The organism is Achromobacter veterisilvae (assembly GCF_037619525.1).
Taxonomy (GTDB): Bacteria; Pseudomonadota; Gammaproteobacteria; order Burkholderiales; family Burkholderiaceae_B; genus Achromobacter; species Achromobacter veterisilvae.
The window spans coordinates 3,674,176-3,729,863 of record NZ_CP148753.1; the positions used below are offsets into that span (position 1 = coordinate 3,674,176).

Annotated in this window: 53 protein-coding genes, 1 tRNA gene and 2 pseudogenes (2 of these 56 only partly in view); 36 read left to right on the plus strand and 20 right to left on the minus strand. The window is 66.9% G+C overall.

Features of this window, described 5'->3' with window-relative positions; genetic code table 11:
• The 3 genes in view from WHX56_RS17095 to hisD are tightly spaced (each overlapping or abutting the next) and all read right to left on the minus strand, a layout consistent with a single transcriptional unit that may run on beyond the window.
• On the minus strand, positions 1-276 hold the beginning of the coding sequence (locus tag WHX56_RS17095; protein ID WP_338878467.1) for a LacI family DNA-binding transcriptional regulator. The gene continues 732 nt to the left of window position 1, outside the view; only the first 276 of its 1,008 coding nucleotides appear in the window; the start codon lies at positions 274-276; its stop codon lies off the left edge, out of view.
• Entirely contained in the window at positions 273-1,040 is a 768-nt protein-coding gene (locus tag WHX56_RS17100) for an SDR family NAD(P)-dependent oxidoreductase (RefSeq protein ID WP_338878468.1), read from the minus strand. Before WHX56_RS17100 ends, WHX56_RS17095 begins: the two co-directional genes overlap by 4 nt.
• The gene (gene hisD, locus WHX56_RS17105; protein WP_338878469.1) at positions 1,037-2,356 is read right to left on the minus strand and encodes a histidinol dehydrogenase; all 1,320 of its coding nucleotides are present in this window, start codon (positions 2,354-2,356) and stop codon (positions 1,037-1,039) included. The genes WHX56_RS17100 and hisD overlap by 4 nt, the downstream gene beginning before the upstream one ends.
• A 274-nt stretch (positions 2,357-2,630) precedes the next feature.
• Here hisD and WHX56_RS17110 point away from each other — a divergent pair, with 274 nt between their 5' ends.
• From WHX56_RS17110 to WHX56_RS17160, 11 genes are all read left to right on the plus strand, one after another.
• The gene (locus tag WHX56_RS17110; RefSeq protein ID WP_338878470.1) at positions 2,631-3,989 is read left to right on the plus strand and encodes an aspartate aminotransferase family protein; all 1,359 of its coding nucleotides are present in this window, start codon (positions 2,631-2,633) and stop codon (positions 3,987-3,989) included.
• Positions 3,990-4,118: 129 nt separating this feature from the next.
• Positions 4,119-5,339, plus strand: a complete 1,221-nt coding sequence (locus WHX56_RS17115; RefSeq protein ID WP_129242059.1) for an ABC transporter substrate-binding protein — start codon at positions 4,119-4,121, stop codon at positions 5,337-5,339.
• Between the two features lie 109 nt (positions 5,340-5,448).
• Positions 5,449-6,261, plus strand: a complete 813-nt coding sequence (locus WHX56_RS17120) for a branched-chain amino acid ABC transporter permease (RefSeq protein WP_165360219.1) — start codon at positions 5,449-5,451, stop codon at positions 6,259-6,261.
• 47 nt (positions 6,262-6,308) lie between these two features.
• Positions 6,309-7,232, plus strand: a complete 924-nt coding sequence (locus WHX56_RS17125; protein WP_287755008.1) for a branched-chain amino acid ABC transporter permease — start codon at positions 6,309-6,311, stop codon at positions 7,230-7,232.
• Complete coding sequence (locus WHX56_RS17130) at positions 7,229-7,993, plus strand: ABC transporter ATP-binding protein (protein ID WP_165360217.1); 765 nt, start codon at positions 7,229-7,231, stop codon at positions 7,991-7,993. The genes WHX56_RS17125 and WHX56_RS17130 overlap by 4 nt, the downstream gene beginning before the upstream one ends.
• Positions 7,994-7,995: 2 nt before the next feature.
• The gene (locus tag WHX56_RS17135; protein WP_287755007.1) at positions 7,996-8,691 is read left to right on the plus strand and encodes an ABC transporter ATP-binding protein; all 696 of its coding nucleotides are present in this window, start codon (positions 7,996-7,998) and stop codon (positions 8,689-8,691) included.
• A gap of 65 nt (positions 8,692-8,756) precedes the next feature.
• A complete protein-coding gene (locus WHX56_RS17140) occupies positions 8,757-10,955 on the plus strand; it encodes a N,N-dimethylformamidase beta subunit family domain-containing protein (protein WP_338878471.1) in 2,199 nt (732 codons plus the stop codon).
• 17 nt (positions 10,956-10,972) lie between these two features.
• Positions 10,973-11,968, plus strand: coding sequence for a LacI family DNA-binding transcriptional regulator (locus tag WHX56_RS17145; RefSeq protein ID WP_129242054.1), 996 nt, complete (start codon positions 10,973-10,975; stop codon positions 11,966-11,968).
• A gap of 44 nt (positions 11,969-12,012) precedes the next feature.
• Complete coding sequence (locus tag WHX56_RS17150; protein ID WP_338878472.1) at positions 12,013-12,222, plus strand: hypothetical protein; 210 nt, start codon at positions 12,013-12,015, stop codon at positions 12,220-12,222.
• 3 nt (positions 12,223-12,225) lie between these two features.
• The gene (gene serB, locus WHX56_RS17155) at positions 12,226-13,095 is read left to right on the plus strand and encodes a phosphoserine phosphatase SerB (protein WP_338878473.1); all 870 of its coding nucleotides are present in this window, start codon (positions 12,226-12,228) and stop codon (positions 13,093-13,095) included.
• A gap of 123 nt (positions 13,096-13,218) precedes the next feature.
• Positions 13,219-13,914 carry a metallophosphoesterase gene (locus tag WHX56_RS17160; protein ID WP_338878474.1) on the plus strand — a complete coding sequence of 232 codons (696 nt, stop codon included), beginning with the start codon at positions 13,219-13,221 and terminating at the stop codon, positions 13,912-13,914.
• A gap of 142 nt (positions 13,915-14,056) precedes the next feature.
• On the opposite strand, the gene WHX56_RS17165 is transcribed toward WHX56_RS17160, so the two are convergent.
• The 4 genes from WHX56_RS17165 to WHX56_RS17180 all read right to left on the minus strand — a co-directional run bounded on the left by WHX56_RS17165 (position 14,057) and on the right by WHX56_RS17180 (position 15,906).
• Positions 14,057-14,132, minus strand: a tRNA-Ala gene (locus WHX56_RS17165).
• 65 nt (positions 14,133-14,197) lie between these two features.
• Positions 14,198-14,980 (minus strand): exodeoxyribonuclease III, encoded by a 783-nt coding sequence (gene xth / locus WHX56_RS17170; RefSeq protein WP_129242050.1) that lies wholly within the window; start codon positions 14,978-14,980, stop codon positions 14,198-14,200.
• 225 nt (positions 14,981-15,205) lie between these two features.
• Positions 15,206-15,535 carry an addiction module antidote protein gene (locus WHX56_RS17175; RefSeq protein ID WP_287754999.1) on the minus strand — a complete coding sequence of 110 codons (330 nt, stop codon included), beginning with the start codon at positions 15,533-15,535 and terminating at the stop codon, positions 15,206-15,208.
• Between the two features lie 71 nt (positions 15,536-15,606).
• Positions 15,607-15,906, minus strand: a complete 300-nt coding sequence (locus WHX56_RS17180; RefSeq protein WP_287754997.1) for a type II toxin-antitoxin system RelE/ParE family toxin — start codon at positions 15,904-15,906, stop codon at positions 15,607-15,609.
• A gap of 354 nt (positions 15,907-16,260) precedes the next feature.
• Here WHX56_RS17180 and WHX56_RS17185 point away from each other — a divergent pair, with 354 nt between their 5' ends.
• Both WHX56_RS17185 and WHX56_RS17190 read left to right on the plus strand, forming a co-directional pair.
• Positions 16,261-16,488 (plus strand): hypothetical protein, encoded by a 228-nt coding sequence (locus tag WHX56_RS17185; protein WP_338878475.1) that lies wholly within the window; start codon positions 16,261-16,263, stop codon positions 16,486-16,488.
• Between the two features lie 17 nt (positions 16,489-16,505).
• Positions 16,506-16,724, plus strand: a complete 219-nt coding sequence (locus WHX56_RS17190) for a hypothetical protein (RefSeq protein WP_129242048.1) — start codon at positions 16,506-16,508, stop codon at positions 16,722-16,724.
• 9 nt (positions 16,725-16,733) lie between these two features.
• Here the strand turns inward: WHX56_RS17190 and WHX56_RS17195 are convergent, their stop codons facing one another.
• Entirely contained in the window at positions 16,734-17,516 is a 783-nt protein-coding gene (locus WHX56_RS17195; protein WP_338878476.1) for a 3-oxoacyl-ACP reductase, read from the minus strand.
• An 18-nt stretch (positions 17,517-17,534) separates the two neighbouring features.
• Complete coding sequence (locus WHX56_RS17200; RefSeq protein WP_129242046.1) at positions 17,535-18,338, minus strand: FadR/GntR family transcriptional regulator; 804 nt, start codon at positions 18,336-18,338, stop codon at positions 17,535-17,537.
• A 232-nt stretch (positions 18,339-18,570) separates the two neighbouring features.
• On the opposite strand from WHX56_RS17200, the gene WHX56_RS17205 reads away from it, so the two are divergent.
• Positions 18,571-20,007, plus strand: a complete 1,437-nt coding sequence (locus WHX56_RS17205) for an aldehyde dehydrogenase family protein (RefSeq protein ID WP_338881794.1) — start codon at positions 18,571-18,573, stop codon at positions 20,005-20,007.
• A 102-nt stretch (positions 20,008-20,109) separates the two neighbouring features.
• Entirely contained in the window at positions 20,110-20,814 is a 705-nt protein-coding gene (locus WHX56_RS17210; RefSeq protein WP_338878477.1) for a riboflavin synthase subunit alpha, read from the plus strand.
• A gap of 18 nt (positions 20,815-20,832) precedes the next feature.
• Here the strand turns inward: WHX56_RS17210 and WHX56_RS17215 are convergent, their stop codons facing one another.
• From WHX56_RS17215 to WHX56_RS17225, 3 genes are all read right to left on the minus strand, one after another.
• Positions 20,833-22,326, minus strand: a complete 1,494-nt coding sequence (locus WHX56_RS17215) for a M81 family metallopeptidase (protein WP_338878478.1) — start codon at positions 22,324-22,326, stop codon at positions 20,833-20,835.
• A 180-nt stretch (positions 22,327-22,506) separates the two neighbouring features.
• On the minus strand, positions 22,507-24,228 hold the full coding sequence (locus tag WHX56_RS17220; RefSeq protein ID WP_338878479.1) for a methyl-accepting chemotaxis protein: 1,722 nt from the start codon (positions 24,226-24,228) through the stop codon (positions 22,507-22,509).
• Positions 24,229-24,305: 77 nt separating this feature from the next.
• Positions 24,306-24,620 carry a hypothetical protein gene (locus WHX56_RS17225; protein ID WP_129242042.1) on the minus strand — a complete coding sequence of 105 codons (315 nt, stop codon included), beginning with the start codon at positions 24,618-24,620 and terminating at the stop codon, positions 24,306-24,308.
• A 179-nt stretch (positions 24,621-24,799) separates the two neighbouring features.
• Between WHX56_RS17225 and speG the strand changes: the two genes are divergently transcribed.
• Positions 24,800-25,384 (plus strand): spermidine N1-acetyltransferase, encoded by a 585-nt coding sequence (speG, locus tag WHX56_RS17230; RefSeq protein ID WP_129242041.1) that lies wholly within the window; start codon positions 24,800-24,802, stop codon positions 25,382-25,384.
• Positions 25,385-25,404: 20 nt separating this feature from the next.
• On the opposite strand, the gene WHX56_RS17235 is transcribed toward speG, so the two are convergent.
• Complete coding sequence (locus WHX56_RS17235; RefSeq protein ID WP_422393598.1) at positions 25,405-27,762, minus strand: heavy metal translocating P-type ATPase; 2,358 nt, start codon at positions 27,760-27,762, stop codon at positions 25,405-25,407.
• 100 nt (positions 27,763-27,862) lie between these two features.
• On the opposite strand from WHX56_RS17235, the gene cadR reads away from it, so the two are divergent.
• The 4 genes and pseudogenes from cadR to WHX56_RS17255 form a co-directional block, all read left to right on the plus strand.
• Entirely contained in the window at positions 27,863-28,297 is a 435-nt protein-coding gene (gene cadR, locus WHX56_RS17240) for a Cd(II)/Pb(II)-responsive transcriptional regulator (protein WP_129242040.1), read from the plus strand.
• 101 nt (positions 28,298-28,398) lie between these two features.
• Positions 28,399-28,992, plus strand: coding sequence for a nitroreductase family protein (locus WHX56_RS17245; RefSeq protein WP_129242039.1), 594 nt, complete (start codon positions 28,399-28,401; stop codon positions 28,990-28,992).
• Between the two features lie 166 nt (positions 28,993-29,158).
• Positions 29,159-29,245, plus strand: a pseudogene (locus WHX56_RS17250) (nitroreductase); the annotation flags it as partial.
• 343 nt (positions 29,246-29,588) lie between these two features.
• Positions 29,589-29,675 (plus strand): annotated as a pseudogene (locus WHX56_RS17255) (nitroreductase); the annotation flags it as partial.
• A gap of 197 nt (positions 29,676-29,872) precedes the next feature.
• Here the strand turns inward: WHX56_RS17255 and WHX56_RS17260 are convergent.
• Complete coding sequence (locus tag WHX56_RS17260) at positions 29,873-30,460, minus strand: MarR family winged helix-turn-helix transcriptional regulator (protein WP_129242038.1); 588 nt, start codon at positions 30,458-30,460, stop codon at positions 29,873-29,875.
• A 203-nt stretch (positions 30,461-30,663) separates the two neighbouring features.
• Between WHX56_RS17260 and WHX56_RS17265 the strand changes: the two genes are divergently transcribed.
• From WHX56_RS17265 to WHX56_RS17300, 8 genes are read left to right on the plus strand one after another with little or no spacing between them, the layout of a single operon-like run.
• Complete coding sequence (locus tag WHX56_RS17265) at positions 30,664-31,698, plus strand: ABC transporter substrate-binding protein (RefSeq protein WP_338878480.1); 1,035 nt, start codon at positions 30,664-30,666, stop codon at positions 31,696-31,698.
• A 24-nt stretch (positions 31,699-31,722) separates the two neighbouring features.
• Positions 31,723-32,814, plus strand: a complete 1,092-nt coding sequence (locus WHX56_RS17270) for an ABC transporter ATP-binding protein (RefSeq protein WP_287755796.1) — start codon at positions 31,723-31,725, stop codon at positions 32,812-32,814.
• Positions 32,811-33,659: an ABC transporter permease gene (locus WHX56_RS17275; protein ID WP_129242035.1), complete on the plus strand. Its 849-nt coding sequence runs from the start codon at positions 32,811-32,813 to the stop codon at positions 33,657-33,659. Before WHX56_RS17270 ends, WHX56_RS17275 begins: the two co-directional genes overlap by 4 nt.
• Complete coding sequence (locus tag WHX56_RS17280; RefSeq protein ID WP_129242034.1) at positions 33,656-34,447, plus strand: ABC transporter permease; 792 nt, start codon at positions 33,656-33,658, stop codon at positions 34,445-34,447. The genes WHX56_RS17275 and WHX56_RS17280 overlap by 4 nt, the downstream gene beginning before the upstream one ends.
• A 14-nt stretch (positions 34,448-34,461) precedes the next feature.
• Positions 34,462-35,280, plus strand: a complete 819-nt coding sequence (locus WHX56_RS17285) for a polysaccharide deacetylase (protein ID WP_338878481.1) — start codon at positions 34,462-34,464, stop codon at positions 35,278-35,280.
• Positions 35,277-36,023: an SDR family NAD(P)-dependent oxidoreductase gene (locus WHX56_RS17290; protein WP_287755798.1), complete on the plus strand. Its 747-nt coding sequence runs from the start codon at positions 35,277-35,279 to the stop codon at positions 36,021-36,023. The genes WHX56_RS17285 and WHX56_RS17290 overlap by 4 nt, the downstream gene beginning before the upstream one ends.
• Before the next feature lie 46 nt (positions 36,024-36,069).
• Positions 36,070-36,807 (plus strand): SDR family NAD(P)-dependent oxidoreductase, encoded by a 738-nt coding sequence (locus WHX56_RS17295; protein ID WP_287755799.1) that lies wholly within the window; start codon positions 36,070-36,072, stop codon positions 36,805-36,807.
• Between the two features lie 30 nt (positions 36,808-36,837).
• A complete protein-coding gene (locus WHX56_RS17300; RefSeq protein WP_338878482.1) occupies positions 36,838-38,220 on the plus strand; it encodes an amidase in 1,383 nt (460 codons plus the stop codon).
• A gap of 9 nt (positions 38,221-38,229) precedes the next feature.
• On the opposite strand, the gene WHX56_RS17305 is transcribed toward WHX56_RS17300, so the two are convergent.
• The 4 genes from WHX56_RS17305 to WHX56_RS17320 all read right to left on the minus strand — a co-directional run bounded on the left by WHX56_RS17305 (position 38,230) and on the right by WHX56_RS17320 (position 43,321).
• Entirely contained in the window at positions 38,230-39,195 is a 966-nt protein-coding gene (locus WHX56_RS17305; RefSeq protein ID WP_338878483.1) for a tripartite tricarboxylate transporter substrate binding protein, read from the minus strand.
• Positions 39,196-39,276: 81 nt separating this feature from the next.
• Positions 39,277-40,464, minus strand: coding sequence for a CoA transferase (locus WHX56_RS17310; protein ID WP_338878484.1), 1,188 nt, complete (start codon positions 40,462-40,464; stop codon positions 39,277-39,279).
• Entirely contained in the window at positions 40,461-41,564 is a 1,104-nt protein-coding gene (locus WHX56_RS17315) for a hypothetical protein (protein WP_287755803.1), read from the minus strand. The genes WHX56_RS17310 and WHX56_RS17315 overlap by 4 nt, the downstream gene beginning before the upstream one ends.
• 14 nt (positions 41,565-41,578) lie before the next feature.
• Positions 41,579-43,321 (minus strand): TetR family transcriptional regulator, encoded by a 1,743-nt coding sequence (locus tag WHX56_RS17320; protein WP_338878485.1) that lies wholly within the window; start codon positions 43,319-43,321, stop codon positions 41,579-41,581.
• Positions 43,322-43,503: 182 nt separating this feature from the next.
• Between WHX56_RS17320 and WHX56_RS17325 the strand changes: the two genes are divergently transcribed.
• The 5 genes from WHX56_RS17325 to lpdA all read left to right on the plus strand — a co-directional run bounded on the left by WHX56_RS17325 (position 43,504) and on the right by lpdA (position 49,929).
• On the plus strand, positions 43,504-44,694 hold the full coding sequence (locus WHX56_RS17325; protein ID WP_129242025.1) for an acyl-CoA dehydrogenase family protein: 1,191 nt from the start codon (positions 43,504-43,506) through the stop codon (positions 44,692-44,694).
• 215 nt (positions 44,695-44,909) lie between these two features.
• Complete coding sequence (locus WHX56_RS17330) at positions 44,910-46,142, plus strand: 3-methyl-2-oxobutanoate dehydrogenase (2-methylpropanoyl-transferring) subunit alpha (protein ID WP_129242024.1); 1,233 nt, start codon at positions 44,910-44,912, stop codon at positions 46,140-46,142.
• Positions 46,143-46,144: 2 nt separating this feature from the next.
• Entirely contained in the window at positions 46,145-47,188 is a 1,044-nt protein-coding gene (locus tag WHX56_RS17335; protein ID WP_129242023.1) for an alpha-ketoacid dehydrogenase subunit beta, read from the plus strand.
• 3 nt (positions 47,189-47,191) lie between these two features.
• Positions 47,192-48,526 carry a dihydrolipoamide acetyltransferase family protein gene (locus WHX56_RS17340; RefSeq protein ID WP_338878487.1) on the plus strand — a complete coding sequence of 445 codons (1,335 nt, stop codon included), beginning with the start codon at positions 47,192-47,194 and terminating at the stop codon, positions 48,524-48,526.
• Positions 48,527-48,528: 2 nt separating this feature from the next.
• On the plus strand, positions 48,529-49,929 hold the full coding sequence (gene lpdA, locus WHX56_RS17345) for a dihydrolipoyl dehydrogenase (protein ID WP_338878488.1): 1,401 nt from the start codon (positions 48,529-48,531) through the stop codon (positions 49,927-49,929).
• Between the two features lie 79 nt (positions 49,930-50,008).
• Here the strand turns inward: lpdA and WHX56_RS17350 are convergent, their stop codons facing one another.
• Positions 50,009-50,920 (minus strand): LysR substrate-binding domain-containing protein, encoded by a 912-nt coding sequence (locus WHX56_RS17350; RefSeq protein ID WP_338878489.1) that lies wholly within the window; start codon positions 50,918-50,920, stop codon positions 50,009-50,011.
• 91 nt (positions 50,921-51,011) lie between these two features.
• Between WHX56_RS17350 and WHX56_RS17355 the strand changes: the two genes are divergently transcribed.
• Together WHX56_RS17355 and WHX56_RS17360 are read left to right on the plus strand one after the other, a co-directional pair.
• Positions 51,012-52,295: an amidase gene (locus WHX56_RS17355; protein WP_338878490.1), complete on the plus strand. Its 1,284-nt coding sequence runs from the start codon at positions 51,012-51,014 to the stop codon at positions 52,293-52,295.
• A 1-nt stretch (position 52,296) separates the two neighbouring features.
• The gene (locus WHX56_RS17360; RefSeq protein ID WP_338878491.1) at positions 52,297-53,277 is read left to right on the plus strand and encodes a tripartite tricarboxylate transporter substrate binding protein; all 981 of its coding nucleotides are present in this window, start codon (positions 52,297-52,299) and stop codon (positions 53,275-53,277) included.
• Positions 53,278-53,376: 99 nt separating this feature from the next.
• Here the strand turns inward: WHX56_RS17360 and argH are convergent, their stop codons facing one another.
• Positions 53,377-54,795: an argininosuccinate lyase gene (argH, locus tag WHX56_RS17365; RefSeq protein ID WP_338878492.1), complete on the minus strand. Its 1,419-nt coding sequence runs from the start codon at positions 54,793-54,795 to the stop codon at positions 53,377-53,379.
• Positions 54,796-54,931: 136 nt separating this feature from the next.
• On the opposite strand from argH, the gene WHX56_RS17370 reads away from it, so the two are divergent.
• Positions 54,932-55,688, plus strand: partial view of a mechanosensitive ion channel family protein gene (locus tag WHX56_RS17370; RefSeq protein ID WP_338878493.1) — the 5' portion only. The gene runs 566 nt beyond the window's last position; the window shows 757 of its 1,323 coding nt (coding positions 1-757); it begins with the start codon at positions 54,932-54,934; its stop codon lies beyond the right edge, outside the window.

Below are 55,688 nucleotides of genomic sequence, written 5' to 3' on the forward strand. Positions count from 1 at the left end.
ACCCTGTTTCTGCAGTTTCTGCGACAGTTTTTCGATCACCAGCGGATAGAACTGGTTTTCCAGGTAGCTCATGACCAGTGCAACGATCCGGCTCTGGCGCGTGATCAGGCTGCACGCCAGCGCGTTGGGCCGGTAACCCAGGCGCTGGGCGGCCGCCAGCACCTTGCGCCGCATTTCTTCGGACACGCTTGCGCCTGGCGTGAAGGTCCGGCTGACGGCCGACTGGGAAACTTGTGCCAGGTCGGCCACATCCTGCGCGCGGGGGGCGGTCTTCATGCGGCGGTCCAGCCTCCGTCGAGCATCAGTGCACTGCCCGTCATCAAGCTGGACGCACTGCTGGCCAGGAACACGGCGGCCCCCATGATTTCATCGAGCCGGCCGACACGGCCCAATGCAATCCGTTCGCACACCCATTGCCTGAAGCCAGGTTCGTCGAACATGGCCGATGTCATGGGTGTTTCGATAAAGGTCGGGCAGATCGAATTCACCCGTATGCCATGGGCGCCCAGTTCCCAGGCCAGGGCCTTGGTCATGCCTTCCATGGCATGTTTGCTGGCGCAATACAGCACGCGGCGCGGGCTGCCCACGCTTCCCATCTGCGATGAAACATTGATGATGGAACCCGGCCGCCGCGCCGTCAGCAGCCGACGCGCCACAGCGCGGCTGACGTACAGCGCGGCCTTGACGTTCAGGTCGAATACCGCGTCGATGTCCTGGTCCGTTTGTTCGACCAGGGGCGCCGGCCGGTTCATGCCCGCGTTGTTGACCAGAATGTCGTACGGCGCGGCATCCGCGACGGCGGCTTCCACGTCGGCCGAGCGGGTGACGTCCAGCACGACAAAATCGCTGGACACCTGTTCCTTGCGGAGCGCCCCGCATACGTTCCGCAGCTCGGTCTCGCGGCGCGCCGCCACCGTGACATGGGCGCCGGCCCGGCCCAGCGCGGCGGCAATGGCAAGCCCGATGCCGCCGCTGCCGCCCGTCACCAGGGCGCGTTGCCCATCCAGCCGAAAACTGGGGCTAGCAGGCAGTTCGGTCATGCCTGTTCCTTTACGGGTTCATACCAGGGCAGGTCGGGGCGGCGGCCATAGCGGCGCACGCGGATATTGGCCTGTTCGCCATGCCCCGCGAAGTTCTCCATATGGCACAAGCGAGAGCAGTATTCGCCCATGGCAACGCTGGCTTCATCGGTCAGCACGCGTTGATAGGTGCATGTCTTCAGGAACTTGCCCACCCACAGGCCGCCGGTGTAGCGCGCGTTGCGGTTGGTGGGCAGCGTGTGGTTGGTGCCGATGACCTTGTCGCCGAAACTGACGTTGGTGCGCGGTCCCAGGAACAGCGCGCCGTAGTTGGTCATGTTGTTCAGGAAATAATCCGGCTCGCGCGTCATGACCTGTACGTGTTCGAACGCCAGGTCGTTGGCCACCTGCGCCATTTCTTCCAGCGTGTCGCACACGATGACTTCGCCGCAGTCTGCCCAGCTTTGCCTGGCGACGGCCGCAGTAGGCAGTATCGTCAGTTGGCGTTCGACTTCGGCCAGCGTGTCTCTAGCCAGCTTTTCGCTATTGGTCAGCAGTACGGCGGGCGAGGTCGGGCCATGTTCTGCCTGGCCCAGCAAGTCGACGGCACACAATTCGCCGTCGACGCTGTCATCGGCAATGACCAGCGTTTCGGTGGGGCCCGCAAACAGATCGATCCCGACGCGGCCATACAGTTGGCGTTTGGCCTCGGCCACGAACATATTTCCCGGCCCAACCAGCATGTCCACCGGCGCCACGCTGGGGGTGCCTACGGCCATGGCCACCACGGCCTGCACACCGCCCAGCACCAGGATTTCATCGGCGCCCGCCATGTCCATGGCCGTGACAATGGCTGGATGCGGCTTGCCTTGATACGGCGGCGCCGTGGACACGACGCGTTTTACGCCGGCAACTTTTGCGGTTAGTACGCTCATGTGGGCCGAGGCCAGCAAGGGGTATTTCCCGCCCGGGATATAACAGCCCACCGCATTTACCGGGATGTGCTTGTGGCCCAGCACTACGCCGGGATAGGTCTCGACTTCCACATCCCGCATCGAGTCGCGCTGGATCTGCGCAAAATTGCGGACCTGTTTTTGTGCGAACGCGATGTCGTCGATTTCACGGCCGGACAGTTGCTTGCGCGCCGCCTCGATCTCGTCGCGCGACAAGCGGAAATCCTGGGGATCCCAATTGTCGAACTTGCGGCTGTATTCGCGAACGGCATCGTCGCCCTCTTGTTCGATGTGGCGGATGATGCCTTCGACCGTGGTACGCACCTTGGCGTCGTCGTCGGTCTTGACCTCGGCCGTGCGGCCGCGTTTCAGGTATCGGATCATGGTGATGTAGCCCTGCGTAGGCAGTAAGTGATGGAACGGCGGGGCTCCACATTCAGAGCTTTGCATGCGTATGCAAATAAGGGAAAACCCTTGTTGTTTCGTGCCGCAATCAAGTCCGCACGATCAGCGGGAAAACCCCGATAGAACCTCATGTCGACTTCGATAGAATCCGTATTCACTGTCCGGAAATCGTCGCGTGGACATGGCAAACCCCCTTTAATTCTCATTTTCTCGCCTGGGTCTTCTGATCTCAATGTAGCGGGAGCAAAAAAATATGCCCACAACTGAATACGTATTCAATACCTCTGAACTAGATGTGCTGTTGAAACAGCCGTTGGGGGCGAAGCTGCCAGTGGTCGACCGGGCCGAAGGTGTCTACATCTACGACACCGACGGCCGCGATTATCTGGATGGCTCGGGTGGCGCCATGACCGTATCGATCGGCCATGGCGTGCGGCCGGTGCTGGACGCGATGCATCACCAGGCCGAACGCGTGTGTTTTACCTATCGTTCGCATTTCACCAGCGCGGCCGCGGAATCCCTGGCGGCCACATTGACCGAGCTGGCGCCGGCCGGCGTGACCCACGCGTTTTTCGTCAACAGCGGGTCCGAGGCTACCGAATTGGCACTGCGCACTGCCCAGCAATACTGGCGCGACCGCGGCCAGCCCGGCAAAACCCACGTGCTGGGCCGGGACATCAGCTATCACGGCATGACGATGGGCGCGCTCTCCATGTCGGGCCATACCGCCCGCCGCGCCGATTACGGCAACCTGCTGCACACGTTCGCGGTGGCTCCGCCGCCGTATCCCTATCGTTTTCCCCTTTCGGGCACGGATGCCGACGGCCATGGCGCCATGGTGTGGGACCGCATCATCCGCGAATATGGCGCGGACAAGGTCGCGGCCATCATTGTCGAGCCGGTGGTGGGTGCGGCGGGGGGCGCGCTGACCCCGCCCATCGGATACCTGCGTACGCTGCGCGAAATCTGCGACCGCCACGACGTGCTGCTGATTGCCGATGAGGTAATTACGGGTATGGGCCGCACCGGGAAATGGTTCGCCTGCGAGCATGACGGCGTGTCGCCGGACATGATTGCCACGGGCAAGGGTATGACGTCAGGCTATACCCCCATGGGCGCGGTGCTGTTTCACCAACGCATCATTGCCGCATTCGCTGCCACTGGAAAAACCGTGCCGTTCGGCCACACCTTCAGCGCAAACCCGCTAAGCGCCGCAACCTGCCTGGCGGTGGTGAATTACATGCGCGACCGGAACGTGCTGGAAAACGTCGCCGCCCGCGGCAAGCAACTGGAAGCCGGCCTGCGGCGCCTGGCGCAGCGCTATCCGTGGATGGCGGACATCCGCGGCCGCGGTCTGCTGTGGGGCTTCGAGTTCGTGACCGATCCGCACTCCCGCGGCCTGCCGGAGGCCGCTTTGAACGCAAACGCGTTGTTCACCGCGCATTGCTTCCGGGCCGGCCTGATTGTCTACACCGCCGGTATTGCGCCATTGAACAACGCTACCTTGCTGGCGCCACCGTTGGTGATTACAGAAGTGGAGATGGACGATCTGCTTGCCCGCCTGGAGGCCGGGATGATCAGTTTCGCATCTGAAATGGGATTTACCGCATGACCGGCGCCCGCAAGGTGCGCAGTAACCATCACGGCCAGGTCCGCAGCCGATAAAGCATCAATAACCCATCCATCCTGGCCAGCACATATTCGCGCCGGGCAGATTGCCCGGCTTTTCAAGGGGAACATAATGATTTCAGGCAAAGGTATCGATCGCCGCACCGTACTGAAAGCGGGCGTCGCCGCATTGGGCTCGTCGCTGTCCGGAATATCCTGGGCCCAGGGTACCGGCGACTCGTTGACGATGGGCATCATTTCCCAGCAGACCGGTACGTTCGCGTATGCGGGCGCGCTGGTGTTGAAGGGCGCGCAGCTTGCCGTCGAAGAGCGCGGCGGGAACATTCTTGGCAACAAGATCAACCTGGTGGTGCGGGATGACGAGGGCAAGCCTGCCGTGGGAGTGCGCCGTCTGACTGAAGCGATCTCGTCGGACAAACTGCGCTATTTCGCCGGCAATTTCTCAAGCGCGGTCGGGTTGGCCGAGCTGGAGGTCGCGCGCCAGGAAAAGGTGCTGCAGTACGCGGCAGGCGGCACCGAGGACATCACGGGATCACGGTGCAGCCCGTATACGTTCCAGTGGTCGGCCAACGCCTACACGGCGCTGCGCGCCACGCTGGAGTACGTCGCCAAGACCATGCCGGACAAGAAGAAAATCTACACCATTACCGCGGACTATGCGTTTGGCCAATCGCTGCTGCGATACGCCCAGGTGGCGGCCAAGGAGCTGGGCCTGGAACTGGTCGGCAACGACAACCATCCGTCGGGCGAACGCCAATTCACGCAATACTTCACCAAAGCCCTGTCGACGCGCCCCGACATTATCTGCCTGTTGACCGCCGGCGCCGACGCCGTATCGGCGGTGCGCCAGTTTCACAGCTTCGGCGTGAAGACCGTGCAGCTCGTGGGGCCGTGGACACTCGAAATCGAACAAATGCAGGAACTGTCGCCAGCAATGCTCAACGGCATGATCCTGGGTTTGAATTATTACCAGGATATCGATACACCGGTGAACAAGTCGTTCGTCGAGCGCTATCTGAAGGCATACGACACGGTGCCGTCCTACGCCGCGGCGTATGGCTACGACTCGATGCGCACGCTTTTCATGGCCATGGAAAAGGCGAAGAGCATTGAGGTCGAGGCGGTGATCAAGACGCTGGAAGGCATGCAGTACGACAGCATCTTCGGCCCCACGCATATCGACGCCCGTACGCACCAGACCGTGCGGCCGTACTACGTCGTGAAATGCAAGGCGCCCGATGCCATGAAGAACAAATTCGATATGGCCGCCATCGTCTCGCAAGGCGAAAGCCCGCAGCCGCCCGAGCTGAACCAGTGCAAGCGCACGGTGTGAGTTCGATTGTGTACGACACCAGGCGCGCAGCGCCTGGGATTAATCCACATCAAGGCCAACCATGATTTCTTTGTTAGCCGCGCAACTCCTGAACGGGTTGGCGATAGGAATGATCTACGCGCTGACCGCGTTCGGACTCTCCATCATCAAAGGGCTGCTTAATGTCCCCAACTTCGCGCATGGTGCCTTTTACGCACTGGGCGCCTATGTTTGTTTCGCCGCCATGCAGGTCGGGATGCCGTTCGGGCTGGCGCTGCTGGTCGCGTTCGTGGGGCCCGCGGCGGTCGGCATCATCGTCGAAAAGCTGGGCGTGGCCCGCTTGATGAGCGGCCCTTATCTGTATCAGTTGCTGTTTCTGTTCGGCACGGCCCTGGTCCTGGAACAGTTGATCATCATTATTTGGGGTACGGTAGGGCTGAGCGTCCAACCGCCGGAAGCGCTGCAGGGCGCTTTCGACCTGGGATTCACCTGGCTTCCCAAGTACCTGGTGTTCAACGGCGCCATGGCCGCACTGACGATCGCCGTGGTCTGGCTGCTGATCGAACGCACCCGCCTGGGATCGCAGATACGGGCGGGTATCGACAAACGGGAAATGGCGCAGTGCCTGGGCATAGACGTATCCAGACTGGTGACCGCCGGGTTTGCGCTGGGCTCGGGCCTGGCCGGCCTGTCGGGCGGCCTGGTGCTGCCGCTGCTGGGCGCGAACGCAACCATGGGGGCGGACATGCTGTCGATCGCTTTCGTGGTGCTGGTGATCGGCGGCCTCGGGTCGTTGTATGGCGCGCTGGCGGCCGGGATTCTGGTCGGCATCATCCAGAGCGTGTCGTCCGTCTTTGTGCCGTCGGCCAGCACGGTGCTGATCTACGTGGCCATGGTTGCCACATTGATGATCCGTCCCCAGGGACTGTTCGGGGAACGCTGATGCAACGTACGCCTTCTACCTATCTGATGTCGGCCATCGCCGTCGCCGTGGCCATCGCGGCGCCGCTCTGCATGCCGATCAATATCGCCACCGAGATCATGATCTTCGGTATCTTCGCCCTGGCTACCTATCTGCTGATCAGCGTGGCCGGCCTTTATTCCTTTGGCCAGGCCGCGTTTTTCGGCGTGGGCGGCTATGTGGCGGGGTACGTGTACATCAACACGGAACTTCCGCTCATCGCGGGCCTGGTGCTGGCGGCGCTGGGCAGCGCGCTGGTTGCCCTGGCGGTCGGGATGATGAGCGCCAAGCGAACGGGCATCTATTTCATGATGCTGACGTTCGCCTTCAACCAGATGATCTATTACCTGGCATACAGTTGGCACAGCGTGACTGGCGGCGAAGACGGCCTGGGGGGAATACGCAGGCCGGACATCTCCATTCCCGGCATCGGGACGATCGATATCTCCAACCACGTGAATTTCTATATCCTGGCCGCGGTGGTGTTCGTTGTCGTATTCGCGGGCTTGTATCAACTGATAAACAGTCCGCTCGGGCTGGTGTTGAATGCCGCCAGGCAGAATGCCCGCCGCACCGCATCGCTGGGGTTTTCCGTCTACCGGGCCCAGTTGCTGGCATTCGTGATCGCGGGGGCGACGTCGGGCGTGGCCGGCGCGTTGTTCGCGATGCTGTATCGGATCATGCCTATCGATGCGATCGCGTGGACCAACTCCGGCACGGCGGTATTCATGGTGATCATCGGCGGCATGTCGTCGATCTTCGGTCCGGTGATCGGCGCGGCGATTTTCATCTGGCTGCAGGGATTCTTCAGCGTCATATGGGCGCGCTGGCCGCTGCTGTTCGGCGTCTTCATCATTCTGGTGGTGCTGTTCCTGAAGGGCGGCGCTATCGAGCTGTTCGATCGCGTGCGCCGCTTGTTCGGCTCCCGGGCACAACAAAGGAGCGTGTCATGAGCGCAGCGATCAGCACCTCGACCTACGCCTTCGAGGCCCGCCACGTCACCAAGAAATTCGGCGCCAACGTGGTCATCGAAGACCTGTCCATCGGTTTCGAGCCCGGCATGCTGCACAGCATCCTGGGCCCCAACGGCGCCGGCAAAACCACGTTGTTCAACTTGCTGACCCGCGACCTGCCGGTCACCAGCGGGGAAATCCTGCTCAGGGGCGCATCCGTCACCAATCTGAAGCCCCATCAGATCGCGCGGCGCGGGGTAGGGCGTTCGTACCAGATTTCCAGCGTGTACCTGGACCTGACCTTTCTGGAAAACGTATGGCTGGCCGCGTATCGTGCCGCGCATAAGGGGCGCACCGGGTGGTGGCGCAATGTGCGCAGCTACGACACCCTGCGCGTTCAGGCCAGCGAGCTGCTGCAAACGCTGGGTCTGGATCAATACGAAAACACCTTGGCGAAGTCGGTGTCCTACGGCGACCAACGCCTGCTGGAAATCGCCGTGACGCTCGCCACGCGGCCCGAGATACTGCTACTGGACGAGCCCACGGCCGGCCTGTCGCAGCGCGAAACCGAACGGGTAAAGACGTTCATTGCATCGATCAAATCCGACTACACCATCGTGATGATCGAACACAAAATGAACGTGGTGATGGAAATTTCCGATCGCATTCACGTCATGAGCCGCGGAGCGCTGATCGCCGCCGGGACGGCGGAAGAAATTTCAAAGAACCAGGCCGTACACGCCGCCTATTTTGGACTTTAAAAATGCTGCTAAAGATCGACTCGATCAATACGTTCTATGGTCCCAGCCAGGCCATTCACGGCGTGTCCTTCGACATAGGCAATCGCGAGGTGGTGGCCTTGCTGGGCCGCAATGGCGCGGGCAAGTCCACGACGCTGCGGTCCATCATGGGCCTGAACCCGGTCGCGAGCGGCACGGTCGCCTTCGACGGCAAGGATATCTCGCGTCATTCGCCGCAGGCCATATCCAGGCTGGGGATCACTTTGGTTCCGGAAACCCGGGATCCCTTCGTTTTGCTGACGGTAAAAGAGAACATCATGCTGGGGTATCGCCCAGGGTCTCCCTACACGCTGGACCGGCTGATGGATCTGTTTCCGTTATTGGAAGAGCTGCTCAAGAAGAAAGGCGGCGAGCTGTCCGGCGGGCAGCAGCAGATGATGGTAATGGCGCGCGGCCTGGCCATGGGGCCGCGCGTGCTGTTGCTGGACGAACCCTCGCAGGGCCTGGCGCCCATCATGGTGAAAGCCGTAGCCAACGTGTTGAAGCAACTGAAGGGTGAAGACTTGACCCTGTTGCTGGTCGAACAGAACCTGAACATGGCGCTCGAGATCGCCGACCGCGTCGTCGTGTTGGAAAACGGCTGCGTGGCCGACACCTTTACCAGCGAGGAGGGCCGATCGAACCCCGGCCGCCTTGAGCAATATCTTGCCGTGCACTGAGCGCCGCTCACGGCGACTGTACTCACATCGAACCGATGAATACACCTATCATGCATCCTCCTATCTTGGGCTACGTCACGCCGCTCAGCGCGCAACCCGGCCAGACCTTGTCGTTTCGCATCAGTTCGGCAGGCAACCGGCCGTTTACCGCGCGTGTGCTGCGCATCCATTGCGCCGACCCCAATCCCGACGGGCCCGGCATGCAGCTTGAGCCGGTCGACTTCGCGTTGCAAGCCGGTTATGCGGGGCGCGAGCAGGCGGTCCACCCGGGGGCGTGTGCGCTGGCCGTGTTCAATCCCGCCGCCCAGAACAATGCGGAGCACATCGAGCTACGCATGTTGACCAGGCCAACGCTGGTTCAAGGCGGCCCGCAGGTGTTGGCCAGCCTGCAGGATGCGTCGGCGGCACGCGGCGTGGCGTTGGCCGTGGATGATGGCGAATGGGTCATTCTGGCGCTTCAGGAAAAAGGGGCGGCGCCTGTCGCGCTGCGTACCGGCCTGCGCGCCACGCAGGATCGCTGGCAATCGGTGTCGTTAAGCCTCGCACTGGCCGAGCAACGCCTGACGCTACGTGTAGGGCCCGTGTTCACCGGCACCCCAGGGGCCGGGCCGGCACTGCCCGCGCAAGAGGCGGTGCTGGATGCCGACGCGGCTCGATCCGGCTGGCAGCCATTTACCCATCTTTGCCTGGGCGCAGTGTGGCAAGAAGGCCATCCCAGCCAGGGATATAACGGGCTGATCGAAGCGCCTGCACTGTATGCCGGCGGGCAGGCGCTGGCGCAATGGAATCTGGCCGATGCCATGCAGGAATCGTCCGTGCCCGGCGAGCAGTCCGGCATGCCCGCGCTGACGCTGGTCAACACGCCGGTGCGCGCGGTCCGGTCGTCGCGCTGGTCCGGCCTGAATCTGAACTGGAAGGAAGCGCCGGACGAGTATGCCGCCATGTACTTTCACGCCGACGCGCTGACCGATTGCGGTTGGGCGGAGAGCGTCAGCCTGCGCATTCCGCCGGGGACGCAATCCGGCGTGTATGGATTGGAAGTCGTGCACCCCGAGGGCAGCGACACGATCCCGTTCTACGTGACGCCCGCCCCGGATGGGCCCCGCGCGCGCGTGTTGTTCCTGGCGCCGACCCTGACCTACCAGGCCTATGCGAACCACGCCCGAGGCAACTACGCAGGCCAGTTGGCCGAACGCATCGCGCAGTGGGGAGCCTATCCGCACAACCCCGACGTGGTGACGCAGTTCGGTGCGTCCACCTATAACCGGCACAAAGACATGGCGGGCATCAGCCTGTCGTCGCGCCTGCGCCCGATATTGACGATGCGCCCGGGCTATCTGACGTTCCCGGATCCCAACGGGTCCGGCCTGAGGCACTTTCCAGCGGATTCGCACCTGACGCACTGGCTGCGCGAAAAAGGGTTCGACTATGACGTGATTACCGACGAGGACTTGGACGACCAGGGCCTGGACGTCTTGCGCCCCTACGACGTGGTGCTGACCGGCTCGCACCCGGAATACCACACGCGCCGCATGATCGAAGCCCTGGTGGCATACCGCGAAGGTGGCGGATATCTGATGTATCTGGGCGCCAACGGCTTTTACTGGAAGATCGCCCGCCCTGCGGCGGCCCCCCATCTGCTGGAAATCCGGCGCGCCGAAGGCGGCATCCGCGCGTGGGCCAGCGAACCGGGCGAGTACTACCACCAGTTGGACGGCGGCTACGGCGGCATGTGGCGGCGCAACGGCATTGCGCCGCAATGTGTGGGTGGCGTGGGCTTTGCCGTGCAAGGCGGATTCGAGGGCGTGGGCTACCGGCGCACCCCGGAGTCCTACGATCCGGACGTAGCCTGGTTGTTCCAGGGCGTGGAAGGAGAGACCTACGGCGATTTCGGCCTGTCCGGCGGCGGCGCGGCCGGGTTCGAGCTGGACCAGGTCGTGCCGGAGCTGGGTTCGCCCGCGTACCTGAAGATCGTCGGCATTTCGGACGGCCATGGACCTAGCTTTAGAATAGCGCCCGAAGAGATCCTGACGTGGACCATCGCCGCGTCGATTCCTCGCAAGTACGAAGGCGTGCACGCCCATATGGCAGTCGGTGTGGCCGAGCAGGGCGGCGGACTGTTTGCCGTGGGCTCGATTACCTTCCTGGGAAGCTTGTTGCACAACGGGTGCAACAACAATGTCTCGCACATCGTCGAAAACTGCTTGCGTCATTTCCTGTCGATCTCGTTGGCGAAGCGCGGCGCCGACAGTGCACCTCTTTGATCGGAAAACCAGAAGGCGTGAAAAAGAAAGCTCCAACACAGAAAGACGTGGCCAGGTTCGCGGGCGTGTCCCAGGCCGCCGTGTCCCGGTTCATTTCGGGCAAGGGCGCCATTTCGCAAGAAGTCCGCGAGAAGATCCTGAAGGTCGTCGATCTGGTCGACTACCAGCCCAACCCGCTGGCCCGCGGCTTGAGCAGCGGCAAGTTCAACATCATTGCCATCGTCATGGCCAACATTACCAATCCCTGGTATCCGGTCGTGCTGGAGCTGATCACGCGGGAACTGCATCGGCGGGGATTGCAGACGCTGCTGTTCAACGCCACGCCGCCGCAAACGGTCGACGACCTGATGCCGCTGGTGCTGCAGTACCGCGTGCGGGGCGTCATCATCACGACCGCGTCACTGACGACCCTGGGCGCCGATTTGTGCGTCAAGCAGGGCGTGCCCGTGGTCATGTTCAACCGGTATGCGCAAACCGGCAACGGACATTCCGTGTCCACCGACAACATCGGCGGCGGCCGGCTGGCCGCCGACGTGCTGCTGGAATCCGGCAGCAAAGTACTGGGCTATCTGGGCGGCATGCCGTCGGTGTCCACCAATCGGGATCGGCGCACCGGCTTCCTGGAGCGCCTGGCCGAATTGGGCATGACCGCGGTGCCCGTGCTGGAAAAAGAATTTACCTATGCCTGGGGCTACGAGGCCGCTCAGATGCTGATGGCGCGCCACCCCGACATCGATGCGCTGTTCTGCGCCGACGATGAAATCGCCTCGGGCGCCATCGACGCGCTGCGCTTCGCCTTGGGCAAGCGCGTTCCGGAAGACGTGCGGGTATTCGGCTTTGACGATCATCCGGTTGCCTCGAACGCCGCCTACCAGATGACCACGATACGTCAGCCCGTCGAAGACATGATCACCGCGGCCATAGAACTGCTGCTGCAGGACAGCGGCAAGAACGAGCGCCGCCTGCTGCCCGGACAACTGATCTACCGAAATTCCACGCCGGAGAAGCGCTGATCCGTCGTCCCTGGCGCCATGTTGTTGATTACCAAGAGGAATTCATGGCTGCGCGTAAGCGCGAGCGAGGAAAAATGCATACCTATAGCCGCGTGCCCGCAGAGGCCAGATTCTGTCCGGCCATGCTGTTCATCAGAAACCAGCGCGGCAGCCACAACAAGGATGCAACCGTGCTGATGAAAGATGCGCAGCTTGGCGCCTCGGTGCTTGCCGAGTTCCTGTGTTCGACGTTTGATCAAGATTTACGCGGTTGAAACATGCATTTGGTCGTTCAGCGAAACACGCCGCTTTCGGACGGCGAAGCCGCGCGCATCGGCGCGCTGTTTCAGGCCGTGGAGGGCTGCCGTATCCATGACGGCGGTCTGCGTTACACCCTGGCGGCTGCGGCAAGCCGGGAGGCCATTCACGAGCTGGGGCGCAAGCACGGATTGGATACCGCGGTCATCGAGTCTTTCCGGCGCCTGTCCGATTTCAAGTTGATGGTGTTCGATATGGATTCGACCTTGATCAATATCGAATGCATAGATGAACTGGCGGATCTGGTCGGCAGGAAGCGCGAAGTCGCCCGGTTGACCGAGCAGGCCATGCAATCCGGCGCCGTTGACTATGACACCAGCCTGCGCATGCGCACGCGGCTGCTGGCCGGCTTGCCGGTCGACACGTTTGAAAGCCTGTATGCCGAGCGGGTGCGCATCACGCCCGGCGCGCCGGCCCTGATCGCCGCCGCCAGGCAGGCCGGCCTGAGGACCGCCATCGTCTCCGGTGGCTTCGACTATTTCACGGGGCGCGTGCGCGCCGAACTGGGCCTGGACGCCGACCTGTCGAATCATCTGGAAGTGAAGGACGGGCGCCTGACCGGGGAACTGCTGGGCACATTGATCAATGCCGACGTCAAGGCCGGGCACGTCGCGCGCATGTGCCGCGAGCTGGGCGTGCCCACGTCGGACGCGATCGTGGTGGGCGACGGCGCCAATGACCTGAAGATGATGGCCTTGGCCGGCCTGTCGGTCGGCTACCGTCCCAAACCGGTGGTGCGCGCAACGGTCAATGTGGTCATCGATCAACTCGGGCTGGATTCTTTGCTGAACGTGCTGGGCGCCTCTTCGGCCGGGCCGGATCGGAGGTAGGGTTCATTGCCTTGATGAGCCCGCGTCCGCGGGAGGCGAACAATCCCGCCTGGGCCCACGGAGGGCCAAGTATCATGGGGGTCATGCAGGATGAGCCGCCAGGAAATCACATGGAAATCAGGGATGACGCCCGGTAATTCCCGAGTCCAACGCTTCCCGTTGAACGACCGGGGCCGTGATTTTGCCGTGGGCGACATCCATGGCCATTTCAGCCGGGTCGATGCGGCGCTGGCTGCCGTCAGGTTTGCGCCCGATCGCGACAGATTGTTCTCCGTCGGGGACCTCGTAGACCGTGGGCCGGAGTCTCGCGATGTTCTGGCGTGGCTGGATCGTCCCTGGTTTCATGCCATCCGCGGCAATCACGATCTGATGACGCTGCGGCGGGCGATGAGCGACCCGCTTCCGGACATAGACCATCGTGCTCACGGTGGCGAGTGGCTGGATGCCTGCGACAGCGGCACCCAGGCGCGCATCGCTGCGTGTTTGCATGCCTTGCCGCTGGCTATCGAGGTGGAAACGCCGCATGGCCTCGTCGGCCTGGTGCATGCCGACTTTCCCTATGACGATTGGCAAGCCATCCACGGCGCCACCTTCAGCCCGGAGGATGAGGATGCCTGCCTATGGTCCATCGACCGCTATCGGATGCAGTATGCCCAGCCCGTCCGCAACGTGCGTGCCGTGGTCCATGGGCACATGACGCTGCGCAAGCCGGCGCAACTCGGCAACGTCTACTACATCGATACCGGGGGATGGCAGAACGGCGGCAGGTTCACGTTGCTGGATCTGCATACGCTCAAGCCTTGGTCCCGTCGATCTTGATGGGGGGCGGCTTCCGCGCCGGCGGGCGAGGGGAGGGCCCCCAGGCAGTCCCGGGTTTGCCCCGAGCCAATGAAATCGGGCGTGCAGAAACAAAAAAGCCTTGGAACACATAGTGGTTCCAAGGCTTTTCCGTCTGGAATTATGGTGGAGCGGAGGAGGATCGAACTCCCGACCTTCGCATTGCGAACGCGACGCTCTCCCAGCTGAGCTACCGCCCCAAAAGCAAGACCGCAACTATACATAAAGCCAAGCGCGGACGCAAGCGATGTCCGCGATTTTTGCTTCAGACGAATTCCAGGGTGGCGACCACGGGGGCGTGGTCAGAGGGTTGCTCGTTGCGGCGGGGTTCCTTGTCGATGGCGCAGGCGATGCAGCGCTTGACCAGCGGGGCCGACAGCAGGACGTGGTCGATGCGCAGGCCGGCGTTGCGGCGGAACGCGAACTGGCGGTAATCCCACCAACTGAAGGATTTCTCGGGCTGCTCGAACAGGCGGAACGAATCGGTCAGGCCGAGGTCGAGCAGGGCGCGGAAGGCGGCGCGCTCGGGTTCCGATACGAGCACCTGGCCTTCCCACTTTTCCGGGTTGTGCACGTCTTCGTCGGCGGGCGCCACGTTGTAGTCGCCCAGCACCGCCAGCCGCGGGTACTGCTGGATCTCTTCGGCCAGCCACTTGTGCATGGCTTCGAACCAGTCCAGCTTGTACGCGTACTTGTCCGAACCGACGGACTGGCCGTTGGGGCAATAGGCGCAGACCACCCGGACGTCGCCTTCCGGGCCGGGAAAGGTCAGCGCCAGCACGCGCTGCTGCGGGTCTTCGTAGCCCGGGATGTTGCGTTCCATGGAGGTGCCGGGAACGCGCGAGACGATGGCGACGCCGTTGTACGTTTTCTGGCCGGCCCAGACGGCGTGGTAGCCGGCCTCGGTGAAGGCGGCTTCGGGGAACTTGTCGTCCGTGAGCTTGAGTTCCTGGATGCACAGCACGTCGACGGGATTGGCGGCGAGCCAGTCCAGTACTTGCGGCAGGCGCACGTTCAGGGAGTTCACGTTCCAGGTGGCTAATTTCATGTTTCGCGTAGACCGTTCATTGATGCGGCTTTCTGCGGGGCCGCCATTCAAGACCCCGGATCAGCCGCTAATCCGGCGATGCAGGCCGGGTGTTTTCGGCGGTCGCCGGGGATAGGGACAGATGATACCGCGGCCTTGCGGCCTGTCTTCGCGCGCCTCGCGCGGCGGACGCATTGGCGAATGCTCATTGCCCCGCTTAGCGTCCATTGGAAGAAATTGCCGCAATTACACGGTGGCGACAGGTTCGGCGCGAGCATCGTCGCTGGCGGGCACCGCATGCAATCGCAGCCCGAGGGCACGCGACACTTTGAGAATCGTGGAAAAATCGGGCGAGCGCTCTCCGGACAACGCCTTGTACAGGCTTTCGCGCGACAGGCCTGCATCCTTCGCTACCTGCGTCATGCCCTTGGCGCGCGCGATATCGCCCAGCGCCTTGGCGATGAAAGCGGCATCGCCATCGCTTTCTTCTATGCAGGCGTCGAGGTACAGGGCCATTTCTTCAGGCGTGCGCAGGCGTTCCGCAACGTCGTACTCATGTGTGTTCAGTTTCGTCATGATTCGCTCCGGTAGCTGCGCGGGCAGTGTCGTTTGATCATCGGGCTTTTGGGTTACGGATGGCGTGCCCTTCACAGTTGATTCACGAGCTCGTACGCCAAGGCGATATCCCGTTGTTGGCTGGACTTGTCTCCTCCGATCAGGAGAAGGACGATAGTCCTGTCCTCGCGTTCCGTGTAGTAGACGCGGTACCCAGGCCCCACGTCGATACGCAATTCAGAAACGCCATTTTTCAAATTGCGATGATCCCCAGGGTTCCCATGGGCCAAACGTTGTATACGTGCCTGGATCCGCGCGCGGCCTGCAAGGTCCTTCAGGCTCGCTTCGAACGCGTCATAGACGTTCGTGCTGCGGATGGCTTTGACTTTCATATGGATATATCAAGATATGTCTCCACGCGAAAAACCCGCATTATGATTGTAGCCTAGCGGCTACGTTTTACCAAGCCTCATACCTCTTCCTGAGAGGAGCATGTCGGTTCAGGCCTCGGTGCGCTTGGAATTAATCGCCTGCGTTCATGCGGCTGTCGGGCAAGTTGAGGTGCGGCGCCTCTCCAGCCAGCGTCCCGCCCGATATGTGAGCAGGTATGTCCCGGCGTGCGCCCGCTTCCATTCGAAGCCCAAAATCCGATCAATATACAAAATGTTCGATTTTCTCGGCATTACTAATACTTAAAGGTTCAATCAATGGATACGCTCCTAACCGTTCCCTGAACGGAGAGCGGCATGAAAGGCCTTGATTTGGAAACGGTTTCTCCCGGTGTCCCGATAGTCGGCTGGCTGCTGGACGGGCCGCAGCCCGAATTCACCGACGTGGTCAGCGTCGCGCGCCGGTGGATGTCGGACGGTCAGCGCGTCACGGAAGTGATACGCGCGGAGGACTGGCGGAGGATGCCGATGGCGGATCCGGGCCGGCACATGATGCGCGCCTGCGGCCTCGCGGGCCGGCGTTGAGGGGCGGGGAAGCGGGCATGAGAACGGGAACGATCAGGCTGAACGGCTATCGGCTCGAATACGAGCTGCGGCCGCTTGCGGCCCGCACGGGCTACGAGGCCTGGGTGCGGACCGCGCCCCACCATGAATGGACCCGCATCGGGGTGGGCGATTCGACGTTCGTCAGCGAGGATGCCGCGCTCAAGGGCATCCGGTACGCCGCCGGCGAGATCAGCGCCCGCCGGCTTCAGGCATAGCGGCGCGGCTCAGCCTTTCACCAATCCGCCGTCCACGATCAGGTTCTGGCCGGTCACGGCCCGCGACCAGGGGCTGGCGAAGAACAGCACGGCGTCGGCGAACTGCGCGGGCGTGGTGACTTCGCGCAGCGGCGTGCCGGCGGCGATCATGTCGAACACCGCATCCGGCGTGGCGGCCGAGGCGTCGGTGGTGCGCAGCAGGCCGCCCGAGACCATATTGACCGTGATGCCGTCCGCGCCCAGTTCGTGCGACAGGGTGCGGGTGAAGGCCAGCAGCGCGGCCTTGGCGGCGGTGTAGTCGTGGTACGGCACGACCGGGTTCTGGACCAGGTTGGTGCCCACGTTGACGATGCGTCCGCCGCCGGCGGCGCGCATGCCGGGCAGGACGGCCTGGGTGGTGTTCAGCGCGGCGCGCACGCTGCCTTCGATCTGCGCATTCATCTGGGCCCAGTCCAGCGTGTCGGCGTGCGGCCGCGCGTCGCCATTGAACTGGAAGGAGGGCAGGGCGTTGTTGACCACCGTGCTGACGGGCTGGCCGAAGTGTTCGCTGGCCTGCGCCACCATGGCGGCGACGGCCGCCGCGTTGCGCACGTCGGCCCGCAGCGCCAGCGCTTGGCCGGGCGCGTCCGCGGCCAGCGCCTGCGCGCGTTCGGCGCTGTTCAGGTAGTTGACGACGACCTTGGCGCCTTCCCGCAGGAAGGCCCGCGCGATGGCGGCGCCCAGGCCGCGGCTGGCGCCGGTGACGATGACGAGTTGCTGGTCGAGATTCAGTGCGGGGCGTTGCGATGACATGGGTAGAGGGTTTCCTGCTCAGTGTTCCGGGCCGCTGTTCAACATGCGGCTGCGGGCTTTTTCGATATGGGCGCGCATGACGTTGCGCGCGCCTTCGGCGTCCTGTTCCTGGATCAGCCGGTAGATGTGGCGGTGCTCGTCGATGGCGGCGCGGGTGCGTTTCCAGGGTTCGCTGTGGACCAGGTGGCGCATGACGTTGACTGCGTGGCTGACGTCGTACTCCAGCGATTTCAGCACCTGCACGAAGCGCTGGTTGCCGGTGGCCGCGGCGACGGCGCGATGGAATCCGTAGTCGTGGTGGTGGGCGATGGCGCCGGACGCGTCGGCCTCTTCGTAGCCCGTCAGCATGCGGTCCATTTCGCGCAGGTCGTCGTCGGTGCGGCGCAGGGCGGCCAGGTAGGCGCATTCGGGCTCGATCACCATGCGCAGCTCCAGGCCTTCCAGGATGTGGCCGACCCGGCGCGCCGGGTCCACCGCGGGCATGCCGCCCATCAGGTCGGGCTTGGCGCGCACATACGAACCCGAGCCCCGGATGGAATCCACCAATTGGTCTTCGCGCAGGCGGTCCAGCGCCTGCCGCACCACCGGGCGCGACACCTCGAAGAGCGCCGCCAGTTCCAGCTCGGTGGGCAGCTTGCTGCCGGGCGCGATCTTGCCGGTGGCGATCGCGTAGAACAGGCTTTCGTACACGCGTTCGGCGAAGCGTTCCGCGCGCACGTAGCCCAGGCCGGACGCCACTTCCGCCAGCACGTCCAGTTCGGGGCGGGGGCGGTTCGCGGCTTCCAGCAGCGATGCCAGTTGCGGGTCACGCACATTGCTCATCGGCGCGCTCCTGTTTCAGTAGGGCCGGGCTTGTCAGTCGCCATGATAAGTCCGTTGCGGCGTTAAGCCGCTGAATTATTAGGGATAACCCGGGGTGATAGGGAAATATCCTGACCCTTGGGACAAAAGCTGTCAATTCAATTGACAAGTTATCGGCGGCTCCCGTAACTTGGTCCGATCGCGCAACGCACTTTTCCGCAACCGGCCGTCCGGCCGCTACTTTACTCCGCACATCGTGACTCAGAAGAACTTTATCGCCAACCAATGGGTGGCCGCCGCCGCCGGTGAAACCATTCCCGTCCTGAACCCGTCCGATGGCAAGCCGTTCGAGGCGATCGCGCGTTCCGGCCAGGCCGACGTGGACCGCGCCGTGACGGCGGCCCGCGAGGCTTACGAAGGCGAGTGGGGCCAGATGGCGCCCGCCGCGCGCAGCCGCCTGCTCATGAAAATCGCCTTCGCGCTGCTGGACCGCCAGGAAGAGCTGGCGCAACTGGAATCGGCCGACACCGGCAAGCCCATCAAGCAGGCGCGCGCCGACGCCGCCGCCGTGGCGCGCTATTTCGAGTTCTATGCCGGCGCGGTCGACAAGCTGCATGGCGAGACCATTCCCTACAACCCGGGCTTCACGGTGCTGACGGTGCGCGAACCGCACGGCGTCACCGGCCATATCGTGCCCTGGAACTACCCCTTGCAGATCTTCGGCCGCAGCGTGGGCGCGGCGCTGGCCGCCGGCAACGCCTGCGTGGTCAAGCCCGCCGAAGACGCCTGCCTGTCGCTTCTGAAGCTGGCGGAGATCGCCGCCGAAACGGGCCTGCCCGCCGGCGCCCTGAACATCTGCACCGGCTACGGACATGAGGCCGGCGCGGCGCTGTCCGCGCATCCGGGCATCGACCACATCTCGTTCACCGGTTCGCCGCAGACGGGCAAGATGGTCGCGCACGCCGCCGCCGAAAACCATGTGCCGGTCACGCTGGAACTGGGCGGCAAGTCGCCCCAGATCGTGTTCGACGATGCCGACCTGGACGCCGCCCTGCCGGTGCTGCTGGCCGCCATCATCCAGAACGCGGGCCAGACGTGCTCCGCCGGCAGCCGCGTGCTGATCCAGCGCGGCGTCTATGAAACCGTGCTCAAGCGCCTGTCGGACGCGTTCTCGGCCACGGTCACCGGCCCGGCCGCGGCCGACCTCGACGTCGGCCCCCTGATCAACGCCCGCCAGCAGGACCGCGTGCGCGGCTTCCTGGCCGAAGCGGAAGGCGCCGGCATGAAGGTCGCCGCCCGCGGCAAGCTCAAGGAAGGCACGCCCGAGGCCGGCTTCTACCAGCCGCCGGTGCTGTTCCGCGACGTTCCGTCCGACAGCCGCCTGGCGCAGGAAGAAGTCTTCGGCCCGGTGCTGGCCGCCATGGTGTTCGACACCGAGGAAGAGGCGCTGGAAATCGCCAACGGCACGCTGTACGGCCTGGTGGCGGGCGTCTGGACCCGCGACGGCGGCCGCCAGTTGCGCCTGGCCCGCAAGCTGCGGGCCGGCCAGGTCTTCATCAACAACTACGGCGCCGGCGGTGGCGTGGAACTGCCGTTCGGCGGTTCGCGCCAGTCGGGCTACGGCCGCGAGAAGGGCTTCGAGGCCCTGTACGGCTTCACCACGCTGAAGACCATCGCCATCAAGCACTGAGCCTCTCCGGCTCGGGAAGACGCCGCGGCGGACCCTGGCAAAATATCGGTTAACGTTGATGTTTTGCTTGCAAGGGCCGCCGCGCCCGCTTCCAGGATTCCCATGTTCACAGGTATTGTCCAAGGCACCGCGAAGATCGCGAAGATCTCCGACCGCGAGGGCCTTCGCACGTTTACGCTCGATTTTCCGCCCGGATTCTGCGTGGATCTGGCGGTGGGCGCCAGCGTGTCGACCGACGGCGTCTGCCTCACGGTCACCGAACTGCTGGGCGAGAACCGGGCCACGTTCGACGTGATGCGGCAAAGCCTGGCCATCACCACGCTGGGCGGCTACCGGGAAGGCGACCGCGCCAACGTCGAACGCGCGGCCAAGGACGGCGCCGAAATCGGCGGCCATCCGCTGTCCGGCCACGTGGACTTCACCTCCGAGGTCCTGATGGTGAAGTCCTCGGACACCAACCGCCTGATGCGCTTCAGCATCCCCCCGGATTTCCGCAAGTACGTGTTCGCCAAGGGCTACATCGCCATCAACGGCGCCAGCCTCACCGTGTCGGAAGTCAACCGCGCGGAAGGCTGGTTCGAAGTGTGGCTGATCCCCGAGACCCGCCGCATGACGGTCTTCGAAGACAAGCAGGCGGGCGATTCCGTCAACATCGAGATCGAGCGCAGCACGCAGGTGGTGGTCGACACCGTGCGCGAAACCGTCCAGGAAAGCCTGGGCAGGCTGCAGCCGCTGCTGGAAGCCATCCTGAAGGAAAAGGGGCTGACGCTGGAGGATTTCGTCAGTCCGCAAGGCAAGTTGAAATAGCGGCCGCCGCCGGGCGGCTCAATACGAGAACGCCCGGCCCAGCGGCCTGGTCCGCATGCCCGGCTGCAGCCGGGTCCAGGGCAGATCCGCGGGGTCGGCCTGCATGGGGCCGGGCGCCTTGGCCACCAGCACCTCGTGCGCGATGGGCTGGAAGTCCGCGCGGAAGTGCACGGAACTCTTCACGACCAGGATGCCCATTTCCTCGGGCTGCACGCCGCCGACGCGGAACAGGTTGCGGTCCAGCATCTGCGACTTGGTGGCGCTGACCACGACCCGCACCCCGCCGATCCGCAGGCCGGCCACCGCGCCCAGATCCACGTCCATGCCGTTCATCATCGGCCCGTCGAAGCGCAGCTTGCCGGGCGACAGCGTTTCGACCGTGAACTCGCCTTCGAACGCGGCGTCGCCCGCGACGCCGGATTGGCCTCCCAGCTTCAGCCGGACCTTGCTGCCGATGCCGGCCTCGCTGGCCAGGCGCACCGCCTCCGGGTCGTAGAACAGCCCGAGCGCGGCATTCTGCGCATCGGCCTCGACCAGCGCGCGCAGCATGCCCGTGGTGTTGGCGTCGCCGCCGGCGCCCGGGTTGTCCTGCGTGTCCGCGATCACCACGGGGCGCGCCGCGCCCGCCGCCAGCGCCTGGGCGCGGCGCACGGCCTCGGCGGGCTCCAGGAAATCGGGCGACCACTGCGGTTCCAGTTCCAGCACGCGCTGGTAGAGGGTTTCGGTCACGCGCTCGACCGCCGCGGCGTCGGTGCCGTAGGCCCATACCACCGGCCCGCATTCGGGGAAGTCCGCGGCGGGAAAGCCCGGAGCGAACGAGATCGACGCCACGCCGGGCGTGCGTTCCAGTTGCACCAGCAGTTCGTACACGCCGCGCGACGGCTCCAGCATCGTGCACATGCCGTTGATCGGAATCAGGAAGGGCAGGCGGCGCTCGCTGCGGCTCCAGCCGCCGCCCGCGGCGTTGCGGGCCTGAAGCAGCCGTGCGGCGTGTTCGCCGGTGTCCGCCATGTCCACGTGCGGATAGGTGCGGAACGCGGCCAGGCCGTCGGCCGCCCGCAGCATCTGCGCGGTGACGTTGGCGTGCAGGTCCAGGCTGGCGATCACCGGCACGTCCGGCCCGACGATCTGGCGCATGCGCGCCAGCAGTTCGCCTTCGCCGTCGTCCAGGTGCTGGGCGACCATCGCGCCGTGCAGGTCCAGGTAGACGGCGTCATAGGTCCCGGCGCGCGCGGCGTCCAGGATTTCGCCGGCGATCCGCTCGTAGGCGTCGCGGGTGACGTGGGCCGAGGGGCTGGCGCCCGCCCAGATCACGGTCTGGACGGTGTGGCCCTGGGCCAGCGCCGCGTTGATGAAGCCGCCGGCGGGAATGTTGACTTCGCGCAGCGCCAGCATGCCCTCGCCGCGCACCATGGCCGGGAAGCCCTCGCCGCGGACGAAGTTCTCGTACGCCGCCAGGGACGGCGCGAAAGTGTTGGTTTCGTGCTGGAAGCCAGCAACCAGAATATGCATGATGGGTTTCCTGTGGGTTTGGAGGTCCGGCGCGGGCCGGTGGCCGCCGCTCCCTTCAGGTACTGGGAAGGGACTCCGCCCAGAATACCGTGTATCCGGCCCACAGGAACCCGGCAGCCGGCGCAATCGCGGTCAGGGAAAGCGCGAATTGCGGCGGCCAGCCACAACAGGGACGGGCGCCTAGAACGTGCCCCAGTTCTGGTCCCCGGCGTTGCGCGCGGCCACGCCGCCCAGCGCCAGCGCGCTTTCCCGCGGGGCCTTGCCGCGGCGTCCGCCGGTGCCGGCGGCGATGGCATCCGCGGGCGGCGCGGGGCGCTTGTCCACGTGATGGGCGGGGACGTCGATGACGTCCGGGGCATTGACCTTGAACACGCTGACCGCCTTGCGCAGGCCCTGCGCCTGTTCCTCCAGCGATCCGGACGCGGCCGCGGCCTGTTCGACCAGCGCGGCGTTCTGCTGGGTCACTTCGTCCATCTGGGCGACCGCCCGGTTGACCTGGTCGATGCCGGAGGCCTGTTCCTCGGACGCGGCGGTGATCTCGCCCATGATGTCGGCCACGCGGGTAACGGACCTGACGATGTCCTGCATGGTGGAGCCGGCCCGCTCGACCTGGCCCGAGCCCGCCTCCACGGCGGCGGCCGAGTCGGTGATCAGCCGCTTGATTTCCTTGGCGGCCTGGGCGCTGCTCTGCGCCAGCGAGCGCACCTCGCCGGCGACCACGGCGAAGCCCTTGCCCTGGTCGCCGGCCCGGGCGGCCTCGACGGCGGCGTTGAGCGCCAGGATGTTGGTCTGGAAGGCGATGCCGTCGATGACCGACACGATTTCCACGATCTTGCTGGAACTGGCGGTGATGTTCTGCATGGTGTGGACGACTTCCGCCACCGCGGCGCTGCCGCGTTCGGCCACTTCGGAGGCGTCGGCCGCAAGCTGGTTCGCCTGGCGCGCGTTGTCGGCGTTCTGCTTGACGGTGGCGGCGATCTGTTCCATGGAGGCGGCGGTTTCCTCCAGGGAGGCGGCCTGTTCCTCGGTGCGGCTGGACAAGTCGTGGTTGCCGCTGGCGATCTGGTGGGCGCCGACGGTGATCTCTTCCACGCCCCGATGGACGGCCGAAACCGTGCGCGTCAGGCTGTCCTGCATGCGCTTGATGGCGGCGAACATCAAGCCGATTTCGTTGGCGTTGCGGACGTCGACCCGGCCGGTGAAGTCCCCTTCGGCGATTCTTTCGAAGCAGGCGCCGGCCTCGTGGAGGGGGCGCAGCACCACGCTGCGCAGGAACACCCACGCGGCCAGGGTCAGCGCCAGGGAAACCGCGATCATCGCAATGGCGATGGCGCGGGCGCGTTCGTGGTCGACGCGGGCGTCGTCGACCATGGCGTTGGTGGCCCTGTCGATGAAATCCAGGAAGCTCATGGCGGCTTCGTTGAACGTCAGCGTCACGCTGCGCGATTCCGCCGCCTGCGCGCGGAAGGCCTCGGTGTCCCGCGCGGCAAGCGCGCGCACCTGGGCATCGATCGCGCGGCGGTAGGACGCGGCGGCCTTCTCCAGTTCGGCGACGTGGGCGGCGGTGCCGTCCAGGTGCGGCGCGCGGATGAACGCGTCCAGGCGCTTGCTGGCTTCGGATTGCAGTTCGGTGGCGAGCTTCAGTTCCTCGTCGGCCTCTTTCTGCCGCTGTAGCTGCTGGTCCATGAAGGTGTTGGCGAGCAGCAGGCGCGCGCGCAGGAACAACAGGTAGGCGCCGTTGAGTTCGCTGGCCTGCAGCGAATAGGACTCATTGACCTGAGCCAGGTTGCGGTTGCTGGCATTAAGACTCAGCCATGATGTGCCGTTGGACACGAGCATGGCGCCAGACAGCAGGAACAGCAAAGCGAGTACGCAGGTGCGCACCTTGAGGTCACGGAACATCGGATTTCCTTTAGGGGAGGGCAGGCGCGGCGCTGCCGGCGCCTGCGAGGGAATGCCGGCGAGGCGTCGCCGGCGCGTCACACATGCGAGCGCGGGCGCACCTTTTCCCACACGTCCGCGGGAATCAGCGCGGAAAGCCATTCCTGGCGCTGGCGCAGGGCGTCGTCGTGCTGGGGCGTGCCCAGCGCCTGCGCGAAATCGCCTTCGATGGAGCCGCCCAGCGACTGTTCGATCCGGCCCTGAAGCTCCGGCATGCCGTAGAGCGCGCCGTGCACGCCGATGACGACGGTGCGCAGGGCCTCCAGTTGCGCGTGGCTGAGCGCGACCGCGTTGGCGAGCTTGCGGACGGTGTCCGCCAGGGTGAGTAGAAGATCGCGTTCATTGATTTCCATGGCGCCGTCCCCTCCGTATGCCGACGGCCGGCCATGAGCCAGCGTCTTGCAGCAGCAAATTTAGTAAATCGTTGAAAAGAGTTGAAATGTTGCTGCATCTCCCGCGGCCCCGGGATAAGAATTTTCTGGAAATTCAGGGACGGGCAGGGAATAGAATGGATCCACTTCCGGAGGTATCCATGTCGGCCGTATCCGATATCAAACTGCGCCCGCTGGAGCGCGGCGACCTGCACTTCGTGCACAAGATCAACAATAACGACGTCATCATGCGCTACTGGTTCGAAGAGCCCTACGAGGCCTACGACGAACTGGTCGCCCTGTACGACCGCCACCTGCATGACCAGAACGAGCGGCGCTTCATCATCGAGCACGACACCGGCCAGCCCGCCGGCCTGGTCGAACTGGTCGAGATCGACTACATCCACCGCCGCGCGGAATTCCAGATCATCATCGCGCCCAGCTACCAGGGCCGGGGCTACGCCAAGGCGGCGACCCGCATCGCGGTCGGCTACGCCTTCCGCGTGCTGAACCTGCACAAGGTCTACCTGGTGGTGGATAAAGAGAACAGCGCCGCCGTGCACGTCTACGAGCGCTGCGGCTTCCGGATCGAGGGCCTGCTCAAGGAAGAGTTCTTTTCCAACGGCGCCTATCGCGACGCCTACCGCATGGCGCTGTTGCAGAAGGACCATCTGCGCGACGTCGGCCCCGGCGCGCCGGACGCGCCCGTGCTGCGCGACTGGCCGCAGGAAGAGCAGGCGGGCTGAAGCCCGCCGGCCCTGGTGCTTTACTGCGCGCCGGCGGGGTGCGCGGCCGGGGCCGCCCGCAGCAGCCGCAGGCCGTTGGCCACCACCAGCAGGCTGGCGCCCACGTCGGCGAACACCGCCATCCACAGCGTCGCGTTGCCCGTCATGGCCAGCGCCAGGAACACCGCCTTGATGCCCAGCGCCAGCACGATGTTCTGCATCAGCACGCGGTGCGTGGCGCGCGACAGGCGCAGGAAAGTGCCGATCTTGCGCAGGTCGTCGTCCATCAGGGCCACGTCGGCCGTTTCGATGGCGGTGCCGGTGCCGGCCGCGCCCATGGCGAAGCCGATATCGGCGCGGGCCAGCGCGGGCGCGTCGTTGATGCCGTCGCCCACCATGCCGACGCGGCCGTCGCGCGCCAGCTTGCTTTCGATGGCGGCCAGCTTGTCTTCGGGCAACTGGTCGCCGCGGGCTTCGTCGATGCCGACCTGGCGCGCGATGGCCTGCGCCGTGTGCGTGTTGTCGCCCGTCAGCATCAGCGTGCGCACGCCCAGGGCGTGCAGGTCCGCGATGGCGGCGGCGCTGGTGGGCTTGACGGTGTCGGCCACGGCGGCCAGCGCCAGCACGCGGCTGCCGTCGGTCAGCGCGATGACGCTCTTGCCCTGGCGTTCCAGTTCGTCCATGCGCGCTTCCAGTCCGGGGCTGGACACGCCCGCTTCGCGCATCAGGCGAAGGTTGCCTAGCTGGAAGTTCACGCCGTCGATGGCGCCGGACACGCCGCGGCCGGGCAGGGCGGCGAAATCGGCGACGTCCAGCAGGTTCTTGCCGGCGTCGCGCGCCGCGGCGGCGACGGCCAGGGAGACCGGGTGGTCGGAACGCGCGGCCAGGCTGGCGGCGACCAGCGCGGCCGGCTGGCGGCTCGAATCGGACGTTTCCCAGTCCTGCATGTCGGTCTGCACCGGCTTGCCGTGGGTGAGCGTGCCGGTCTTGTCCAGCGCCAGCCATTTCAGGTTGCGGCCTTCTTCCAGATAGACGCCGCCCTTGACCAGGACGCCGCGCCGCGAGGCCGCCGTCAGGCCGCTGACGATGCTGACCGGCGTGGAAATCACCAGCGCGCAGGGGCAGGCGATGATGAGCAGCGCCAGCGCGCGATAGATGGCGTCGAACCAGGGCTGGCCCCACAGCAGCGGCGGCGCCACGGCGACCAGCACGGCCACGGCGACCACGGCCGGGGTGTAGATGCGCGAGAAGCGGTCGATGAAGCGCTGGGTCGGCGCGCGGGCGCCCTGAGCCTGTTCCACCGCGTGGATGATGCGCGCCAGCGTGGTGTTGCCCGCCGCCGCGGTAACGCGGTATTCGAAGGAGCCGGAGGCGTTCACGGTGGCGGCGTAGACCGGATCGTCCTGCGCCTTTTCGACGGGCAGGCTTTCGCCGGTGATGGGGGACTGGTCCACGGCCGAACTGCCGCTGACGATGATGCCGTCGGCCGCGATGCGTTCGCCCGGCCGCACCCGCACGATGTCGCCCACGCGCAATCCGGCGGCGGGCATTTCGGCCCAGCCGCCGTCCGCCTGGCGCACCGTCGCCGTTTCCGGCGCCAGGTCGAGCAGGCCGCGGATGGCGTGGCGCGCGCGGTCCAGCGACCGCGCTTCGATGAGTTCGGCCACGTTGAACAGGAACATCACCATGGCCGCTTCCGGCCACTGGCCGATCAGCACGGCGCCGGTCACGGCGATGCTCATCAGCGCGTTGATGTTGAGGTTGCCGTTGCGCACGGCGATCCAGCCCTTGCGGTAGGTGCTGACGCCGCAGGCCAGGATGGCGGCCACGGCCAGGGCCGCGGTCGCGCCCAGCGGCCAGCCCGCGAAATGCGATAGCTCGGCCAGGGCCGCCAGCACGCCCGCGCCGCCGATCAGCCACCAGTTCACGCGCGCGGCCGCGGGTGCCGGCCCGCGAGGCGAGCCTTCGGCCAGGGGTTCCGGCGTCATGTCCAGCGACCGGATGGCGGCCATGATGCGGTCCAGCGCGCCTTCGGCGTGCACCACCGTCAGGACGCGCTGCATCAGGTTGAAGTCCAGCGCGTGCACGCCGTCCAGATCGCCCAGCTTCTTGCGGATCAGCGTTTCCTCGGTCGGGCAGTCCATCTGGCCGATGCGCAGGCGGGCCAGCGACTGGCCCGGGCCGGCGCTCAGCGCCGCCGCGCCGGCGTCGGACACCGTGAACGGCTGGGCGGCATGGTCGTGGCCGCAGCAGGCGGCCGCGGCTTGGGCGTGTTCCCCATGGCCGTGGCCCGAGTGGCCGTGCCCTGAATGGTCCTGCGCCTTGCCGTCGCGCCCGCAGCAGGCGGCGCCGTGGTCGGCGGACGCGTGTTCATGTTGTTTGACCGGAGGTAAAGACATCGTCCTCTGCCTTGAAATATGCTGGTGATGCTATTGGACACCTTGGAGTTACTATAGGGTCAACCCCCAATATCAATCGGATTCGATCCGGGAGGCAACGATGCGTATCGGCGAATTGGCCACGGCGACCGGCACCACGGTCGAAACTGTCAGGTACTACGAGAAGGAAGGGCTGCTGCCCGCGCCGGAACGGGGACTGAACAACTACCGCAGCTATGGACAGCCTCATCTGGAGCGGTTGCGCCTGATCCGCAACTGCCGGGCGCTGGACATGACGCAGGACGAAATCCGCGCCATTCTGTCCCTGGCGGACAACCACCAGACGGGTTGCGGCCCCATTAACGAACTGTTCGACGAACACATCTCCCACGTGGACGAGCGCATCGCCGAACTCACGCAATTGAAGGCCCAACTGACCGACCTGCGGCAGCGCTGCCTGTCGGCGCAGCCCGACGCGGAGAACTGCGGCATCCTGCACGGCCTGAACGAGATGCAGGTCGAAGAGCGCCACGAACGGCACACGCATCTGGGCTGAAGCCGTCCGGATGCCCTTGCTGCGCGCCGGGGGATCGGGCCCCCGGCCGCGGCCATCGCGTAATATGAGAATATGTTTCTTTCCTATTTGCGCAGGAATCCATGACCCTTACCCAGACCGCCACGCCGCTGCATGCGCTGATTTCCCGCCGTTCCTTCAAGTTCCTCCGCGCCCCGGCGCCCAAGCCCGAGGAACTCGAACAGATCCTGCAGGCCGCCATGTCGGCGCCGGACCATGGCGCCTTGCGCCCGTGGCGGTTCGTGGTGATCCAGGGCGAGGCCATCGGCAAGCTGGCCGATCTGGCGCTGGACGCGGTCAAGCGCAGCGGCGACCCGCGCATGACGCCCGAAAAGGAAAAGTCCGTGCGCGAATGGATGGCAAGCGTGCCGCTGTTCGTCGCGGTGGCGCAGAAGATCGCGCACGACAACACCAAGATCCCCGAGCAGGAGCAGTTGCTGGCCACCGGCGCGGCCACCATGAACCTGCTGAACGCCGTGCACATGCTGGGCTACGCCGCGTTCTGGAGCACAGGCGTCGGCACCTACGTGGAAGACGTGCAGAACGCGCTCGGCCTGGACGCCCTGGATTACCGCTTCCTGGGCTTCCTGGCCATTGGCACGCCGGCTTGCGCGGTGCCGCAGGCCAAGCGCCCGGATTTCCGGGAATTCGTCACGGAGTGGAATGGGCCGGCCTGAGCGGCGCTGTGGTTCCCGTGTCTGACACCCGTACGAGATGCGCATGGCCAGAGGCGGTGCGGCCGGGTGTCTGACACCGAAGCGTTGTGCTCTTCTGCTGGTGTCAGACACCCGGCACCGTCTGCTTCAGCCGGACGGACGTTTCGTACGGGTGTCAGACACTGGGGCCATTGGCACGCCGGCTTGCGCGGTGCCGCAGGCCAGGCGCCCGGATTTCCGGGAATTCGTCACGGAATGGAATGGGCCGGCCTGAGCGGCGCTGTGGTTCCCGTGTCTGACACCCGTACGAGATGCGCATGGCCAGAGGCGGTGCGGCCGGGTGTCTGACACCGAAGCGTTGTGCTCTTTTGTTGGTGTCAGACACCCGGCACCGGCTGCTTCAGCCGGACGGACGTTTCGTACGGGTGTCAGACACTGGGGCGCGGCTTGCGCGGCGCTGTAGTCCCCGTGTCTGACACCCGTACGAGATGCGCATGGCCAGCGGCGGTGCGGCCGGGTGTCTGACACCGAAGCGTTGTGCTCTTTTGTTGGTGTCAGACACCCGGCACCGTCTGCTTCAGCCGGACGGACATTTCGTACGGGTGTCAGACACTGGGGCCATTGGCACGCCGGCTTGCGCGGTGCCGCAGGCCAGGCGCCCGGATTTCCGGGAATTCGTCACGGAATGGAATGGGCCGGCCTGAGCGGCGCTGTGGTTCCCGTGTCTGACACCCGTACGAGATGCGCATGGCCAGCGGCGGTGCGGCCGGGTGTCTGACACCGAAGCGTTGTGCTCTTTTGTTGGTGTCAGACACCCGGCACCGTCTGCTTCAGCCGGACGGACATTTCGTACGGGTGTCAGACACAGAACATTTCGTACGGGTGTCAGACACAGAACATCTCAGGCGTCAGTGTTGGGCGTCTGCCCCAGTTCGGGGGCGTTGGCCACCAGCATCCGGCTGAGCAGCCGCGCCAGGGTGTCGCGCTCTTGCGGCGTGAACATGGCGAGCAGGTCTTGTTCAGCCTGCGCGTGCGCGGGCATGGCTTTGTCGGCCAGATGCTTGCCTTTGGTGGTCAGCGTGACCAGCACGCCGCGGCGGTCGGCCTTGTCGACCTCGCGGCGCACCAGGCCCTGGCTTTCCAGCCGCTTGAGAATGTTGGACAGGCCGCCCGAACTGCACAGCAGCCGCGCCTGCAATTGCGAAGGCGCCAGGCAGTAGGGCGCGCCGTCCACCCGCAAGGTGGTCAGCACCGCGTACTCGATGTACTTCAGGCCGTAGGGCTCCTGCGACGCGTTGATGGCGCGCAGCACCACTTCCTCTAGCCGGATCAGCCGGCCCACGACTTCCTTGCCCGAACTGTCGATGTCCGGCCGTTCGCGCCGCCACTGCGCGATGCCGCGGCCGATGAGATCGTCGTCGGGATTCAGGTGCGAATAGGGCGTGGCGGCGTCGGCCGCCGCTTGCGTCGGGTTGTCGCGATGCGTCATGGATGCGTCCGGGATCGCCGGGTCTGTCCTGTCTGGAGAAGCATTTAACGCATTCCCGACGGTCTTTGCAAGCAGCGTGAAAACCCTCATTGATTATATCTTTTCAAAAAGATAAATTTCCGAAAAGCACCAAATTCCAGGGGTTTCGCTTGACGGTTTTGTCAAAGTGGAAGCTCCGGCCCATCTTCCCGCGAGGAGGTTTCATGGACGTCAGGATTTCCAAGGCGCTTGCGTGCGCCGCCGTGGTCGGCATGTTCAGTTGGGGCGGCACGGCGCTCGCGGCCGACCTGGTGGTGGGTCTTTTCGGCGGTTCGTTCCTGGACGCCTCGCGCGAATGCCAGATCAAGGCCTTTGAAGAAAAAACCGGCGCCCGGGTGCGCACCAAGCTGGGCAGTTCGGCCCAGTTCGCGGCTGCGGTCCGCGCTACTGGCGGCAAGTCCGACTTCGATGTGGTGTACCTCGACAATTCCCTTGCCACCCAGCTCAGGAACGAGAAACTGCTCGAACCCATCGACCGCGCGCGCCTCGCCAATGCGAAAGCGGTGTCGCCGTCGGCCTTCGACGGCGATTCTCCTTCCTATGTAAGCTTCATGACGGGCTCCACGGTCATCGTCTACGACACGACGCAGGTCAAGACGCCGCCCAAGTCCTGGAAAGACCTTGCCGACCCTGCATACGACGGCAAGCTGGCGATCGGCGACATCAGCGGCACGGCCGGTTCGCAATTTTTGCTGGCGCTGAACCGGATGCACGGAGGCACGCTCGACAACCTGGACCCGGGTTTCGCCGCCATCGCACCGCTGGCGAAGGCGTCGGCGCTGCTGTACACGCAGGCCGACCAGATCGTGTCCCTGTTCGAGCGCAAGGAAATCGCGGTGGCGGTCTGGTATTCGGACCGCGCCGGGTCGGCCATAGACAGCGGCCTGCCATTGGCGGTGGTCTACCCCGAAGAGGGCGCGGTGGGCATCCTGCCCTCGGTAGCAATTCCCAAGGGCAGCAAGAATCCCGAATTGGCCACGCAGTACATCGACGCGCTGCTGTCCAAAGAGGTGCAGACCTGCTTCGCCGAGAAAAAATACGCGGGCCCGGTCAACACCGAGGTCCGGCTGTCGGAGAAGGCGTCGCGGATCGTGGCGGTAGGCAAGCACTTCGACGAGCTGTGGCTGCCCGATCCGGCGGCGGTGGCGCGGGGCATGCCGGCCTGGGTCGGCCGCTGGCAGCGCGAGGTCGCGCGCTGAGGCGCCGGCATACGGGACATCATCATGCCTGCATTGACACTGGAGCGCCTGGAAAAGCGCTATGAGGGGCACACGGCCGCCGCCGGCGTATCGCTGTCCGTGAAGGACGGGGAGTTCGTGTCGCTGCTGGGGCCCTCGGGCTGCGGCAAGACCACGGTGCTGCGCATGGTGGCCGGACTGATCGCGCCGACCAGCGGCCGCATCCTGGTCGACGACCGCGACATCACCCGCCTGCCGCCCAACCGGCGCCAGGTAGGGCTGGTGTTCCAGTCGTACGCGCTGTTTCCCCACATGACGGTCTTCGAAAACGTGGCCTTCGGGTTGCGCCGCCAAGGCATCGATGGGGCGTCCTTGCGGGCGCGGGTCGAGCAGGCCCTGGCCAGCGTGCGTCTGTCGGGCCTGGGCGAGCGCATGCCCAGGCAGCTCTCGGGCGGCCAGCAGCAGCGCGTGGCGGTGGCGCGTTCGATCGCGCCGCGCCCGAGCATCCTGCTGTTCGACGAGCCGCTGTCCAATCTGGACGCGGTGCTGCGCGACGAAATGCAGATAGAACTCAAGCGCCTGCAGCGCGAGGTCGGCATTACGACGTTGTTCGTCACGCACGATCAGACCGAAGCCATGAGCATGTCCGACCGGGTCTGCGTGCTGGCCGGGGGCGTGGTGCAGCAGTTCGACACGCCCGAGGCCATTTACCACCGTCCGGCCACCGGCTTCGTGGCCGGTTTCATCGGGCGGCCCAATCGGCTCCAGGGCCGCCTGGCGATGGACGGCGACGGCCCGCAGGCGGAACTGCAGGGCGGGCACCGCCTGCCGGTGGAACGCGTCGCCGGCCTGGCCGCGGGCGACGCGCTGGACGTGGTGCTGCGCCAGGAAGACCTCTCCATACAGCCCTTGAAGGACGCCGCCGGCGCGGGCCTGCCGGGCACGATCGCGCTGCGCTCGTTCGTGGGCGCGCGGGTCCAGTACGTGGTGGCGCTGAAAGGGGGCGGGGAACTCATCGCCGATACGCCCACCAACGGTCCGCAGTCCGGCCTGGCGGCGGGCGACGAGGTATGGCTGGGGGTGCGGCCGCGGCACGTATACGCCACGCGCCGCGCAGGCGCGGAGGCCGCGGCATGAGCCGGCGGCCGGCGGGCGCGCTGCTCGCGTCGCCTTTGCTGCTGGTGCTGCTGCTGGCCTTCGTCGGGCCCGCGCTGTTCATGCTGCCGTTGAGTTTTCGCGAATATGTGCCGGGTTCCGGCATCGGCGCGGGCTACACGCTGGGCAACTACACCCGGCTGGCCACGGATCCGTTCTACCGCGAAGTGATCCTGCGCAGCCTGGGGCTGGGTTTGAGCGTCACGGTACTCTGCCTGCTTCTCGGCTATCCGCTGGCCTGGGTCATCGCGCATGCGCGGCCGCGCCTGAAACTGGCGCTGACGCTGCTGGTCATCTTCCCCATGCTGCTCAATCTGGTCGTGCGGTCTTTCGGCTGGATCGCGCTGTTGTCCAATCGCGGCCTGCTGAACAATGCGCTGATGGACCTGGGACTGATCGAGCGCCCGCTCAAGCTCATGTTCAACCTGACCGGCGTGCTGGTGGGCATGGCCCACATTTTCCTGCCGTTCATGGTGCTGATGCTGGTCCCCGTGATCCAGGCCGTGCCGCGGGACCTGCGGGACGCGGCCTACACGTTGCAGGCCGGCAGGCTGCGCACCTTTCTGTCAGTGACGCTGCCCCTGACGGCGCACGGCATCCTGGCCGGATCCATCATGGTGTTCGTGTTGACGATCAGCGCGCTGGTCACGCCGCGCATGCTGGGCGGGCCGACCTACAAGGTCATGGCCACCATGATCTACGACGATTTCCTGCTGACCCTGGACTGGCCGTCGGGCGCGGCGATGGCATTCACGCTGACGGCGTTGACGCTGGCGGTGATCGGCGTATCCAGCCGGGTATTGAAGCGCTGGGGAGGCGAACAATGAGCGAACGCCGCGCGAGCGGGCCGGTGCTGACCGGCATCGCCTTCCTGGTCGTGCTGTTCCTGCAGGTGCCGGTGCTGGTGGTGGTGCTCGCCGCCTTCAGCGACACGGCCTACCTGACCCTGCCGCCGAAGGGCCTGACCCTGAAATGGTTTGCCGCGGCCCTGAACGATCCCGACTACCTGGAGGCCGCCTGGACCAGCCTGTGGCTGGCGGCCGGCTCGACCGCGGCGTCGCTGATGCTCGGACTGGCGGGCGCTTGCGCCATCCAGCGCCGCATGGTGCCCGGAGCCGCCTGGCTGAACGCGCTGTTCATGGCGCCGCTGATCCTGCCTTCGGTGGTGCTGGGGGTGGCGCTATTGCAGTATTACGCGGCCGCGGGGCTGCGCGGCAGCAGCGTCGGCCTGTGGCTGGCCCACGTGGTCATCACCGCGCCCTACGTGGTGCGCGCCAGCCTCGCCAGCCTGGCGTCGGCGGACGAAGCCTTGGAGGACGCGGCATGCGTGCTCGGCGCCGGGCGCCTGGAAGCGTTCCGCCTGGTGACGCTGCCGCTGCTCAAACCGGGCCTGGTGGCCGGCGGCCTGTTCGCCTTCATCACCTCGCTCGACAACGTGCCGGTGTCGGTGTTCCTGCTGTCCGCCAGCCAGAACACCCTGCCGGTCAAGATTTTCACGTCGGTGGAGCAAGGCGTGGACCCGTCCGTGGCGGCGGTTTCCGCGCTGCTCATCCTGGTGACGGGCATTGCCCTGGTGCTCGCCGAGCGCTGGACGGGTTTTCACAAGCATGTGTAACGCAAGGAGCGGCAATGTCCGTGACGAGTAAGGGGTTTCCATTGTTCCTGACGTTCGACGTGGACGCCGAGACCATGTGGACGGCGCGCGATGCCGCCTACGCCAAGCGTCCCATCCTGATGTCCCAGGGCGCGTATGGCTGGAAGGTCGGCGTGCCGCGCGTGCTGGCGCTGCTGGCGCGCCGCGAGGTCAGGGCCACGTTCTTCGTGCCGGGCGTGGTGGCGCTCGCGCATCCGGACATGGTCCGCGCCATCGTCGATCACGGCCACGAGGTGGCGCACCACAGCCACACGCACCGCTGGATCGTCAACCTGACGCCAGAGGAAGAGCGCGAGGAAATGGAACTGGGCATGGACGCGCTGGTCCGCACCGCCGGCTACCGGCCGCGGGGCTGGCGTTCGCCCGCGGCGGAGTTCAGCGAGATCACGCTGGATCTGATCCGGGAATATGGATTCGACTATTCGTCGAATTTCTTCGACGACGATTCGCCCTATCTGCTGGAAATCGGCGGCCAGTCCACCGACATCGTGGAACTGCCGTTCCGCTGGGTGCTGGACGACGCGCCCTTTTTCCAGTATTCGATCGTGCTGCCCGGGCGCACGATGCAGTCGCCTTCCGCCGTGCTGGAGGCATGGAAGCGCGAGTTCGATCTGTTGTACGCCGAAGACCGCATGATGATGCTGGGCATGCACCCCGAAATCATCGGCCAGCCCTCGCGCCTGTACGTGCTGGACGAGATGATCCAGTATGCGAAGGCGCATGAGCGGGTCTGGATAGACCGTTGCGACGCGATGACCGACGATATCCGGCCGCGCCTGCGGAGCGCGGCATGAGCGCGGGCCGGCGGTATCTGGTGGCGGGCGGGGCCAGCGGCATCGGCCTGGCGTTCGCGCGGCTGGCGGCGGGCCAGGGGGCGGTCGTGGCGGTCCTGGACCGGGATGCCGCCGCGCTGGCCGAGGCCGGCCGGGAACTGCCGCTGGCCGCCGCGCTGGCCTGCGACGTGACGGACAGCGCGGCCGTCGAACGGGCCGTGCAGGAAGCGGCCCGCGCGCTGGGCGGCATCGACGGCGTGGTCAATTGCGCGGGGATAGACCTGCGCTCCGACCTGGAGTCCACGCGGGACGAGGACTGGAACCGCGTGCTGGCCGTGAACCTGAGCGGGCCCATGCACGTCTGCCGCGCCGCGGTGCCGCATTTGAAGCGGGCGGGCGGCGGCAGCATCGTCAACGTGTCCTCGGCGGCCGGTCTCAGCCCGCTGCCGCAGCGCAGCGCCTATTGCGCGGCCAAGGCCGGGGTCAATATGTTCGGCAAAGTGCTGGCGATGGAGCTGGCCGCCTTCGGCATCCGGGTGGCCACCGTGTGCCCGGGCGCGGTGGACACGCCGCTGTTCCGCTCCAGCTACGAGGACGGCCCCGATCCGCAGGCCGGCCTGGCCGCCATCCGCGCGCGCTACGCCCTGGGGCGCATCGCCAGGCCGGAAGAGCTGGCCGAGGCGATTCTGTTCCTCAGCGGGCCCGGCGCCAGCTATATCACCGGCGCGACCCTGGCGGTGGACGGCGGCCGGAGTTTCCATTGAGGCGGCGGGCGCGGGCCGCCGCCATGAACGAAGCGAGGGCCGTGTCATGAACGCGCGTTTCGAGGGCAGGATCGTCGTCGTGACGGGCGGCGGGCAGGGCATAGGCGCGGCCGCGGTCCGCCGTTACGCGGCGGAGGGCGCGCGGGTGGCGGTGCTCGATCTCGACGTGGCCGAGACGCGCCGCGCGGGACTGGCGGCGCTGGCGGTCGAGGGCGACTGCACGGCGGCCGCGGTGATGGCGGATTTCTTCGCTCGCGTGGAATCCGAACTCGGTCCGCCGGACGTGCTGTTCAACAACGTGGGGCAGAGCGCGCGGGAACGGTCCGGCCCTTTCGCGGAATCGGAAGAAGCGACCTGGCGCTTCGTGCTGGAAGTGTCGCTGCTGACGGCGATGCGCGCGTCGCGGCTGGTTGCACCGGGCATGCGGGCGCGCGGCTATGGCCGCATCGTCAACATGAGCAGCGACGCCGCCTTCGCGGGAGACGCCGGGTTGGCCGACTACGCCGCCGCGAAGATGGGAGTCATCGGATTCACGCGTTCATTGGCGCGTGAATTGGCGCCCGCCGGAATCACGGTCAACGCCGTGAGTCCCGGCGCGGTCCGCACTCGCGCGCACGAGCGGCTGGCGCCCGAGATCCTGGAGCGCATCGTGGCGCAGACGCCGGCGGGTTTCGTGGGCGACCCGGACGACGTGGCGGCCGCCGTGGCATTCCTGGCGTCCGAAGAGGCGCGTTTCATTACAGGACAGACCCTGTTGATCGATGGCGGCCGCTGGATGGTCTAGCGGCACACGTATGACGGAGACGGGAAGGCAATGGACGAATTGACGGGCATGGACGCGGTAACGCTGGCCTCCGCGATCCGGGAGGGGCGGGTATCGCCGGTCGAGGCCGTGTCGGCGGCGCTGGATCGCATCGCGGCGCGGAGCGATCTGAACGCGTTCATCACGGTGACGGCGGATTCGGCGCTGGCCGCTGCCCGCGAAGCCGAGAGGGCGGTGCGCCGGGGCGATGCGCTGGGGCCGCTGCATGGGGTGCCGTACTCGGTCAAGGACCTGACCCTGACCGCCGGCGTGCGCACGACGATGGGGTCCGCCATTTTCGAGCATTTCGTGCCGCGCGAGGACGCCGTGGCCGTGGCGCGGGCCAAGGCGGCGGGCGCGATCCTGATCGGCAAGACCACCACGCCGGAATTCGGGCACAAGCAAAGCACGGACGCGCCCCTGTTCGGGCGCACTCTCAATCCCATCGACCCGCGCTACACCTGCGGCGCTTCCAGCGGCGGCGCGGCGGTGGCCGTCGCGGCGGGCATGGGGCCGCTGGCGCTCGGGACCGACGGCGGCGGGTCGATTCGCATTCCCGCCTCGTGCTGCGGCATCGTGGGCATGAAGGCGACGCTGGGCGCGATCCCCAATCTACAGCCGGCGGACCTGTTCGGCGCGAATTCCTACGTGGGGCCGATGGCCCGCAACGTCGCCGACACCGCCTTGCTGTACGGTGTGCTCCAAGGCGCGGACCGCCGCGATCCCTATGGCCAGCTTGCGCTTCCGGAACGCGCGCCGGCGCGGGCCGCGCTGGCCGGACTGCGGGTCGCCTATCTGCCCGCTTGCGGCAACCCGGTAGACCCGCAGGTGCTGGCGGCCACGGACGCCGCGGTCCGGCTCATGGAGCAGGACGGCGCCCGCGTGGAGCCGGTGTCGCTGGATTTCGTGTCGCTGGAGCGGCATTTCCTGGTCATTCTCGAATCCGTGACGGCTTCGCGCGTGGGCGCCAGGCTGGAGGCGTTCCGCGAACGCCTGGACCCATCCCTGGTGGCGACGGTGGAGCGGGGCCGCGGGCACGGCGCGGCGGCGCTGCTGGATGCGGTGGCGGCGCGCACGCAGGCGTTCAGTGCCTTGCAGGCGGTGTTCGAGCGCCACGACGTCCTGGTCTCGCCCACGGTGTCCGCGCCGCCGCTGCCGGTGGGGCAGGACCCAAATGGCATTGTCGAGATCGCCGGCAAGTCGGCGGGCACCATCCGCGGCGCCTGGTATCCCTATACTTATCCCATGAACCTCACAGGCCATCCCGCGCTGTCCATGCCTTGCGGCCGCTCGGCCGGCGGATTGCCCATCGGCTTGCAGCTTTGCGGCCGCTGGCACGAGGACTGGCGGCTGCTCGACGTGGCGGCCCGCGTCGAGCGGCTATTGGCCGGCTGACGGCGCGGGTCAGTTCGGCTGCACGTTGGCCTGCTTCATGACGTCCAGCCATTTCCTGTTTTCCGCCGCGGCGAATGCGGCGAATTCGTCGGCGTCCATCTTGCTGGGGATGATGCCCTCGGTGGACAGCCGCCGGACGACCGCCGGCATGGCGGACGCGTCGCGCATGCTTTGGTTCAGGCGCTCCACCACGTCGCGCGGTGTGTCTTTCGGCACCCAGTAGCCGTACCAGGAGGTCACGTCGAAGTCCGGAATGCCGGATTCGGCGATGGTGGGCACGTCGGGCAGGAGGTCGATGCGCGCGGCCGAGGTGACGGCCAGTGCGCGCAGTTTGCCGCCCTTGATCTGGGGCAGCGCGCTCGCGACCGAGGCGTAGAGGACCTCGACGTGTCCGCCCAGCACGTCCGTCAGGGCCTGGCCGGTGCCGTTGTACGGAATGTGGCTGATCCGCACGCCCGAGCGCACATTGACGAGTTCGCCCACCAGATGAGGCAGCGATCCCAGGCCGCCGGAGGCGAAGGTGATGCTTGCGGGCCTGGCGCGGGCGGCTTCGATCAGGTCGCGAAAGCTCTTGATCGGAGACTGGGCCCGCACCACCGCCACCATGGGCGCGAAGCCGAACACGCCGACCGGCGTGAAGTCTTTCATGGGGTCGAAGTGCAGCGTCTTGAATATGCCCGGGTACATGACCTGGATGGAGGCGTTCATCAATCCGGTGTAGCCGTCGGGCTTGCTCAGCGCGACATCGCGCGCGCCGATGGTGCCGGCCGCGCCCGGGCGCGATTCGATCACGATCGGCTGGCCCAGCAGCGTGCTCATCTCGGGCGTGAGCATGCGGCCGAAAGTCTCCGTGGTGGAGCCCGCCTGGTGCGGCACGACGATGCGGACGGGCTGCGCTGGAAAGGGGGTTGCGGCCATGGCGTTCGGACCGGAAAGCAGGATAGCCGCAAGCAAAGGCAGGTGATGCAATTTCATGGTTGTCTCCCTGTTTGTCGTATTGCCGGATGCCGCTGTGCCGCGGTTTATCTGATGGACGGCATGGTGCGCCGCCGGAATTCAGCGGGGCGGGCCGAGCGCCCCGGTGTCTCGCAGGCGGGCGATGTCCGCCGCGCCGTAGCCGGCTTCCCGAAGCACGGCTTCGCTGTGTTCCCCGGGCAGGGGAGGAAGCGTCCGCAGCGCCGCGGGCGTGCGGCTCAGCTTGACGGGAAAGCCCGGCCCGCGGTATTCGCCCTGGGCGAGCGCCATCTCCCGGTGCGCCGCATGCGGCGTTGCAATGGCTTCGGCCACGTCGAGGATGGGCGCGACGGGCACGCCGGCGGCGCTCAGGGATTCGGAGAGCGCGCGGCCATCCAGGCCGGCCAGCAGGCGCGCGAGCGCCGCGCGCAGTTCGGCGCGGTTGGCAATGCGGTCCACGTTGCGCAGGAACCGCGGGTCCCGCGCCAGCTCGGGACTTCCCAGTTCCGCGCACAGCGTGGCGAATTGCCGCTCGTTGCCCACCGCGATATACACCGGAACCGTGGCGGTGTCGAAAGCATCGTAGGGCGCGATGTTGGGATGGCCGTTGCCGGAGCGTGCCGGCGTCTTGCCTGTCCATAAGTAATTGGCCAGGTGCGGGTGGGCGACGCTCAGCGCGCAGTCATGCAGCGCCACGTCGCACAATTGGCCGCGGCCGGAGCGGGCGCGCTCGGCCAGCGCCGTGAGGACGGCGATCGTCGCCTGCATGCCGGTGGCGAGGTCCACCATGGGCACGCCCAGCCGCAGCGGCGGACCGTCCGCTTCGCCGTTGACGCTCATCAGGCCGCAGGCGGCCTGCACCGCGGCGTCGTAGCCGGGCCGGCCGCCCAGGGGGCCGTCGTCGCCGAAGCCCGTGATGCGGCAGTGGATCAGCCGCGGATAGCGTTCGCAGAGGGCGGCGGGGTCGGGGATGCCCCAGGATGCCAGCGTGCTTGGCTTGAAATTCTCGATCAGCACGTCGGCGCCTTCCAGCAGGCGCCAGAAGACTTCGCGCGCGTCCGCGCGATTCAGGTCCAGGATGACGCCGCGCTTGTTGCGGTTCAGGGCCTGGTAGTAGGCCGCGCCGCCGGCATTCACCGGCGGGCCGAACGTGCGGGTCTCGTCGCCGGCCGGCGGTTCGATCTTGATGACGTCCGCGCCGTGATCGCCCAACATCTGGCCGCAGTACGGACCGGCGAGCACGCGCGAGGCATCGATCACCCGCAAGCCGCCGAGGCTGGATCCCGTCATGTCCGGCCTCCGGGGATGGGGCCGACCAGGATGCCGCGCGGCGCGATGCGCCACTCGAATGCCCCTTCGCCCTGGTCCAGCCGGCGCACGACCTTCAGGTCCAGCCGGCGATCGTGCGCCGACAAGGCGCCTTCCAGCAGGCAGTTCCAGGCGTCGAACGCCGCGCCGTGCAATTGGGTCAGGCCGGCCATCAGCTTCCAACTGGTCTGGCGCACGCCGGGCGCGCCGCCGTCCGCGATCAGTTCGGCCTCGTCTCCTTGGGCCTGCGCCAGAGCCACCATGAAACGCGCGAAATCCTCCGCGGATCCCTGGTCCGGCAGGCCGAAGGCGGCGGCGGTGTCGCTGTAGAACTGCATACCGACCAGCCGGGCGGCGATGCCGCCCAGCCAGGCGGCTTCGTGCGGGCCGTGCAGGGCGATGAGCTCGGGCAAGGCCGTGCGCACGTATTCCATGGCGTAGTTGCGCCGCGCTTTCTGCAGGCGGTCCTGCGGCCAGGTGGCGGTGGGCAGCGTGGGCGCGCGGGATGGGTCGAAGTCGGGAGCCTCTTCGCCGCGGGCGTAGCGCAGCCGCTCGTCCTCGGAGAGGTCCCGGTCGTACTCGCAGTAATAGCCTTCCAGGCCGGGCTGGCCATCCATGGCCTGCTTGGTGCAGACGAAGCCGAGCCGGCGCGTGCCCAGCGAGACGCCGTTGTGCGCATGCCAGCCGCGCAGCACGGCGCGGGACACTTCGCCGGGAATCGCGCAAAGCGCGGTGCCTTGCCAGGCCCAGCGCGGTGTCGGATAGCGCACCCAGACCTTGCGGGACGACTCCTCCATGTATTCCACGCGCACACCGCCGATGGCGTTCGAGAGATAGTGGTAGCGCGCCGCGGCTACGGCGGGAGGCAGGCCGGCGATGCCCAGTTTTTCGAGGCCGGGCAGGAAGCGTTCCAGATGCTGGCGGCGGAAAATGTGGAAGACGAGTTCGGCCGCCTCGCGGCTGCCGAGGCGGGTGACCATGGTCATCACCAAGCCGGTGAAATAGGCGTGGTGCCACTCGGCGACGGCGGACCAGCGGGCCGCGTCGCTGCCTGGGACGGCATGGGCCGGGAAGGTTTGCATGGTTATCGTCCGAGTCAGTGTCGATGGGCGGCGTCGGCCGGAGCGTCTGCCTGCGTGCCGGCGGCCGGCTGGTAGGCCTGGGTCAGGCCGGACAGTACGAAGGTGGCCAGGTGCGCGGCCAGGCGCTCCCGGTCCGCCGCGGTTTCTCCGGGACGGGGCTGGTACCACATGGTGGTCCAGTTGATGGCGCCGAACAGCGGTTTCGCGGCCAGGCGGGGATTCTGGCGAGGCAGTTCGCCCGCTTCGATAGCTTGCGTCAGCACACTGACGAATAGCTCTTCGTAGTGGTCGCGCAGGCTGATGACTTCGTCCAGGCGCGCGCGCTGTTCTTCATTGATGCGGCCCATGAGGTGCGATTCCAGTCCCTGCACCGCCACGCGCTGGTAGGACAGGTGCTTCATCACCTGCATCGCGTGCGCATAGGCCATCCGGTACAGCCTGTCGATCGCGCGCGCGCCGGGCTGCCGGGCGATGGGCTCGACCGTGGCGATGTTCATCTCCAGGGCGCGCTGGTACACCGCGGTGAACAGGTGCGCCTTGCTCCGGTAGTGGTGATAGATGCTGCCCTTGGTGACGCCCAGCGCGTCGCCGATCTGGTCCAGGGTCGTGGCGTCGTAGGTCTGTTGCGTGAAGGCGTCGGCGGCGGCGTCGAGAATTTCCGCGACGCGGTCGGGCAATTCGGCGGTGCGGGGATTCGGGGCGTGAGGCATGGCGGATGAGGTTCTGGAAGCGGTGGGAGACAGGGAAGGGCGAATGCCGCCGGCAAGCAGGACGGTCTGAGCTTCTTGCGTGCCGGCGGTCGCCTGGTGGATATGGCGTGCGCGCAGCAGCGCCTGCAGTGCGGCGGGGTCGGCCAGGGGGGATGCGCCGGCGGACTTCATGGCCGCCGCCAGCATCCGCTCGGCCGACTCGCCCGCCGATAGCAGCGCCATGGCGCTCGGCAGCCGGATGTTCTGGCCGGCATGCGCCGCGGTTGCGGCTTCGTGCAGCAGCGCTCGCGCCGCGGCGAACGCGCTGGCGCAGACGGCCAGTTCCTGCGCGCCGAGGGACGGCGAGGCGTCGTCGAGCGGCAGCGCGCCCGCTGCTTGCGCGTAGGCTGCGAGCGTGACGCCATTGGCTTGCGCGGCCGCGGCGAGTCGGCGCAGGGCGTCGCTGCGCAGCATGGCGTCGCGGGCCTGCCCGGCCGCACCCAGAAGGTGCCCCGGGCCCACGCTGAGATCCACTCTGGCCGTGCCGCTGGCGGGACCGGTTCGGTCCGATTCGATGCCAGGAGCGTCCACCGGCAGCAGAAAGGCGGAGACCGCGTCGGCCTCGGTGTGGTGAGCGAAGACCAGGAGCGGCGCGCCGGTCTCGGAACCGATCCAACGGCCTTCGCCCTGGACTCGCCAGGAACGGCCTTCCGCGCGGGTCAGGAAGGCCGGCCGGCCGCTGGCCGGGTCCAGCGCCTCGGCCAGGTTGGCGGCTGCGGCTGGCCGTTCCCGCCTGGCGCGCGTGGCGGCAAGCTCGCCCATCGCGGCCGCGGCACACCAGGCGGCGGCCAGGGCGGCCGACAGCGCCGGCCTCGGCGCGGACAGGATTTCGATCACAGCCAGGAGGGTGGCGGGAGGAGATGGCTGTTGCCCGCCGCAGAGCGCGGCGAGGCCGGACTGCGCTACCGAGGGGAGCGCGCCAGCGTCTTCGGGCTGGGCGGCCAGCCGGCGCGCGTGCGCCAGCCAACGGGCGGGCACACCGGGAGCAGAAGGCCAAGAGAGTGTCATGGCGCGTGGATCCTTGTGCGTATCTAAGTCCATACTTGTGAGCATGGTAGGAGCAGGCCATCTATATTTCAATAGGAAAATAGGATTGATTTATAAAGGAAAACCCTTGGGTATGAAATCGACCATACGCATGGGTATGTAGTTAGACTTTGGCTTCCACGACGACGAAACCGAGGACGTTCATGAACACCGCTTTCCTTCCCTTGCACCAGCGTGAATCGATGGATCTGCCCTTCTTCGAGGCTGCCCACAAGGACTATCTGCGGCGGGTGGAGGCCTTTGCCGACGGTCGCGACGATCCGCCGGCGACCGCCGCCAACGTCGACGCGAATTGCCGCGGCCTGGTGCGGGCGATGGGCGCCGCGGGCCTGCTGCGCGCCTGCGTGCCGCTAGCCTACGGCGGCGACGCGCCCGCCATCGAGTCGCGCCGGCTGGCGCTGGCGCGCGAAGCGCTGGCCTATCGGCACGGCCTCGCGGACTTCGCCTACGCAATGCAAGGTCTGGGCAGCGGCGCCATCAGCCTGGCCGGATCGGAGGCATTGAAGGCCGAGATCCTGCCCAAGGTCGCCAGCGGCCAGTGCATTCCGGCCTTCGCGCTGTCGGAGAAGGGCGCGGGTTCGGATGCCGCGGGCATGGCCTGCCGCGCCCGCCTCGAAGGCGGCCATTACGTCATCGACGGAGAGAAGACCTGGATATCCAACGGCGGCATCGCGGACGTCTACACGGTGTTCGCCCGCACGGAGGAGGCGGCCGGGACGCGCGGGATTTCGGCCTTCGTGGTCTATCCCGGCGATCCCGGGTTTTCCGTCAGCGAACGGATCGACGTCATGGCGCCGCATCCCCTGGCGACGCTGCGCTTCGAGAATCTGCGGATCCCGGCCGACCGGCTGCTGGGCGCCCAGGGGGAGGGTTTCAAGCTGGCCATGCGCACGCTGGATATCTTCCGTGTGTCGGTGGCGGGCGCGGCGCTGGGATTCGCGCGCCGCGCGTTCGACGAAGCCTTGGCCCACGTGCGCGAGCGCCGCCTGTTCGGCGGCAGGCTGGGCGATCTGCAGCTCACCCAGGCGAAGCTGGGCGACATGGCGGTCGCCATCGACGCGGCGGCGTTGCTGACGTACCGCGCGGCATGGCGCCGCGATGCCCAGGGCCTGCCCACCACCCGCGAGGCCGCCATGGCCAAGCTGGCGGCGACCGAGAACGCGCAGTCCGTGGTGGACATGGCCCTGCAACTGTTCGGCGCGCGCGGGGTGCGGGTGGGGGAAACCCTGGAAAGCCTGTACCGGGAGATCCGCGCGTTGCGCATCTACGAGGGCGCCAGCGAAGTCCAGAAGGTCATCATCGCCCGCGATGCCTTGAAGGCCGCGGCCGCATGACCGCCGGCATTGGGTTGCGAGGCACGAATGGCCCGCAGCGCCAGTCTCCATGCGGGTCGCCCAATGGCAACGGCGGCTGTGCTATTGTTTTTAACCGGCCGGCCACGATCATCATTCCGTGGTCGAGCCGGCGATGATGCGGCACGAGGCTACCTCCTTGCGCCGCGTCCTTGGCAAGAATAAACGCATGACACGATCAAGCGTGGAGACAATACATGAGCCAATATGGGCCGTTGAAGTTGCACGTCCCGGAGCCCACTGGGCGCCCGGGTTGCAAGACCGATTTTTCCTACCTGCACCTGTCGCCGGCCGGCGACGTGCCCAAACCCCCCATTGATGTTGCCGCGGTCGATACCGGCGGGCAGGCCTACAGCCTGGTCCGGGTGATCGACAACGACGGCCGCGCCGTCGGTCCCTGGGCGCCGGAACTCAGCGACGATCTGCTGCGCGCCGGCATGCGGACCATGCTGAAGACGCGCATCTTCGACGGGCGCATGCTGACGGCGCAGCGCAAGAAGAAGATCTCGTTCTACATGCAGAGCCTGGGCGAGGAGGCCATCGGGTCGGCCCACGCGATGGCGCTGGAGCAGGGCGACATGTGCTTCCCGACCTACCGGCAGCAGAGCATCCTGCTGGCGCGCGACGTGTCGCTGGTCACGATGATGTGCCAGCTCATGTCCAACGAGCGCGATCCGCTCAAGGGCCGCCAGTTGCCGGTGATGTATTCCGACCGGGAAAGGGGCTTCTTCAGCATTTCGGGCAACCTGGCCACGCAGTTCATCCAGGCGGTGGGCTGGGCCATGGCCTCGGCCATCAAGGGCGACACGCGCATCGCGTCCGGCTGGATCGGCGACGGCGCCACCGCCGAGGCGGATTTCCATACCGCGCTGACCTTCGCCCACGTGTACCGCGCGCCGGTGATCCTGAACGTGGTCAACAACCAGTGGGCCATTTCCACCTTCCAGGCGATCGCGGGCGGCGAAGGCGCCACCTTCGCGGGCCGCGGCGTGGGCTGCGGCATCGCTTCGCTGCGAGTGGACGGCAACGATTTCCTGGCCGTGTATTCGGCTTCAAGCTGGGCCGCCGAGCGCGCCCGCCGCAACCTGGGCCCGACCCTGATCGAATGGGTGACCTACCGGGCGGGCCCGCACTCCACCTCCGACGATCCCTCCAAGTACCGTCCCGGCGACGATTGGAGCCACTTCCCCCTGGGCGACCCGATCGAGCGCTTCAAGAAGCACCTGGTCCTGCGCGGCATCTGGTCCGAGGCCGAGCACGACGCCGTCCGCGCCGAGCTCGATGCCGAGATCCTGGCCGCGCAGAAGGAAGCGGAAAGCTACGGCACGCTGGTGGACGGCCACGTCCCCAGCGCCGCCAGCATTTTCGAAGACGTGTACAAGGACATGCCGGAACACCTGCGCCGGCAGCGCCAGCAGCTCGGAGTCTGATCATGGCAAACGATAACAACATCGGTCCGGCGTCCGCGTCGATGACCATGATCCAGGCTTTGCGCTCGGCCATGGATGTGATGCTGGAGCGCGACAACAACGTGGTGGTGTTCGGCCAGGACGTGGGCTATTTCGGCGGCGTGTTCCGCTGCACCGAAGGCCTGCAGACCAAGTACGGCAGTTCGCGCGTGTTCGATACGCCGATCTCCGAAGGCGGCATCGTGGGCGTGGCGGTGGGCATGGGGGCCTACGGCCTGCGCCCGGTCTGCGAGATCCAGTTCGCCGACTATTTCTATCCGGCTTCCGACCAGATCGTGTCCGAGGCCGCGCGCCTGCGCTACCGCTCGGTCAATGAATTCATCGCGCCCATGACCATCCGCATGCCCTGCGGCGGCGGCATCTACGGCGGGCAGACGCACAGCCAGAGCCCCGAGGCCATGTTCACGCAGGTCTGCGGGCTGCGCACCGTGATGCCGTCCAACCCCTACGACGCCAAGGGCCTGCTGATCGCGGCCATCGAGAACGACGATCCGGTGATCTTCCTGGAGCCCAAGCGGCTGTACAACGGCCCGTTCGACGGCCATCACGACCGCCCCGTCACGCCCTGGACCGGACGTCCGGGCAGCGTGGTGCCCACGGGCTACTACACCGTGCCGCTGGATTCCGCCGCCATCGTGCGGCCGGGCAGCGAGCTGACCGTGCTGACCTACGGCACCACGGTGCACGTGTCGCTGACCGCGGCCGAGGAAACCGGCATCGACGCCGAAGTGATCGACCTGCGCAGCCTGTGGCCGCTGGACCTGGACGCCATCGTCAATTCGGTGAAGAAGACGGGCCGCTGCGTGGTGGTGCACGAAGCCACCCGCACCTGCGGCTTCGGCGCCGAACTGATCGCGCTGGTGCAGGAACACTGCTTCCATCACCTGGAGGCGCCCGTCGAGCGCGTGACCGGCTGGGATACGCCGTATCCGCACGCCCAGGAATGGGCGTACTTCCCCGGCCCGCGCCGGGTCGGCGCGGCGTTCAAGCGCGCGATGGAGGGTTGAGAGATGGGTATTCATATCATCAAGATGCCCGACATCGGCGAAGGCATCGCGGAAGTCGAACTGGTGGGCTGGCACGTCAAGGTGGGCGATACCGTCGCCGAGGACCAGCCGCTGGCCGACGTGATGACCGACAAGGCCACGGTGGAGATCCCGTCGCCCGTGGTCGGCCGCGTGCTGGCGCTGGGCGGCGAGGTGGGCGAAGTGATGGCCGTGGGCGGGGAATTGATCCGCCTGGAAGTGGAGGGCGAGGGCAACGCCAAGCCGGGCGCGGACGCGCCGCCGGCCAAGGCGCCCGCCGCGGTTGCCGCCGTGGGCGAGGTGTCCGCAACCCAGGTGCCAGACACCCAACCCGCGAAAGCGCCTCAAGCCCCCGCGGCCCAGGTGTCCGACACCCCCCCCAGGCCCGCCGCACGCCAGCCCGCGCGCCAGGCGCCATCCGCCGCCGTCGCCCGCCAACCTGGCGAGAAGCCGCTGGCGTCCCCCGCCGTGCGCAAGCGCGCCTGGGACCTGGGCATCGAGTTGCGCTACGTGGCCGGCAGCGGCCCGGCCGGCCGCATCCTGCACGAAGACCTGGACGCCTACCTGCAAGGCCAGGGCGCGACGGGCCAGGCCCGCGGCGGCGCCGCATACGCCGAGCGCAACGACGAAGAGAACGTGCCGGTGATCGGCCTGCGCAGGAAGATCGCGCAGAAGATGGCGGAGTCCAAGCGCCGCATCCCGCATTTCAGCTACGTCGAGGAAATCGACGTGACCGAACTGGAGGACCTGCGCGCCCAGCTCAACCTGAAGTGGGGCGAGTCGCGCGGCAAGCTGACCTTGCTGCCGCTGCTGGCGCGCGCCATGGTGGTGGCGCTGCGCGATTTCCCGCAGATCAATGCGCGCTATGACGACGAGGGCGGCGTGGTCACGCGCTACGGCGCCGTGCACATCGGCATCGCCACGCAAAGCGACGGCGGCCTGATGGTGCCGGTGATGCGCCACGCGGAAGCGCGCGACCTCTGGTCGATGGCGGCCGAGATCGGGCGGCTGGCGCAAGCCGTGCGCACCGGCAGCGCCGGGCGCGACGAACTGTCGGGCTCGACTATCACCATCACCAGCCTGGGGCCGCTGGGGGGCATCGTCACCACGCCCGTCATCAACCATCCCGAGGTGGGCATCGTGGGCGTGAACCGCATCGTCGAGCGGCCCGCCATCCGCAACGGCGCCGTGGTGGCGCGCAAGCTGATGAACCTGTCGTCGTCCTTCGACCACCGCGTGGTCGACGGCATGGACGCCGCGCGTTTCATCCAGGCCGTGCGCGCGCTGCTGGAACAGCCCGCGCTGCTTTTCGTGGAGTAAGCATGAGCCAGACAACCAAGACGACAACCCTGCTGGTGATCGGGGGCGGACCTGGCGGCTATGTGGCCGCGATCCGCGCGGGCCAACTGGGCGTGCCCACCATCCTCGTGGAGGGCGAGCGCCTGGGCGGCACCTGCCTGAACATCGGCTGCATTCCTTCCAAGGCCCTGATCCACGCGGCCGAGGAGTACGAAAAAGCGCGGCATTACGCGGACGGTTCGGCGCTGGGCATTTCGGTGACCTCGCCGTCCATCGACATCGCGCGCACCGTCGCGTGGAAGGACGGCATCGTCGGCAAGCTGACCGGCGGCGTGGCCGCGCTTCTGAAAAAGAACGGCGTGGAAGTGGTGCAGGGCTGGGCCCGCCTGCTGGACGGCAAGACCGCCGAGGTCGAGACGGCCGCCGGGCCGGTCCGCATCCAGTGCGAGCATCTGCTGCTGGCCGCGGGCTCCGAGCCGACGCCGCTGCCGTCCGTGCCCTTCGGCGGCATGGTGGTGTCGTCCACCGAGGCCCTGTCGCCCGCCGACATCCCGAAGAAACTGGTGGTGGTCGGGGGCGGCTACATCGGCCTGGAACTGGGCACCGTGTACCGCAAGCTGGGCGCGGAAGTGACCGTGGTCGAAGCCCAGGACCGCATCCTGCCGACCTACGACGCCGAACTCACCAAGCCCGTGGCGGCCGCCTTGGCCAAGATGGGCGTCGAGCTGCACCTGGGCCGCAAGGTGCTGGGGCTGAACGGCAAGGGCGACGCGGTGCGGGTGCAGGACGCCGCCGGCGCCGAAACGCAGTTGCCGGCCGACCGCGTGCTGATCGCGGTGGGGCGCCGTCCGCGCACGCAGGGCTGGGGGCTGGAAAGCCTGCAACTGGACCGCCACGGCAATGCGCTGCGCATCGACGACCAGTGCCGCACCTCCATGCGCGATGTGTGGGCCATCGGCGACATTGCCGGCGAGCCGATGCTGGCGCACCGGGCGATGGCGCAGGGCGAGATGGTCGCCGAACTGGTGGCCGGCAAGCGGCGCCATTTCACGCCGGCGTCCATTCCGGCCGTCTGCTTCACCGACCCCGAGGTCGTGGTGTCGGGGCTGTCGCCCGCCGACGCGGAACGCGCCGGGCTGGACTGCCTGTCCGCTTCGTTCCCGTTCGCCGCCAACGGCCGCGCGATGACGCTGGAATCCACCGACGGTTTCGTCCGGGTGGTGGCGCGGCGCGACAACCATCTGGTGGTGGGCTGGCAGGCGGTGGGGCGCGGCGTGTCCGAACTGGCGGCGGCGTTCTCGCAGTTGCTGGAGATGGGCGCCACGCTGGAAGACGTGGCGGGCACGATACATGCGCACCCGACGCTGGGCGAGGCCGTCCAGGAGGCCGCGCTGAAGGCCTTGGGGCACGCGCTGCACATCTAGCGCGTGCGAGCAGCGTCGTCCGGCAGCGACGCTCCCTCCGGACAGGCCCGCCTTGCGGGCCTGTCCGGAGCCCCGGTCCCTAGCGGCGCGCGCCCGATTGCGCCAGCGCCGCCCTGAATCCCTCCACGGCGGGATTGCCCTGGTCGCGCAACGCGGCCAGCACGACCTGCGCCTTGACCCCCTGAATGTCCCGCAGCGGCAGGAACCGCAGCGAGTCGGCGCGCATCCGGCTCAGGGACAGCGGAACGATCGCCGGCCCCACGCCGGCCTCGACCAGCGTCAGCAGGGTGGGGATGACGCTTTCCTGGGCCATCCGCGGCTTTAACTGCGCGTGCGCGAAGAGTTCCTGGATCATGTGGCGGAAGTAGGGCGAAATGTCCTGCCGGTAGCCCACCAGCGGGTAGGCCAGCAATTCCTCCAGGGAGACGTCGCGCCGGTTGGCCAGCGCATGGTCGTGCCGCAGCGCGACGCGCAAGGGTTCTTCGTGGACGACCTGGGTCTGGATGTCGCCATCCAGCGGATGCGGGCGCATCAGGGCCACGTCCACGACCCGCGCGCGCAGCGCGGATTCCATGTCCACCGAATTCATTTCGCGCAGGTCGATGCGGACTTCCGGATGCGCGTCGCGGTAGTGGCTCAGCGCCGAGACCAGCGGCGAACTGGCGGCGCTGGGGGTGATGCCGATCACCAGCGCGCCCGTTTCGCCGCGCGCGGCGCGGCGCGCCTGCCGCAGCATGAGCTGCGTGTCCGCCGTGATCCCGCGCGCCCGCTCGTACATGATTTCGCCGGCCGGCGTCAGTTTCACCGAGCGCGTGGTGCGCGCGAACAAGGGCACGCCCACGATCGCTTCCAGCCGCTTGATCTGCTGCGTGAGGGGCGGCTGGGTCATGAACAGCCTGGCGGCCGCCCGGCCGAAGTGGAGTTCCTCGGCCACCGTGCAGAACAGGACCAGCAGCCTTCCGTCGAGGAAGATTAATTCTGATTTCGACATAATAAAGGCGAAATTATAAATTGGACGTAGATTAGTCCAGTTCCTAAGATGCCGCATCGGTTCATTCAGCCAGGCATTCGCGGACTCTTTCATGCCCCTCGTTCCCTTTCCTTCCTCAGTCGTCGACATCGCCCGGCGGGTCCGGTCCGGCGAAGCCGGGCCGCTGGCGGCGGCGCGCCAGAGCCTGGCCGCCATCGCGCGGGAGGACGCGCGCATACAGGCATGGAGCCATGTCCTGCCCGCCGCGCGGCTCGACGCGGCGGATCCGGCGGGGATCGCGGCGGGCGCGCTGGCCGGCGTGCCCATCGGCATCAAGGACGTCATCGACGTGGCGGACATGCCGACCGGATTCGGCGCGCCGGCCCTGGTGCCCGGCGCCGCGGCCTTCGATGCGTGCGCCGTCGGGATGCTGCGCGCCGCCGGCGCCGTTCCCGTCGGCAAGACGGTGACCGCCGAATTCGCTTTCAGGACGCCGGGGCCCACGCGCAACCCGCACGCGCCGGCGCACACGCCGGGCGGATCGTCCAGCGGCTCCGCGGCGGCGGTCGCGGCCGGCATGGTGCCCGCGGCGCTGGGCACGCAGACGGGCGGCTCCATGATCCGTCCGGCCGCGTTCTGCGGCGTGGTCGGTTTCAAGCCCAGCTTCGGCCGCGTGTTCCGCGACGGCATGAAGCTGACGTGCGAATCGCTGGACACCATAGGCTGGTACACGAACGGCGTGGAAGACGCCCAGGCGATCGCGGACGTGCTGCTGGGAGACGCGGGCCCGGAGGGCCCCGGGGACCGGCCGCCGACGATCGCGGTGCAACTGGGCAACCCCCGCGCCAGCCTGAGCGCGGAGAGCCGGGATGAGATCGCGCGGGCCTGCGCCGCGCTGCGGGCGCACGGCGTGCAGTGCGTGCCCGTGGAGGCCGAGCGCGAAACGGCGCTGCTGCTGCAGGCGCACGACGTGATCATGCACTACGAATTCGCGCGCAGCCTGGCGCCGGTGGCCGAGCGCCGGGGAGAGGCGCTGAGTGCCGCCTTGCGCCAGGCCGTCGCGCACGGCCTGGCCATCGGGGCGGGACAGTACCGCGAAATGCGCGACGCGCAGGCGTCGCTGCGGCAAGGCTGGCGCGCGCTCTACGGCGGCGCCGACGCGGTGCTCACGCCCAGCACGCCGGGGCCCGCGCCGCGCGGCCTGGACCATACCGGCGATGCGTCGTTCAACAAGATCTGGTCGGTGCTGGGATGGCCCTGCCTGCACCTGCCCACCGCCTTCAACCGCGCGGGATTGCCTTTGGGCATGCAATTGGTCGGCGACTGGGAGGGCGACCGCGCGTTGCTCGCCCTGGGCCGGAAACTACATCATCTGCTGATACAGCAAGGGGAATGACATGGGATTCGACAGAATGAAGCGAGGCGCGCTGGCGCTGTGCGCGGCGGCCGCCTTCGCGGGCGGGGGCGGGGCGCAGGCGGCGGGCTTTCCCGACCGGCCGGTCAACGTCTTCGTGCCCACGGCCGCGGGCGGGACGGTGGACATCGTCGCGCGCATCATGGCCGAAAAGCTCGGGCCGGAGCTCGGGCAGCCGGTGGTGGTCATCAACAAGCCGGGCGCGGGCGGCGTGGTGGGCACGCAGGCGTTCCTGCGCGAGCCCCAGGACGGCTATACCGTGCTGTTCACGGCGAACAGCAACCAGTTGATCGTCCCGTGGGTCTACAAGGACGCGAAGTTCGACCCGCTCAAGGACTTTTCGCCCATCGCCGCCGTGGGAGAGGTGCCCAACGTGCTGTGCGTGAATCCCGCCTTCCCGGCGAAGAACCTGGGCGAATTCATGGCGCTGGTCAAGGAGAACCCGGAAAAATACCAATACGCGTCCGCGGGCGCGGGGACCCTGAACCATCTGCTGGGCGTGATGCTGGACGAACTCGGCGGCCTGCGCATGCAGCACATTCCCTACCGCGGCGTGTCGCCGGCGATGGCGGACGTGATGGGCAACCAGGTGCCCATGCTGTTCGCCAGCCTGCCGTCGGCGGTCGAGGGCATCAAGGCCGGCAAGCTGCGCGCGCTGGGCGTCAGCAGCGAAAAGCGCAACGCGCTGTTGCCCGACGTGCCCGCCATCAACGAGGCCATACCGGGCTTCCGCGGCGACTTGTGGGTGGCTTTCTACGGCGCGAAGGATGCGCCGCCGGAGTCGGCCGAGGCCCTGCACAAGGCGATCCGCAAGGTGATGGCGGACCCCGCGCTGCAACAGAAGTTCGCCCAGTTGGGTGTCACGATGATGCATGACGGCCCGGCCGAACTGGCGGCCCGCCAGGAGGCCGAGTTCATGCAGTGGAAGCAGGTGGTGCAGGCCTCGGGCGCGACCCCGGACTGAGGCATCGCGAACCGCGCCCGGCCGAAATCCAGGCGATCGAAAGAACGACGGCCCCGGCAGCGTGCGCGCTGCCGGGGCCGTCGTGGGTTCGGCCAGCGTTCAGGCGGCGGTTTCGCCGATGACGCGCTGCGCTTCTTCCTTGACGCGTTCCGGCGCGGTGCCGCCCACGTGCTTGCGGGCCGCGACGGAGCCTTCCAGGGTCAGGACCTCGTGGACGTCGTCGCCGATACTGGCGTGATAGGCCTTCAGGTCGGCCAGCGACAGGTCGGCCAGGTCGCAGCCGCGCTGTTCGCAGTCGCGCACCGCGTGCGCCACCACTTCGTGGGCGTCGCGGAACGGCACGCCGCGCTTGACCAGGTAATCGGCCAGGTCGGTGGCGGTGGCGAAGCCCTGCAGGGCGGCGGCGCGCATGTTGTCGGCCTTGACCTTGATGCCGCCGGCCATGTCGGCGAAGATGGTCAGCGTGTCGCGCACGGTGTCCACCGTGTCGAACAGGCCTTCCTTGTCTTCCTGGTTGTCCTTGTTGTAGGCCAGGGGCTGGCCCTTCATCAGGGTCAGCAGGGCGACCAGGTGGCCGTTGACGCGGCCGGTCTTGCCGCGGGCCAGTTCAGGCACGTCGGGGTTTTTCTTCTGGGGCATGATCGAGCTGCCGGTGCAGAAGCGGTCGGCCAGGTCGATGAAGCCCACGCGCGGGCTCATCCAGAGCACCAGCTCTTCGGACAGGCGCGACACGTGCGTCATGATCAGCGCGCCGGCGGCGCAGAATTCGATGGCGAAGTCGCGGTCGGACACGGCGTCCAGCGAATTGCGGCACACGCCGTCGAAGCCCAGCGTCTTGGCGACGCGTTCGCGGTCGATCGGGAAGGACGTGCCGGCCAGCGCGGCGGCGCCCAGCGGCAGGCGGTTCACGCGGCGGCGGCAGTCGGCCAGGCGCTGGGCGTCGCGGCCGAACATTTCGGCGTAGGCCAGCAGATGGTGGCCGAAGGTGACGGGCTGGGCGACCTGCAGGTGCGTGAAGCCCGGCATGATGGTGCCGGCGTTTTCCAGCGCCACGGTGGCCAGCGCGTGCCGCAACTGGCGCAGCAGGTCCTGCAGATTGTCGATCTCGGCGCGCAGCCACAGGCGGATGTCGGTGGCGACCTGGTCGTTGCGCGACCGGCCGGTGTGCAGGCGCTTGCCCGCGTCGCCCACCAGTTCGACCAGGCGTTTTTCGATGTTCAGGTGCACGTCTTCGAGGTCCAGCAGCCATTGGAAGCTGCCGGCGTCGATTTCGGACAGGATCTGGGTCATGCCGCGCTGGATGTCGGCCAGATCCTGGGCGCCGATGATGCCCTGGGCGGCCAGCATGTCCGCGTGCGCGAGCGAGCCCTGGATGTCGTAGCGCGCCAGGCGCTTGTCGAAATCCACGGACGCCGTATAGCGCTTGACGAGTTCGGAAACCGGTTCCGAGAACCGGGCGGACCAGGCCTGCGCCTTGTTGGCGAACTGGTTTTGATCGGGAGAGGGAGTCTTTGCCATGATGGGCGGAATTATAGGGCCTCGCGCGGAGCCGGGCGACGGCCGGCGGGGTTTTGCGGGCCGGGAGCGTGCAAGCGCGGCGACTTGGCCGATAATCCAGGGTTAGTTTCAGGACTTTAGAGCGAGAAGTAACCCTATGCCCTTGGAATGGGAAGAGCTGGTCACCCAATTGGATACCCATCTGCCGCGCGAGGCCTGGGCGCAGACGCTGATCGGGATCGGCGCGCTGATCCTGACCGCGCTGTTCGTCCAGTGGGTCGTGGCCCGGATCGTTTTGCTGCTGGCGCACCGCCTGCTGGTGGTGAGCGGCCGGGGGGACTGGGACAAGGCCTTGCAGCGCCGCCGCGCTTACCAGAATCTTTGGTACGCGGTGCCGTTCGCCGTGGTGTCGATGGGCATCGACCTGGTGCCGCACGTCGAGCGGGCGGCCACGGTCGTGGGGCGGCTCGCGCACGCGGGGGCCTGGATCTGCGTGTTCGTGGCGTTCTCGGGCGTGCTGAGCGCCTGGCAGGACACTTATTCGGCCACGACGCGCGCGCAGACCCGCTCCATCAAGGGCTACATCCAGATCGGCAAGCTGATCCTGATGGCGGTATGCACCGTTCTGGTGCTTTCCATCCTGATCGACCGCTCGCCGCTCTGGATGATTTCCGGCCTGGGCGCGCTGTCCGCCGTGCTGCTGCTGGTGTTCAAGGACACCTTGCTGTCCCTGGTGGCCAGCACCCAGCTCACCAGCAACGACATGCTGCGCATCGGCGACTGGATCGAGATGCCGCAGTCCAACGCCGACGGATTCGTGAAGGACATCGCGCTGCACACGGTCAAGGTGCAGAACTGGGACAACACGGTCACCACCGTGCCGACCTACAAGCTGTTCTCGGAAAGCTACCGCA

Coding starts and splice junctions, on each gene's coding strand:
- WHX56_RS17100 (WP_338878468.1), bottom strand. CDS start 1,040: ATGACCGAACTGCCTGCTAGCCCCAGTTTTCGGCTGGATGGGCAACGC.
- hisD (WP_338878469.1), bottom strand. CDS start 2,356: ATGATCCGATACCTGAAACGCGGCCGCACGGCCGAGGTCAAGACCGAC.
- WHX56_RS17110 (WP_338878470.1), top strand. CDS start 2,631: ATGCCCACAACTGAATACGTATTCAATACCTCTGAACTAGATGTGCTG.
- WHX56_RS17115 (WP_129242059.1), top strand. CDS start 4,119: ATGATTTCAGGCAAAGGTATCGATCGCCGCACCGTACTGAAAGCGGGC.
- WHX56_RS17120 (WP_165360219.1), top strand. CDS start 5,449: ATGATCTACGCGCTGACCGCGTTCGGACTCTCCATCATCAAAGGGCTG.
- WHX56_RS17130 (WP_165360217.1), top strand. CDS start 7,229: ATGAGCGCAGCGATCAGCACCTCGACCTACGCCTTCGAGGCCCGCCAC.
- WHX56_RS17135 (WP_287755007.1), top strand. CDS start 7,996: ATGCTGCTAAAGATCGACTCGATCAATACGTTCTATGGTCCCAGCCAG.
- WHX56_RS17150 (WP_338878472.1), top strand. CDS start 12,013: ATGGCTGCGCGTAAGCGCGAGCGAGGAAAAATGCATACCTATAGCCGC.
- serB (WP_338878473.1), top strand. CDS start 12,226: ATGCATTTGGTCGTTCAGCGAAACACGCCGCTTTCGGACGGCGAAGCC.
- WHX56_RS17160 (WP_338878474.1), top strand. CDS start 13,219: ATGACGCCCGGTAATTCCCGAGTCCAACGCTTCCCGTTGAACGACCGG.
- xth (WP_129242050.1), bottom strand. CDS start 14,980: ATGAAATTAGCCACCTGGAACGTGAACTCCCTGAACGTGCGCCTGCCG.
- WHX56_RS17175 (WP_287754999.1), bottom strand. CDS start 15,535: ATGACGAAACTGAACACACATGAGTACGACGTTGCGGAACGCCTGCGC.
- WHX56_RS17180 (WP_287754997.1), bottom strand. CDS start 15,906: ATGAAAGTCAAAGCCATCCGCAGCACGAACGTCTATGACGCGTTCGAA.
- WHX56_RS17185 (WP_338878475.1), top strand. CDS start 16,261: ATGAAAGGCCTTGATTTGGAAACGGTTTCTCCCGGTGTCCCGATAGTC.
- WHX56_RS17190 (WP_129242048.1), top strand. CDS start 16,506: ATGAGAACGGGAACGATCAGGCTGAACGGCTATCGGCTCGAATACGAG.
- WHX56_RS17195 (WP_338878476.1), bottom strand. CDS start 17,516: ATGTCATCGCAACGCCCCGCACTGAATCTCGACCAGCAACTCGTCATC.
- WHX56_RS17200 (WP_129242046.1), bottom strand. CDS start 18,338: ATGAGCAATGTGCGTGACCCGCAACTGGCATCGCTGCTGGAAGCCGCG.
- WHX56_RS17210 (WP_338878477.1), top strand. CDS start 20,110: ATGTTCACAGGTATTGTCCAAGGCACCGCGAAGATCGCGAAGATCTCC.
- WHX56_RS17215 (WP_338878478.1), bottom strand. CDS start 22,326: ATGCATATTCTGGTTGCTGGCTTCCAGCACGAAACCAACACTTTCGCG.
- WHX56_RS17220 (WP_338878479.1), bottom strand. CDS start 24,228: ATGTTCCGTGACCTCAAGGTGCGCACCTGCGTACTCGCTTTGCTGTTC.
- WHX56_RS17225 (WP_129242042.1), bottom strand. CDS start 24,620: ATGGAAATCAATGAACGCGATCTTCTACTCACCCTGGCGGACACCGTC.
- speG (WP_129242041.1), top strand. CDS start 24,800: ATGTCGGCCGTATCCGATATCAAACTGCGCCCGCTGGAGCGCGGCGAC.
- WHX56_RS17235 (WP_422393598.1), bottom strand. CDS start 27,762: ATGTCTTTACCTCCGGTCAAACAACATGAACACGCGTCCGCCGACCAC.
- cadR (WP_129242040.1), top strand. CDS start 27,863: ATGCGTATCGGCGAATTGGCCACGGCGACCGGCACCACGGTCGAAACT.
- WHX56_RS17245 (WP_129242039.1), top strand. CDS start 28,399: ATGACCCTTACCCAGACCGCCACGCCGCTGCATGCGCTGATTTCCCGC.
- WHX56_RS17260 (WP_129242038.1), bottom strand. CDS start 30,460: ATGACGCATCGCGACAACCCGACGCAAGCGGCGGCCGACGCCGCCACG.
- WHX56_RS17265 (WP_338878480.1), top strand. CDS start 30,664: ATGGACGTCAGGATTTCCAAGGCGCTTGCGTGCGCCGCCGTGGTCGGC.
- WHX56_RS17270 (WP_287755796.1), top strand. CDS start 31,723: ATGCCTGCATTGACACTGGAGCGCCTGGAAAAGCGCTATGAGGGGCAC.
- WHX56_RS17275 (WP_129242035.1), top strand. CDS start 32,811: ATGAGCCGGCGGCCGGCGGGCGCGCTGCTCGCGTCGCCTTTGCTGCTG.
- WHX56_RS17280 (WP_129242034.1), top strand. CDS start 33,656: ATGAGCGAACGCCGCGCGAGCGGGCCGGTGCTGACCGGCATCGCCTTC.
- WHX56_RS17285 (WP_338878481.1), top strand. CDS start 34,462: ATGTCCGTGACGAGTAAGGGGTTTCCATTGTTCCTGACGTTCGACGTG.
- WHX56_RS17290 (WP_287755798.1), top strand. CDS start 35,277: ATGAGCGCGGGCCGGCGGTATCTGGTGGCGGGCGGGGCCAGCGGCATC.
- WHX56_RS17295 (WP_287755799.1), top strand. CDS start 36,070: ATGAACGCGCGTTTCGAGGGCAGGATCGTCGTCGTGACGGGCGGCGGG.
- WHX56_RS17300 (WP_338878482.1), top strand. CDS start 36,838: ATGGACGAATTGACGGGCATGGACGCGGTAACGCTGGCCTCCGCGATC.
- WHX56_RS17305 (WP_338878483.1), bottom strand. CDS start 39,195: ATGAAATTGCATCACCTGCCTTTGCTTGCGGCTATCCTGCTTTCCGGT.
- WHX56_RS17310 (WP_338878484.1), bottom strand. CDS start 40,464: ATGACGGGATCCAGCCTCGGCGGCTTGCGGGTGATCGATGCCTCGCGC.
- WHX56_RS17315 (WP_287755803.1), bottom strand. CDS start 41,564: ATGCAAACCTTCCCGGCCCATGCCGTCCCAGGCAGCGACGCGGCCCGC.
- WHX56_RS17320 (WP_338878485.1), bottom strand. CDS start 43,321: ATGACACTCTCTTGGCCTTCTGCTCCCGGTGTGCCCGCCCGTTGGCTG.
- WHX56_RS17325 (WP_129242025.1), top strand. CDS start 43,504: ATGAACACCGCTTTCCTTCCCTTGCACCAGCGTGAATCGATGGATCTG.
- WHX56_RS17330 (WP_129242024.1), top strand. CDS start 44,910: ATGAGCCAATATGGGCCGTTGAAGTTGCACGTCCCGGAGCCCACTGGG.
- WHX56_RS17335 (WP_129242023.1), top strand. CDS start 46,145: ATGGCAAACGATAACAACATCGGTCCGGCGTCCGCGTCGATGACCATG.
- WHX56_RS17340 (WP_338878487.1), top strand. CDS start 47,192: ATGGGTATTCATATCATCAAGATGCCCGACATCGGCGAAGGCATCGCG.
- lpdA (WP_338878488.1), top strand. CDS start 48,529: ATGAGCCAGACAACCAAGACGACAACCCTGCTGGTGATCGGGGGCGGA.
- WHX56_RS17350 (WP_338878489.1), bottom strand. CDS start 50,920: ATGTCGAAATCAGAATTAATCTTCCTCGACGGAAGGCTGCTGGTCCTG.
- WHX56_RS17355 (WP_338878490.1), top strand. CDS start 51,012: ATGCCCCTCGTTCCCTTTCCTTCCTCAGTCGTCGACATCGCCCGGCGG.
- WHX56_RS17360 (WP_338878491.1), top strand. CDS start 52,297: ATGGGATTCGACAGAATGAAGCGAGGCGCGCTGGCGCTGTGCGCGGCG.
- argH (WP_338878492.1), bottom strand. CDS start 54,795: ATGGCAAAGACTCCCTCTCCCGATCAAAACCAGTTCGCCAACAAGGCG.